General features: G+C 71.2%; 47 protein-coding genes. 23 read left to right on the forward strand and 24 right to left on the reverse strand.

All coding sequences use genetic code 11. The annotated features are described in order from the left end of the window. Positions 1-24 precede the first annotated feature (24 nt). Positions 25-483: a C40 family peptidase gene (locus ACTWPW_RS26495; RefSeq protein WP_443170212.1), complete on the reverse strand. Its 459-nt coding sequence runs from the start codon at positions 481-483 to the stop codon at positions 25-27. Positions 484-985: 502 nt separating this feature from the next. On the opposite strand from ACTWPW_RS26495, the gene ACTWPW_RS26500 reads away from it, so the two are divergent. Together ACTWPW_RS26500 and ACTWPW_RS26505 are read left to right on the forward strand one after the other, a co-directional pair. After that, positions 986-1,252, forward strand: a complete 267-nt coding sequence (locus ACTWPW_RS26500; RefSeq protein WP_375110725.1) for a hypothetical protein — start codon at positions 986-988, stop codon at positions 1,250-1,252. Between the two features lie 403 nt (positions 1,253-1,655). Next, on the forward strand, positions 1,656-1,997 hold the full coding sequence (locus tag ACTWPW_RS26505) for an STAS domain-containing protein (RefSeq protein WP_375110726.1): 342 nt from the start codon (positions 1,656-1,658) through the stop codon (positions 1,995-1,997). Here the strand turns inward: ACTWPW_RS26505 and ACTWPW_RS26510 are convergent. From ACTWPW_RS26510 to ACTWPW_RS26530, 5 genes are read right to left on the reverse strand one after another with little or no spacing between them, the layout of a single operon-like run. Further along, positions 1,921-4,161, reverse strand: a complete 2,241-nt coding sequence (locus ACTWPW_RS26510) for a terpene synthase family protein (protein ID WP_443170213.1) — start codon at positions 4,159-4,161, stop codon at positions 1,921-1,923. The two genes, ACTWPW_RS26505 and ACTWPW_RS26510, sit on opposite strands and share 77 nt — an antisense overlap. 22 nt (positions 4,162-4,183) lie before the next feature. Next, positions 4,184-5,572 carry a family 2B encapsulin nanocompartment shell protein gene (locus ACTWPW_RS26515; RefSeq protein ID WP_443170214.1) on the reverse strand — a complete coding sequence of 463 codons (1,389 nt, stop codon included), beginning with the start codon at positions 5,570-5,572 and terminating at the stop codon, positions 4,184-4,186. 47 nt (positions 5,573-5,619) lie between these two features. Continuing rightward, positions 5,620-7,029: a family 2B encapsulin nanocompartment shell protein gene (locus ACTWPW_RS26520; RefSeq protein ID WP_375110729.1), complete on the reverse strand. Its 1,410-nt coding sequence runs from the start codon at positions 7,027-7,029 to the stop codon at positions 5,620-5,622. A 25-nt stretch (positions 7,030-7,054) separates the two neighbouring features. Next, the gene (locus ACTWPW_RS26525) at positions 7,055-7,996 is read right to left on the reverse strand and encodes a 4-hydroxy-3-methylbut-2-enyl diphosphate reductase (protein ID WP_443170215.1); all 942 of its coding nucleotides are present in this window, start codon (positions 7,994-7,996) and stop codon (positions 7,055-7,057) included. 11 nt (positions 7,997-8,007) lie between these two features. Further along, the gene (locus ACTWPW_RS26530) at positions 8,008-9,051 is read right to left on the reverse strand and encodes a polyprenyl synthetase family protein (protein WP_375110731.1); all 1,044 of its coding nucleotides are present in this window, start codon (positions 9,049-9,051) and stop codon (positions 8,008-8,010) included. 129 nt (positions 9,052-9,180) lie between these two features. Between ACTWPW_RS26530 and ACTWPW_RS26535 the strand changes: the two genes are divergently transcribed. Both ACTWPW_RS26535 and ispG read left to right on the forward strand, forming a co-directional pair. Next, positions 9,181-10,929, forward strand: a complete 1,749-nt coding sequence (locus ACTWPW_RS26535; protein ID WP_443170216.1) for a 1-deoxy-D-xylulose-5-phosphate synthase — start codon at positions 9,181-9,183, stop codon at positions 10,927-10,929. Then, entirely contained in the window at positions 10,917-12,026 is a 1,110-nt protein-coding gene (gene ispG / locus ACTWPW_RS26540; protein ID WP_443170217.1) for a flavodoxin-dependent (E)-4-hydroxy-3-methylbut-2-enyl-diphosphate synthase, read from the forward strand. Before ACTWPW_RS26535 ends, ispG begins: the two co-directional genes overlap by 13 nt. Before the next feature lie 40 nt (positions 12,027-12,066). Here ispG and ACTWPW_RS26545 read toward each other — a convergent pair whose 3' ends face one another. Both ACTWPW_RS26545 and ACTWPW_RS26550 read right to left on the reverse strand, forming a co-directional pair. Next, positions 12,067-13,440 (reverse strand): carbohydrate-binding protein, encoded by a 1,374-nt coding sequence (locus ACTWPW_RS26545; RefSeq protein WP_375110734.1) that lies wholly within the window; start codon positions 13,438-13,440, stop codon positions 12,067-12,069. Between the two features lie 79 nt (positions 13,441-13,519). Beyond that, positions 13,520-13,789 carry a hypothetical protein gene (locus ACTWPW_RS26550; RefSeq protein WP_443170218.1) on the reverse strand — a complete coding sequence of 90 codons (270 nt, stop codon included), beginning with the start codon at positions 13,787-13,789 and terminating at the stop codon, positions 13,520-13,522. Between the two features lie 94 nt (positions 13,790-13,883). Between ACTWPW_RS26550 and ACTWPW_RS26555 the strand changes: the two genes are divergently transcribed. From ACTWPW_RS26555 to ACTWPW_RS26575, 5 genes are all read left to right on the forward strand, one after another. Further along, positions 13,884-15,065, forward strand: a complete 1,182-nt coding sequence (locus tag ACTWPW_RS26555; protein WP_375110736.1) for a zinc-dependent alcohol dehydrogenase — start codon at positions 13,884-13,886, stop codon at positions 15,063-15,065. A 52-nt stretch (positions 15,066-15,117) separates the two neighbouring features. After that, positions 15,118-16,167 (forward strand): NAD-dependent epimerase/dehydratase family protein, encoded by a 1,050-nt coding sequence (locus tag ACTWPW_RS26560; protein ID WP_375110737.1) that lies wholly within the window; start codon positions 15,118-15,120, stop codon positions 16,165-16,167. Positions 16,168-16,266: 99 nt separating this feature from the next. Then, a complete protein-coding gene (locus tag ACTWPW_RS26565) occupies positions 16,267-16,740 on the forward strand; it encodes an ATP-binding protein (protein ID WP_375110738.1) in 474 nt (157 codons plus the stop codon). A gap of 74 nt (positions 16,741-16,814) precedes the next feature. Continuing rightward, positions 16,815-17,714, forward strand: coding sequence for a dihydropteroate synthase (gene folP, locus ACTWPW_RS26570; protein WP_375110739.1), 900 nt, complete (start codon positions 16,815-16,817; stop codon positions 17,712-17,714). Positions 17,715-17,726: 12 nt separating this feature from the next. Beyond that, positions 17,727-18,125 (forward strand): J-domain-containing protein, encoded by a 399-nt coding sequence (locus tag ACTWPW_RS26575; protein ID WP_443170219.1) that lies wholly within the window; start codon positions 17,727-17,729, stop codon positions 18,123-18,125. Between the two features lie 126 nt (positions 18,126-18,251). On the opposite strand, the gene ACTWPW_RS26580 is transcribed toward ACTWPW_RS26575, so the two are convergent. Beyond that, the gene (locus ACTWPW_RS26580) at positions 18,252-20,558 is read right to left on the reverse strand and encodes a glycoside hydrolase family 6 protein (protein ID WP_375110740.1); all 2,307 of its coding nucleotides are present in this window, start codon (positions 20,556-20,558) and stop codon (positions 18,252-18,254) included. Between the two features lie 358 nt (positions 20,559-20,916). Here ACTWPW_RS26580 and ACTWPW_RS26585 point away from each other — a divergent pair, with 358 nt between their 5' ends. Next, complete coding sequence (locus ACTWPW_RS26585) at positions 20,917-23,811, forward strand: glycoside hydrolase family 48 protein (protein WP_443170220.1); 2,895 nt, start codon at positions 20,917-20,919, stop codon at positions 23,809-23,811. Further along, a complete protein-coding gene (locus ACTWPW_RS26590; RefSeq protein ID WP_443170258.1) occupies positions 23,754-26,588 on the forward strand; it encodes a glycoside hydrolase family 9 protein in 2,835 nt (944 codons plus the stop codon). Before ACTWPW_RS26585 ends, ACTWPW_RS26590 begins: the two co-directional genes overlap by 58 nt. Positions 26,589-27,208: 620 nt before the next feature. Here ACTWPW_RS26590 and ACTWPW_RS26595 read toward each other — a convergent pair. Both ACTWPW_RS26595 and ACTWPW_RS26600 read right to left on the reverse strand, forming a co-directional pair. After that, positions 27,209-27,733, reverse strand: coding sequence for a hypothetical protein (locus ACTWPW_RS26595; RefSeq protein ID WP_375110743.1), 525 nt, complete (start codon positions 27,731-27,733; stop codon positions 27,209-27,211). Then, positions 27,730-28,791: a lytic polysaccharide monooxygenase gene (locus ACTWPW_RS26600; protein WP_375110744.1), complete on the reverse strand. Its 1,062-nt coding sequence runs from the start codon at positions 28,789-28,791 to the stop codon at positions 27,730-27,732. Before ACTWPW_RS26600 ends, ACTWPW_RS26595 begins: the two co-directional genes overlap by 4 nt. Before the next feature lie 261 nt (positions 28,792-29,052). On the opposite strand from ACTWPW_RS26600, the gene ACTWPW_RS26605 reads away from it, so the two are divergent. Next, positions 29,053-30,417, forward strand: coding sequence for a GH12 family glycosyl hydrolase domain-containing protein (locus ACTWPW_RS26605; protein ID WP_443170221.1), 1,365 nt, complete (start codon positions 29,053-29,055; stop codon positions 30,415-30,417). Between the two features lie 82 nt (positions 30,418-30,499). On the opposite strand, the gene ACTWPW_RS26610 is transcribed toward ACTWPW_RS26605, so the two are convergent. The 3 genes from ACTWPW_RS26610 to ACTWPW_RS26620 all read right to left on the reverse strand — a co-directional run bounded on the left by ACTWPW_RS26610 (position 30,500) and on the right by ACTWPW_RS26620 (position 35,077). Continuing rightward, positions 30,500-31,759, reverse strand: coding sequence for a serine/threonine-protein kinase (locus ACTWPW_RS26610; protein ID WP_443170222.1), 1,260 nt, complete (start codon positions 31,757-31,759; stop codon positions 30,500-30,502). Then, complete coding sequence (locus ACTWPW_RS26615; protein WP_364114159.1) at positions 31,746-32,717, reverse strand: LacI family DNA-binding transcriptional regulator; 972 nt, start codon at positions 32,715-32,717, stop codon at positions 31,746-31,748. The genes ACTWPW_RS26610 and ACTWPW_RS26615 overlap by 14 nt, the downstream gene beginning before the upstream one ends. Before the next feature lie 227 nt (positions 32,718-32,944). Continuing rightward, entirely contained in the window at positions 32,945-35,077 is a 2,133-nt protein-coding gene (locus ACTWPW_RS26620; protein WP_375110747.1) for a transglycosylase domain-containing protein, read from the reverse strand. A 310-nt stretch (positions 35,078-35,387) separates the two neighbouring features. Here ACTWPW_RS26620 and ACTWPW_RS26625 point away from each other — a divergent pair, with 310 nt between their 5' ends. The 4 genes from ACTWPW_RS26625 (at position 35,388) to ACTWPW_RS26640 (ending at position 38,791) form a co-directional block, all read left to right on the forward strand. Further along, positions 35,388-36,599 (forward strand): hypothetical protein, encoded by a 1,212-nt coding sequence (locus ACTWPW_RS26625; RefSeq protein ID WP_443170223.1) that lies wholly within the window; start codon positions 35,388-35,390, stop codon positions 36,597-36,599. Beyond that, positions 36,596-37,594, forward strand: a complete 999-nt coding sequence (locus ACTWPW_RS26630; protein WP_375110750.1) for a hypothetical protein — start codon at positions 36,596-36,598, stop codon at positions 37,592-37,594. Before ACTWPW_RS26625 ends, ACTWPW_RS26630 begins: the two co-directional genes overlap by 4 nt. A gap of 202 nt (positions 37,595-37,796) precedes the next feature. After that, positions 37,797-38,309 carry a MarR family winged helix-turn-helix transcriptional regulator gene (locus ACTWPW_RS26635; RefSeq protein WP_443170224.1) on the forward strand — a complete coding sequence of 171 codons (513 nt, stop codon included), beginning with the start codon at positions 37,797-37,799 and terminating at the stop codon, positions 38,307-38,309. A gap of 56 nt (positions 38,310-38,365) precedes the next feature. Next, positions 38,366-38,791, forward strand: coding sequence for an STAS domain-containing protein (locus tag ACTWPW_RS26640; protein WP_375110752.1), 426 nt, complete (start codon positions 38,366-38,368; stop codon positions 38,789-38,791). Positions 38,792-38,927: 136 nt separating this feature from the next. On the opposite strand, the gene ACTWPW_RS26645 is transcribed toward ACTWPW_RS26640, so the two are convergent. Beyond that, on the reverse strand, positions 38,928-40,334 hold the full coding sequence (locus ACTWPW_RS26645; RefSeq protein ID WP_375110753.1) for a dihydrolipoyl dehydrogenase family protein: 1,407 nt from the start codon (positions 40,332-40,334) through the stop codon (positions 38,928-38,930). A 225-nt stretch (positions 40,335-40,559) separates the two neighbouring features. Here ACTWPW_RS26645 and ACTWPW_RS26650 point away from each other — a divergent pair, with 225 nt between their 5' ends. Then, positions 40,560-41,234: a hypothetical protein gene (locus ACTWPW_RS26650; protein WP_443170225.1), complete on the forward strand. Its 675-nt coding sequence runs from the start codon at positions 40,560-40,562 to the stop codon at positions 41,232-41,234. A gap of 227 nt (positions 41,235-41,461) precedes the next feature. Continuing rightward, a complete protein-coding gene (locus ACTWPW_RS26655; RefSeq protein ID WP_443170226.1) occupies positions 41,462-41,899 on the forward strand; it encodes a class F sortase in 438 nt (145 codons plus the stop codon). A gap of 316 nt (positions 41,900-42,215) precedes the next feature. Here the strand turns inward: ACTWPW_RS26655 and ACTWPW_RS26660 are convergent, their stop codons facing one another. The 3 genes from ACTWPW_RS26660 to ACTWPW_RS26670 are packed head-to-tail and all read right to left on the reverse strand — an operon-like array spanning position 42,216 to position 45,018. After that, positions 42,216-43,352, reverse strand: coding sequence for a hypothetical protein (locus ACTWPW_RS26660; protein ID WP_443170227.1), 1,137 nt, complete (start codon positions 43,350-43,352; stop codon positions 42,216-42,218). A 15-nt stretch (positions 43,353-43,367) separates the two neighbouring features. After that, the gene (locus tag ACTWPW_RS26665) at positions 43,368-44,420 is read right to left on the reverse strand and encodes a CU044_5270 family protein (protein ID WP_375110757.1); all 1,053 of its coding nucleotides are present in this window, start codon (positions 44,418-44,420) and stop codon (positions 43,368-43,370) included. Further along, on the reverse strand, positions 44,413-45,018 hold the full coding sequence (locus tag ACTWPW_RS26670) for an RNA polymerase sigma factor (RefSeq protein ID WP_443170228.1): 606 nt from the start codon (positions 45,016-45,018) through the stop codon (positions 44,413-44,415). Before ACTWPW_RS26670 ends, ACTWPW_RS26665 begins: the two co-directional genes overlap by 8 nt. A 108-nt stretch (positions 45,019-45,126) precedes the next feature. Here ACTWPW_RS26670 and ACTWPW_RS26675 point away from each other — a divergent pair, with 108 nt between their 5' ends. Continuing rightward, a complete protein-coding gene (locus ACTWPW_RS26675; RefSeq protein WP_443170229.1) occupies positions 45,127-46,230 on the forward strand; it encodes a sialidase family protein in 1,104 nt (367 codons plus the stop codon). Between the two features lie 9 nt (positions 46,231-46,239). On the opposite strand, the gene ACTWPW_RS26680 is transcribed toward ACTWPW_RS26675, so the two are convergent. The 4 genes from ACTWPW_RS26680 to ACTWPW_RS26695 form a co-directional block, all read right to left on the reverse strand. After that, positions 46,240-48,090: a CheR family methyltransferase gene (locus ACTWPW_RS26680; RefSeq protein ID WP_443170230.1), complete on the reverse strand. Its 1,851-nt coding sequence runs from the start codon at positions 48,088-48,090 to the stop codon at positions 46,240-46,242. A gap of 28 nt (positions 48,091-48,118) precedes the next feature. Next, a complete protein-coding gene (locus ACTWPW_RS26685) occupies positions 48,119-49,132 on the reverse strand; it encodes a chemotaxis protein CheB (protein ID WP_443170231.1) in 1,014 nt (337 codons plus the stop codon). 48 nt (positions 49,133-49,180) lie between these two features. Next, a complete protein-coding gene (locus ACTWPW_RS26690; RefSeq protein WP_443170232.1) occupies positions 49,181-49,993 on the reverse strand; it encodes an STAS domain-containing protein in 813 nt (270 codons plus the stop codon). Positions 49,994-50,106: 113 nt separating this feature from the next. Further along, the gene (locus tag ACTWPW_RS26695) at positions 50,107-51,651 is read right to left on the reverse strand and encodes an IucA/IucC family protein (RefSeq protein ID WP_443170233.1); all 1,545 of its coding nucleotides are present in this window, start codon (positions 51,649-51,651) and stop codon (positions 50,107-50,109) included. Positions 51,652-51,731: 80 nt separating this feature from the next. Here ACTWPW_RS26695 and ACTWPW_RS26700 point away from each other — a divergent pair, with 80 nt between their 5' ends. Both ACTWPW_RS26700 and ACTWPW_RS26705 read left to right on the forward strand, forming a co-directional pair. Next, positions 51,732-53,300 (forward strand): IucA/IucC family protein, encoded by a 1,569-nt coding sequence (locus tag ACTWPW_RS26700; protein ID WP_443170234.1) that lies wholly within the window; start codon positions 51,732-51,734, stop codon positions 53,298-53,300. Between the two features lie 52 nt (positions 53,301-53,352). Next, the gene (locus tag ACTWPW_RS26705; RefSeq protein WP_443170235.1) at positions 53,353-54,192 is read left to right on the forward strand and encodes an alpha/beta fold hydrolase; all 840 of its coding nucleotides are present in this window, start codon (positions 53,353-53,355) and stop codon (positions 54,190-54,192) included. A gap of 6 nt (positions 54,193-54,198) precedes the next feature. On the opposite strand, the gene ACTWPW_RS26710 is transcribed toward ACTWPW_RS26705, so the two are convergent. Both ACTWPW_RS26710 and rfaE2 read right to left on the reverse strand, forming a co-directional pair. Next, positions 54,199-54,693: a hypothetical protein gene (locus ACTWPW_RS26710; RefSeq protein ID WP_375110766.1), complete on the reverse strand. Its 495-nt coding sequence runs from the start codon at positions 54,691-54,693 to the stop codon at positions 54,199-54,201. Positions 54,694-54,730: 37 nt separating this feature from the next. Next, a complete protein-coding gene (gene rfaE2, locus ACTWPW_RS26715) occupies positions 54,731-56,152 on the reverse strand; it encodes a D-glycero-beta-D-manno-heptose 1-phosphate adenylyltransferase (RefSeq protein ID WP_443170236.1) in 1,422 nt (473 codons plus the stop codon). Positions 56,153-56,236: 84 nt separating this feature from the next. On the opposite strand from rfaE2, the gene ACTWPW_RS26720 reads away from it, so the two are divergent. After that, positions 56,237-57,349 carry a glycosyltransferase family 9 protein gene (locus tag ACTWPW_RS26720; RefSeq protein WP_375110768.1) on the forward strand — a complete coding sequence of 371 codons (1,113 nt, stop codon included), beginning with the start codon at positions 56,237-56,239 and terminating at the stop codon, positions 57,347-57,349. A 2-nt stretch (positions 57,350-57,351) separates the two neighbouring features. Beyond that, positions 57,352-57,645 (forward strand): hypothetical protein, encoded by a 294-nt coding sequence (locus ACTWPW_RS26725; protein ID WP_375110769.1) that lies wholly within the window; start codon positions 57,352-57,354, stop codon positions 57,643-57,645. Positions 57,646-57,671 lie beyond the last annotated feature (26 nt).

The raw sequence follows: 57,671 nt of genomic DNA on the forward strand, positions 1-57,671 counted from the left end.
ACGACTGGTACCGCGCGGTCGCGTTCAGACGTCGTCCGCCGAATCGACCGGCGGATCGAGGTTGGCCGCGCTCTCCGTCGGCCGTACCACTCCCATGAAGGTCCGCCGGTCGAGCGGATCCACCCGGACGAACTGCCCCGTGTACGGGGCGTGCACCATGCGGGTCGCGTCCACCGCCAGCCCGACGTGCTCGGGCCCCGCGCTTCCCGGGTCGTTGTCGTAGAAGACCAGGTCCCCCGGCTCCACCTGCTCCTTCGTGAGCCTGATCCCCGAGCGCCACTGCTCCTGCGTGGTCGAGCCGATCGGCACCCCCGCCCGCGCCCACGCGTACTCGGTCAGCCCCGAGCAGTCGAACCCCCAGACCTTGGCCCCTTTCCCGATCCCGAACCCGGGCCCCCGGATCCCGCCGCCACCCCACGAGTACGGGACGCCGATCATCTCCATCGCCGCCCGCACCGCGATCGCCCCGGCCCCGGACCGCACGGCCGGAGCCGAGTGGGGCCGGCAAATGTGCGTGGGACAGCCATTGACCGCCGCCGCGGCCGGTAGAACCAGCCCGCCCGGAATCGTGTGCGCCACCGCAATTAGCAGCAGCGCCCGTAGTCCTTTCATGGCATATTCAGCGCTCCCTGACTCGTTGGCGCCGAACCCTGCCGTGGCGCGCACCAGGTCGTTCCTCCGCTAGCATTCCTCCTTCCCTATGCGGATAAAACGCCCTTTGGCCATGCGGTACGCGCGTATGGCCATAAGATGAAAAATTGCCCTGCAAGCCACCCCGGACAAATGAGGGCCACTCGGACATATCCGAACTAGTTGTGATTTACGGCCAAGGAATTGGGGTGCGCATTTGACTTTGACTTAGCACGGCCAGGTTGCGACCCGTCGACGGCCCGCGAGATTGTTACCCGTGGAATCTCGCAGCCCTTGCGAGTGATTCACGATGACGCGCATCCCGCGCCGATTCCGACGAAGGAGAAGTACAGAAATGATGCGTCGCGTTCTTGCCGGTGCAGCGATCGCGGGCTGCCTGTTCGGGTTCTCGGCCACGAGCGCTTCGGCCGACGTCGGCCCCAACGCGTTCAACAAAGACAAGCAGATCCTGAGCCAGCTCAGCATCCTGGACGACGCGACCGTGCTCAACGACGTCCTCAACGACTCGGTGAAGTACATCGACGTTCTCACGGCCCTGCACCTGCAAGACATCGACCTCGATGTGCTCAACAACGAGAAGGGCACGGGCGACAACAACTGATCCGTCCCGGGTGGCGGCGGCTCAGGCCCACGTCCGCACGCCCGGCATGAAGGCGCTCCGGCAGCCACGGCCCCTCGTGGCGGCACCTTGCCGGAGAGCCTTCGCGGCCGGTCGCGTGCCCGGGGCGCGGGTGCGGCGAGCCCCACCGACGGTAGATCGCGATTCCGAACAGGCCGGTGCTCGTCAAGCCCGCAGCCGGCGCGGGTACGGCCGGCCTGTTCGGAAAGCGCTGCCCGCCATGATTTCCCCGTAATTCGGTCATTTCACGGCGAAAATTACATAGCGTTACATACCTCGTGTAGCCTGGATTCGGGTTAATCGCCAGCGGTCAAGGCGGTCATCCCCTGCCAGTGGCAGTCCGGCAAGACGACCCCCAGAGCGCGTGTTGGGGGGTGCGGGGAGCGTGAGCGTCCAGGAACGGCTGCTCTATCAGGACCAGCAGCTGAGGATCACGGTGGCGACGGCGCCAGGGGTTCCGGCCGTCACGCTGATCGGTGAGATCGACGCCACCAACAGCTCCGCGCTGGCCGGCGCCCTGGCGAGTTGCCGTCAGGGCACCTACATCGTCGTCGACACCGGCGAGCTGACCTTCATCGACGTCTCCGGGCTGCGCGTGCTCGTCATGCCCACGGTGCCGCCTTCGGAGCGCTGGATCCGCCTGCACAACGTCACGCCGTACCAGCGGCGGTTGCTGCGCATGATGGGGTGGTTCTACCAGCCCAGGGTCCACCACGTGCCCCTGTAGGGCTGACGGTCGCGGCCGAGGTGCCGAACCCGGTCGGCCCGCCCAGCCGCCACGTCGGCGGCCGGTTGTGGCGCAGGAGCGACGGCTCGTCATAGCGGAAGCAGCCGCGGTGCCAGTTGAGGATGCCCACCAGCCAGTTGTGCAGCTCCACCACGAACGCGTCGAGATCCCGCCGCGCCTCGGCGTCGAGGCCGAAGTCGTCGCAGACGATCGGCAGCTCGTGGTTCACGATGTGCTCGAACTGCCGCACCCGCGAGGCCAGCAGGTCGTTCACGATGGCCAGCGCCGTCGGGTAGTCGCAGTCGAAGAAGCTCTGCACCACCAGGATGCAGTTGTGCACCTCGCCCTCGAACTCGATCTCCTTCTGGTACGAGAAGATGTCGTTGACCAGCAGCCCGGCGTCCATCATCGCGTTCTCCAGCGCCACCATCGTGCCGCCGGCGTAGAACTCCTCCGGGATCCCCTTCGAGTGCCGCAGCCGGCACAGGCTCATCGTCAGCTCGGAGCCGAAGGTCAGCCGGCGCATCTCCAGGTAGTCCACCGGGTCGGGGACGTGGTGGGCGATCTCGTTGGCCAGCTCCCACAACCAGCCCTCGCACATGTGCTCGACCGCCGTGCGCAGCTTGTGCCGGTCCGCGGGCGGCATCGGCGCGGTCGTGCGCGCCCACAGGTCGGCCAGCCCGCGTTCGAGCGCGCTGGCCGGTGGTGGCGGGGCCGAGCCGTCGAGCGGCATGAACGCCCCGAACCTGGCCACCGTCACCCTGGCCGCCGCCAGGTTGCGCGACCGGCCGAAGACGACGGGGAAGTAGTCGTCCCCGTACGTGCCCCACGCCAGCCAGAACGACGCCAGGTTCAGCTCCTCGGGCGTGGCGTCGGGATGCAGGCCCGCCGCGCACAGCGGCAGGTCGTTGTCGATCAGCTTCTGCTCGTCCCACACGGCCGAGCCGGACACTCCCGGCTGGGCCTCGAGCATGCCCATCGCGCGGCACCAGGCCACGGTGTCCCGCCGGGAGGCGTCGAGGTGCGGCGACAGCCTGAGCTCGAACGGCACGTACAGGTCGGGGATCTGCGAGGGCCCCACCCGCCGGTACGGCACGTGCGCGAAGTTGCGCAGCCGCTTGGCCCCCAGCAGGTCGACCATCGACGACATGCCCAGCGGCCGGCTCGCCCTGGCCCGCGCGTTCATGTACCGGCTGGAGCGCATGTGCCACTCGTGCCCGCCCGACTGCCAGTCCTGCAACCCCTTGACGTACGCCAGCACCCCGGCGGCGCTGAGCGGGTCGATGGCGTGCTCCACGAACAGCGGCCCCAGCTCGAAGACCGCCGTGTGCTCGAACTGCTGCATCCGCGAGGTCAGCAGGTCGTTGACCGCGTCGGCGGCCGCCTGCGTGTCACAGCCCAGGAACTGCTCCAGCACCAGCACGCCGTTGCTCAGCTCGCCCTCGTCCCCGACCTCCCGCTGGTAGGAGAACAGGTCGTTGCGCAGATGAACGGCGTCGGAGAAGGAGTCCCGCAGCACCCGCATCGGCCGTGACGCCGCGATCCGCTCCGGCACCTCGGCCCCCACGGCGTGCTCGACCAGGCCGGCCGACCAGGGCGCGCCGCCGACCTTGCGCCGCATCTCGATGTACTCGACCGGGTTGGACACCCGGCCCCGGTTGATGTTGGCCAGCTCCCAGAGCGACTCGTCGAGCAGGTTGCGCGTGCTCTCCGCGAAGCGCGCCCGCCAGGCCGGCGACATGCTCGGCACCGTACGCGGCCACAGGTCGGCCAGCCCCGCCTCGACCGGGTTGGCCGGCTCCGGCACGGCCAGGTCCCCGCCCATCGGCATGAACCGGGCCAGCCGGTTGAGGTATTTCTTGCCGCCCGCCAGGTCGCCGGTGCGCTTGAAGACCTCCAGGAAGTGGTCGTCGAAGAAGAAGACCCAGACGTACCAGTCGGTGATCAGGCTGAGCTCGGCGCCGTCGCAGTCGGGATGGGTGTAGGCGCACATCAGCGGATAGTCGTGCGCGTCGAGATCGGCCTCCTCCCATACGCCCGAGCCTTCGAGCATGCCCATGTCGCGCGCCCACTGTTTGGAGTGCACGCGAGCCTCTTCAAGATGGGGATTGAGCCGGGCCGGGTACGGCATGTAGAAGTCCGGCAGTTCGAACGGCTGGGTCATCGTCACTCCTTCATGTGGACGGTCAGCGCGCCACCTCGACGTCCTCCAGCACCCCGAGCGCGTCCGGCACCAGGACCGCGACCGAGTAGTAGGCGCTGACCTGGTACGACGCGACGGCCCGCGCGTCGATCCCGGTGAACTTCACGCTGAGGCCCGGCTCCCGCTCGCCGGGGACGCCCTTCTGGAAGAGCCCGACGACGCCCTGGTCCTCCTCGCCCGTACGCAGGACGAGGATCGAGCTGGTGCCCGCCCGGGTGATCGGGATCTTGTCGCAGGGCAGGATGGGCACCCCGCGCCAGGCGGTCACCCAGGAGCCCTCGACCTCGGCGCTGTCGGGATAGACGCCCCTGGCGCTGCACTCCCGGTGGAAGGCGGCGATGGCGCGCGGGTGGGCCAGGAAGAAGCGCGACTTCTTCCTGCGGCAGAGCAGCTCGTCCAGGTCGTCGGGACCCGGCGGGCCGGTACGGGTGTAGACGCGCTGCCCGGGGTGGGCCTGGTGCAGCAGCCCGAAGTCGGGGTTGTTGACCAGCTCGCGCTCCTGGGACTCGCGCACCGCCTGGATGGTCAGCCGGAGTTGCTGCTCCTGCTGGTCCATCGGCTGGTTGTACAGGTCCGACACCCGGGTGTGGACGCGCAGCACGGTCTGCGACACGCTCAGCTCGTACTCGCGCGGTCCGGGGTCGTAGTCGGCGAACGTGCCGGGCAGCGTGGTCTCGCCCCGGTGCCCGGCGGCCGTGACGATCTCGGCCTCGCCCCACCTGTTCTGCGGGGCGGCCCGCCGGGCGCGGTGGCGGGCGAGGTGTTCGCGCAGCGCCGGCGACTGGCTTGCCACCGCGTGGAACTCCTCCCACGGCAGGGCCAGCACCGTGCACGCGGTGCCGGCCTCCAGCGTGTACTCCCAGACCGCGCCCCCGGCTTGCAGATCGGAGCCGGCCTGGTCGCCGCCGGCCAGCGAGCCGAGGACGACGCGGTCGCCGTACCGGCCCGCCTGGAGCTTGGTCGCCTTGCCGCGCGCGATGAGGACCAGCTCGTCCGCCGGCCGTCCGGCCCGCACGATCGTGTCGCCGCGCTCGAACTCCCGCTGCTCGAACAGCCCCGCGAGGGTGTCGAGCACGCGGTCGTCGTCGAGCCCGTGCAGCGGCGGCAGCTCGGTCAGGCTCGGCGGGACGACCCGGACGCGGGACCCGGTGTTCGAGAAGCTCACCCGGCCGCCGCCGACCGCGTACGTGAGCCGCCGGTTCACCCGGTAGACCCCGCCCGTGACGTCCACCCACGGGAGCACCCGCAGCAGCCAGCGGGGAGAGATCTCCCGCATCTGCGGGGGCGTCTTGGTCGTCGTGGCGAGATTGCGCGCCGCCGCGGTGTCGAGGCTCAGCCGCTGGTCGGGGCCCTGGTCGGGCTGCGTTGACATGAACACCACCAATCCCTGTGGACCGGACGGACGAGGTAGGGGCCCGGCTAGCCGTTCCTGCCGAGCTCGACGTCCTCCAGCACGCCGAGTGCGTCCGGCACCAGGACCGCGGCCGAGTAGTAGGCGCTGACCAGGTAGGAGATGACGGCCTTCTCGTTGATGCTCATGAAGCGGACCGACAGGCTCGGCTGGTACTCGTCGGGGATGCCGGTCTGGTGCAGGCCGACGACGCCCTGGTTCTCCTGGCCGGTCCGCATGAGCAGGAACGACGTCGTCCGCGTCGAGGAGACCGGGATCTTGTTGCACGGGAAGATCGGCACGCCCCGCCAGGCCGGCACGCGATGCCCGCTGACCTCGCTGGACTGCGGGTAGATGCCGCGCTTGCTGCACTCCCGGCCGAAGGCGGCGATGGCCTGCGGGTGCGCCAGGAAGAACGACGGCTCCTTCCAGACCGTGGACAGCAGGTCGTCGAGGTCGTCGGGGGTGGGCGGGCCCGAGCGGGTGCGGATGCGCTGGCTGAAGTCGGCGTTGTGGAGCAGGCCGAACTCCCTGTTGTTGATCAGCTCGTTCTCCTGGCGCTCGCGCAGGGCCTCGACCGTGAGGCGGAGCTGCTGGTCGAGCTGGCTCATCGGCTGGTTGTACAGGTCGGAGACCCGGCTGTGCACGCGCAGGACCGTCTGGGCCACGCTCAGCTCGTACTCGCGCGGGCTCAGCTCGTAGTCCACGAACGTGCCGGGCAGCACGGCCTCGCCGACGTGGCCGGCCGACATGTTGATCGCGGCCTCGCCGTAGTCGTTCGTGTCGTGGTCGCCGCTCGTCCGCCAGCGCTCCACGTGCTCGCGCAGCGCGGGAGCCTGCTCGGCGAGCTGCTCGAAGTCCTGCCGGGAGAGCGTGAGCAGGGTGGTGGCCGTCTTGGCCCGGGCGCTGAACTCGAACTGGCCGCCCTCGATCAGGGTCTGCTCGCCGAGATAGTCACCGTCGGCCAGCACGCCGAGGTTCTGCTCGTCACCGTACGAGCCGCGCCCGACCTTGGCCACGCGGCCGTGGACGATCAGCACGAGCCGGTCCACCGGGCCGCCCTCGGAGACGATCTCCTCGTTGGCCGCGACCTCACGCTGGGTGAAGCGCCCCGCCAGCGCTTCGAGCACCTCCATGTCGTCGAATCCGCGCAACATGGGCAGCTCGGTGAGCTCGGCCGGGATGACCCGCGCCTCGGAACCGGTGTTGCTGAAGGTGATCCGGCCGTCTCCCAGCGTGTACGTCAGTCGCCGGTTCACCCTGAACACGCCGCCGGAGCACTGCACCCAGGGCAGCAGCCGCAGCAGCCAGCGGGAGGTGATCTCCTGCATCTGCGGCGGCGTCTTGGTCGTCGTCGCGAGTTGTTTGGCGGCATCGGTGCTGAGGCTGAGCTGTCCGTTGCCGTTCTCGGGAGCGGAGGAATGAGTCGTTTCGGTCATCGTGCTGCACCACCAATCTCGGGGCCTAGCCGGGGTTGCGGGTCGATCGGAGTTCGAGCGGCAGGGAGAACGTGAGGGTCTCCTCGGTCAGGGTCACCGGCTCCACGTCGGCGTATCCGCGGTTCGCGAGCCAGTCGAGTAATTCCGCGACCAGCCCTTCGGGGACGGAGGCGCCGGAGCTGACGCCGACGGTCCGCACCCCGTCGAGCCACTCCTCCTCGGCGTGCGCGGCCCGGTCGACCAGGTAGGCCGCGTCCGCGCCCGCGTTCAGCGCCACCTCCACCAGCCGCTGGGAGTTGGAGGAGTTGGCCGAGCCGACCACGATGACCAGCTCGCACTCGGGCGCGATCCTGGTGATCGCCTCCTGGCGGTTCTGGCTGGCGTAGCAGATGTCGTCGCTGGGCGGGTCGGCCAGGTCGGGGAAGCGCCGGCGCAACTCCGTGACCGCCCGCATGGTCTCGTCCACGGCGAGCGTGGTCTGCGACAGCCAGCTCATCGGCCGGGAGCCGTCGGCCGTCAGGTCGTCGGGCCTGGCCGGGTCCATGACGTGGATGCGTTCGGGGGCCTCGCCGAGCGTGCCCTCGACCTCCTCGTGCTCGGCGTGGCCGATCAGCACGATCTCGTAGCCGGCCTCGGCCATCCGTACGGCCTCTTTGTGCACCTTCGTGACCAGCGGGCAGGTGGCGTCGATCGTCCGCAGCCCGCGCTGTGCCGCCGCCCCCTTCACCGCCGGCGAGACGCCGTGGGCCGAGAAGACGACCAGCGAGCCGTCGGGGACCTCGTCGAGCTCCTCGACGAAGACGGCGCCGCGCCGGGTGAGGTCGTCGACGACGAAGGTGTTGTGCACGATCTGCTTACGCACGTACACGGGTGGCCCGAAGCGTCTCAGCGCCTCTTCCACGGTGATGATCGCGCGTTCGACGCCCGCGCAGTAGCCGCGCGGAGCCGCGAGAAGTACCCGTCCCATGGGGGATCTCCTTACTTGATGCGGTGCGCGAGCTGATCGGCCATCAGGGCCAGCACGGTGGCGGCCTCGGGCTTGATCTGCGCCTCGGCCAGGACCGACACGGCCTCGCGCACGCGTTCTTCGATCATTTGCTCGACCCTGGCCAGCGCCCCGGTGTCGACCAGGATCTGCCGCACCTCGGCGGCGCGCTCCTCGGTCAGCGCGGGGTTGCCGTGCCAGGTCCTGAGGTGGCCGAGCTGGGCGGGTGAGGCGTGCTGGACGGCGTGCGCGTACATCACCGTCTGCTTGCCCTCCCGCAGGTCGTCCAGCGCCGACTTGCCGGTCTGTGACGACGAGCCGAACGTGCCGAGCACGTCGTCGCGCAGCTGGAACGCCTCGCCGAGCGGCACGCCGAACCGCGAGTAGGCGTCCAGCAGCTCCGGCGAGGCGCCGGCCAGCGCGCCGCCGATCTGCAGCGGCCGCTCGACGGTGTACTTGGCGCTCTTGTAGCGGATCACCGTCAGCGCCTCGGCCTCGGTCGCGCCCGAGCGGAGCTGGGCGAGCACGTCGAGGTACTGGCCGCTGATGACCTCGGTCCGCATGGCGTCGAACACGTGGTGCGCGGCCCGCAACCGGGACGGTTCCACCCCGCACGACGACAGCAGCGCGTCGGACCAGGCCAGGCTGAGCGTGCCGAGCAGGATGCCGCCCGCCCGCCCGAACGCCTCCGCGCCCGGGCCGTCGTGCAGCCCCGCCAGGTTCCGGTGCACGGTGGCCTGGCCGCGGCGCAGCTCGCTGCCGTCCATGATGTCGTCGTGGATCAGCAGGCCCGCGTGACACAGCTCAAGGGACGCGGCCGCGCTGATGATCTCTTCGCAATCGTCACCACCGGCGCCGCGCCAGCCCCAGTAACACAGCTGCGGCCGCACGCGCTTGCCGCCGCCGAGGATGAAGTCGGCCAGCAGGCCGTAGGCGGCTTCGACACCTGGGTCGGAAACCGGGGTGCGCCAGGTTTCCAGGAAACCGCTCAGGCGCCGGTCAATTCTTGAACCAAGGGAGTGCTGAGTGAAGCTCACCGGCATGCGCGCGGCTCCTTCTGTCAGTCCGTCACTACCAATAGTTACTCATTGAATACGGAGCGTGTAAAGTGTCTTTAGTAGCTCAACCCTTCTTTTGCCACAGCAGTTACAAGGTCTGGGGATCTCATGAAGACCCTGCTGCCCTACGTTTCGACCCCTGACGACCTTCGAGCCCTGCCCGCCGAGCTGCTTCCGGGGCTGGCCGGCGAGATTCGCGACTTCCTGATCGACAAGGTGAGCGCGAGGGGCGGCCACCTCGGCTCGAACCTCGGCGTCGTGGAGCTCACGATCGCGCTGCACCGGGTGTTCGACTCGCCCGACGACGTGATCGTGTTCGACACGGGCCACCAGGCCTACGTGCACAAGATCCTCACCGGCCGCCGCGAGGGCTTCGACGCGCTGCGCTGCCGGGGCGGCCTGAGCGGCTACCCGTGCCGGCAGGAGTCGGCGCACGACCACATGGACAGCTCCCACGCCTCCACCGCGCTGGCCTACGCCGACGGCATGGCCAAGGCCCGCCGGATCGCCGGCGGCGACACCAGGGCCGTGGTGGCGGTGGTGGGCGACGGCGCGCTCACCGGCGGGGTGGCCTGGGAGGCGCTCAACAACCTGGGCGCCGCCCGGCACCGGCCCGTGATCGTGGTGCTCAACGACAACGGCCGCTCCTACGCGCCGACGTTCGGGGGCTGCGCCGAGCACCTCGGCCGGTTGCGCGCCGCCCCCGGCGTGACCGTCTTCGAGAACCTCGGCCTGCGTTACCTCGGCCCCGTCGACGGGCACGACATCGAGGCGCTGGAGCAGGTCATGCGTACGGCCCGCGAGCTGCGGGAGCCGGTCGTCATCCACTGCGTCACCCGCAAGGGCCGCGGCTACGAGCCCGCCGAGCAGGACCTCGACGAGCACCTGCACGCGATCCCGGTCACCGACCCCGCCACCGGGCGGCCCCGCTCGACGGGCGGGAGCACCTGGACGCACGCCTTCTCCCACCACCTGTGCGCGCTGGGCGAGCGGCGCCACGACCTGGTCGCCATCACCGCGGCCATGCCGGGCCCGACCGGGCTGGCGGCGTTCGGCCGGCGCTTCCCCGACCGCATGTTCGACGTCGGCATCGCCGAGCAGCAGGCCATGGCCTCGGCCGCGGGCCTGGCGATGAGCGGCCTGCACCCGGTGGTCGCGATCTACGCCACGTTCCTCAACCGCGCCCTCGACCAGGTGCTGATGGACATCGCGCTGCACCGGCTGCCCGTCACGCTGGTGCTCGACCGGGCCGGGATCACCGGTCCCGACGGGCCCAGCCATCACGGCATGTGGGACCTGGCAGCGCTGTCCATCGTGCCGGGCATGCGGGTGGCCGCGCCGCGTGACGTGGTGCGCCTGTGCGAGCTGCTGGAGGAGGCCGTGGAGCACGACGGCCCCACGGCGCTGCGCTTTCCCAAGGCCGCGGTCGAGGCGGAGATCCCGCCCGCCGGCAGCATCGGCGAGGTGGACGTGCTGTCGTCCAGCGGCCAGGACGTGCTGCTCGTGGCCGTCGGGCCGATGGCCGAGCCGTGCCTGAGCGCCGCCGCGATGTTGTCGGCGGCGGGCGTCGGCGTGACCGTGGTCGATCCGCGCTGGGTCATCCCGGTCTCCGACGACCTGCGCAAGGCGGCCTGTGCCAGCCGGCTGGTCGTCACGGTCGAGGACGGCATCGCCGCCTCCGGGGCCGGCGCTCTGCTGCGGCAGGCGTGCGAGCCCGGCCGGCACGTGCTCAACCTCGGGCTGCCGTGCGAGTTCGTCGGCCAGGGCAGCCGGTCCGAGCTGCTGGCCGAGGCCGGGCTGACCGGCCAGGGCATCGCGTACGCCATCAGGAAGGAGCTGAACAGGTGGCCGCTGTAGATCTCGGGATACCTTCGGCCCGCCGGCCCCGGCGGGCCTCGCGGACGGTCATGGTGGGTGACGTGCCGGTCGGCGGCGACGCGCCCGTCTCGGTGCAGTCGATGACCACCACGGTCACGGCCGACGTCAACGCCACCCTGCAGCAGATCGCCGAGCTGACCGCGGCCGGCTGCCAGATCATCCGGGTGGCGGTGCCGTCGCAGGACGACGCCGACGCGCTGCCGGAGATCGCGCGCAAGTCGCAGATCCCGGTCATCGCCGACATCCACTTCCAGCCGAAGTACGTGTTCGCCGCCATCGACGCCGGTTGCGCGGCCGTGCGGGTCAACCCCGGCAACATCAAGAAATTTGATGACAAGGTGGGCGAGATCGCCCGGGCGGCGGCCGACCGGGGCGTGCCGATCCGCATCGGCGTCAACGCCGGCTCGCTCGACCCCAGGCTGCTCACGAAGCACGGCAAGGCGACGCCGGAGGCGCTGGTGGAGTCGGCGCTGTGGGAGTGCTCGCTGTTCGAGGAGCACGGGTTCCGCGACATCAAGATCTCGGTCAAGCACCACGATCCGCAGGTGATGGTGGCCGCGTACCGGCTGCTGGCCAGGAGCTGCGACTACCCGCTGCACCTGGGGGTGACCGAGGCCGGGCCGCTCATGCAGGGCACGGTCAAGTCGGCGGTGGCCTTCGGGGTGCTGCTCGACGAGGGGATCGGCGACACGATCAGGGTGTCGCTGTCCGCGCCGCCCGTGGAGGAGGTCAAGGTCGGCATCGGCATCCTGGAGTCGCTGGGGTTGCGGCAGCGGAGGCTGGAGATCGTCTCCTGCCCGTCCTGCGGGCGGGCCCAGGTGGACGTCTACACGCTGACCGACCGGGTGACGGCCGCGCTCGAGGGGTTCCCGCACCCGCTGCGGGTGGCGGTCATGGGATGCGTGGTCAACGGACCGGGCGAGGCGCGCGAGGCCGACCTGGGCGTGGCCTCCGGCAACGGCAAGGGGCAGATCTTCGTCAAGGGCGAGGTGGTCAAGACCGTCCCCGAGTCGCTGATCGTGGAGACGCTGGTCGAGGAGGCCATGCGCATCGCCGAGGAGCGGGAGCGGGGGTAGGCCCAGGCCGGGGAGGGGGCTCCCCGGCCTGGAGCTTCCGCTAGACGCGCTGCCAGAGCGCGGGGACGTTGGGCGGTTCCCAGCCCGCCTGCGAGGTGTGGCCCTGCAGGCAGCGGTAGGTGGCCCCGCCGTAGGTGACGGTGGCGCCCGTCGCGTACGCCGTGTTCGGCGCCCAGGTGCCGCCCGGGTCGGTCGGCGTGACGGTCGGCGAGCCGGTCGGGCCGCCGCCCTGGGTGGCCAGGGTCAGCCCGTACGTGGCCAGGATCTCGTTGACCGGCTGGAAGTACGTCGTCCCGCCCGAGCCGCAGTTGCCCGAGCCGCCTGAGGTGACGCCCTGGGCCTGGTCGCCCGAGATGAACGAGCCGCCCGAGTCGCCGGGCTCGGCGCAGACGCTGGTCCTGGTCACGCCGCTGACCGTGCCCTGCGGGTAGGTGACGCTGGTGTTGAGCTGCTGGACCGAGCCGCAGCGCCACTGGGTGGTCGAGCCGGAGCGGCAGATCGACGAGCCGGGCTGGGCCACGGCCGAGCCGCGCACCGGCAGGATGCCCGCGCTGTAGCCGTTCACGACCCCGACCGGGGTCCACTGCGTGTTGACCTCGACCCAGGCGTAGTCGTTGCCGGGGAAGGAGGAGCCGCGGAACGTGCCCTGCGCCACCCGGTTGACGCCCGTGGTGGTCGCGCCCGTGGAGCCGCAGTGGCCGGCGGTCACGAAGCCGCCCTGCGAGCCGGCCCTCGTCACCGAGAACCCGACCGAGCAGCGCGAGCCCGAGCCGATGTAGTACGCGTCACCGCCACGCACGTCGTAGTACGGCTCCGGCCGCTCGTCGGAGCGTACGACGCGGACGGCGGAGACGTCGGCGCCGCTGGCGCGCACCCAGGCGGCGGCCCTGGCGGGCGTGGAGGTCAGGACGACCACGGTGTTCTCGACGACGTCCACGTACCAGACCGGCGCGGTCCCCGGGGCGGTGGCCGACGCCTGGTCGAGGGTGGCCTTGACCTGGTCGAGCCGGTCGAGCGAGCGGCTGACCACGCGGGCCGCGACGCCGGCCGCCGCGATCGCCGCGGTCTTCGACGGGTCGGTGGTGGCGGCGACGGGGGTGGCGGTGGGGCCGGTGACCCAGGTGCCGGCGTACGACGGGCCGAGCAGGGCCCTGAGCCTGGGCTCCACGCCGGCCGCTGCGGCCTCGTTCACCAGGCGCGCCTCGGCCTGCTCGCCGGTGACGCCGAGGTCGCGGGCGAGCGCGTCCACGAGGCCGGGAGGGGGGTCGGCCGCGATGGACGCGCTCGTCCTGGCCATCTCGTAGAGGTTGTCGTCCTGGGCCGAGGCGCCCTTCGCGGCGAGGGCGACGGCCGGGACGGCGATGAGGGTGACGGCTAACGCGATGCCCGCCGTCCGGGTCTTTCTGGGGAGCATTGGTGACTCTCCTCGTACTGGGGGGTGCCGTCACCGTACGGGACCGGATACGAGGAGTGGTCGTGTCAAATGGCCCCTATCACGGTGTTATAGGGGAACGCCCCTGGCCAGGCAGTTGTTCGTCGCCGAGCTCGAACGTCATGCCGCGGCTGCCGGCAATGCTGATCACCGGTCGCCGGAGCAGCTCGCTCGTCCGGTGCACCACCTCCTGGAAGTTGCGCTGGAGGTCGGGGTCGTCCACGGCGGACAGGCGTACCGAGCCGTTGTCCAGGAGCTCCTTGGCGAGCCACTCGGACATGGTGACGCGGAATCTGGCGGCCTCGTCGGGTGTGAGCGGTGTGGGTGCCATGCGCGCAGTCTAGGCGCGCTGCGGGGCCTGGAGGCTGTTTGATGAGCTATGTGGGGGTATGCGGCATTTGTGCCCCGGCAATGAGGAGACGAGCATGAAAGCAGTCACCTGGCACGGCAAGCGCGACGTACGGGTCGAAGAGGTCCCCGACCCGGCGATCAAGGAGCCCAACGACGCTGTCATCAGGGTCACCAGCAGCGGCATCTGCGGCTCCGACCTGCACCTGTACGAGGTGCTCGGGCCGTTCATGGCCGAGGGCGACATCCTCGGGCACGAACCCATGGGCGTGGTCGAGGAGGTCGGCTCCGCCATCGACAACATCAAGCCCGGAGACCGGGTGGTCATCCCGTTCAACATCGCCTGCGGCCACTGCCACATGTGCGGGATGGAGCTCTACGCGCAGTGCGAGACGACCCAGGTCCGCGAGCAGGGCATGGGCGCCGCCCTGTTCGGCTACACGAGGCTCTACGGGCAGGTGCCCGGCGGTCAGGCCCAGTACCTGCGGGTGCCCGAGGCGCAGTTCGGGCCCATCAAGGTCCCGGAGGGGCCGCCGGACGAGCGGTTCCTGTACCTGTCCGACGTGCTGCCGACCTCCTGGCAGGCCGTCGCGTACGCGGAGATCCCCGACGGCGGCAGCGTCACCGTCTTCGGGCTCGGGCCCATCGGCCAGATGTGCGCCCGCATCGCCCGCCACCTCGGCCACCGCGTGATCGGCGTGGACGGCATCACCACCCGCCTGGAGATGGCCCGCCGTCACGGTGTCGAGGTCATCGACGCCAGCGAGGTGCACAACGTCCCCGAGGAGATCCGCCAGCGCACCTCCGGACGCGGCACGGACTCGGTCATCGACGCCGTCGGCATGGAGGCCCACGGCTCCACCGCCGCCAAGATCGCCCAGACGCTCACCGGGCTGCTGCCCGACGCGGTGGCCGCGCCGCTCATGTCGAACGCCGGCGTGGACCGGCTGGCCGCGCTCAACCAGGCCATCGACTCCGTCCGCCGCGGCGGCGTCATCTCGGTCATCGGCGTCTACGGCGGCATGACCGACCCGCTGCCCATGCTGCGCATGTTCGACAAGGGCATCACGTTGCGCATGGGCCAGGCCCACGTCAGGAAGTGGGTCAGCGCGCTGATGCCGCTGCTGACCGACGACTCCGACCCGCTCGGCGTGATGGACCTGACCACCCACCGGCTGCCGCTGGAGGATGCGCCCCATGCGTACGAGATGTTCCAGAAGAAGGCCGACGGCGCGGTGAAGATCCTGCTCCAGCCGTGACCTGCCAGCTCAGAGGGGTTTCGCGGCCCGGGAGGCGGGCAGCGGAGCATCCATGAGAGTCGTGGTGGTGGGAGCAACCGGGAACGTCGGCACCAGCGTGGTGCGCGCGCTGGCCGCGGACGGCGGCGTGACCTCGATCGTGGGGGTCGCCCGCCGGCTCCCCGGGTGGCGGATAGACCGCACCGACTGGCGGCAGGCCGACGTGGCGACCGGCGACCTGACCCGGATCTTCGACGGGGCGGACGCGGTGGTGCACCTCGCGTGGCTGTTCCAGCCGACCAGGGACCCCGCCACCACCTGGCGGGCAAACGTGCTGGGCAGCATGCGGGTCTTCCGCGCCGCCGCGGAGGCGGGGGTGCCCGCGCTGGTCCACGCCTCCTCGGTGGGGGCGTACTCGCCGGGGCCCAAGGACCGGCCGGTGGACGAGAGCTGGCCCACGCACGGCTGGCCGGGGGCCGCGTACGGGCGGGAGAAGGCGTACGTCGAGCGGGTGCTCGACGTCTTCGAGCACGATCACCCGAACATCCGGGTGGTGCGGATGCGACCCGGCTTCATCTTCCAGCGGGCGGCCGCGACCGAGCAGCGCAGGCTGTTCGCCGGGCCGTTCGTGCCGCGGCGGCTGATCAAGGCCGGGCGGATCCCGTTCGTGCCGGACATCCCCGGGCTGCGGATGCAGGTGCTGCACGCCGAGGACGCGGCCGAGGCGTACCGGCTGGCCGTCACCAAGCCCGTGCGGGGCGCGTTCAACATCGCCGCCGAGCCCGTGCTCGACCCGCACGACCTGGCCAGGATGCTCGGCGCCCGGACGGTGCCGGTCCCGCAGGGGCTGGCCAGGGCGGCCGTGTCCGCGGGCTGGCACCTGCGGCTCGTGCCCGCCGCGCCCGGCCTGCTGGACCTGGCGCTGCGGATTCCGGTCATGAAGACGGAGCGCGCCAGAGAGGTGCTCGGCTGGAAGCCGCGGCACACGTCGTTCGACGCCATGCGGGAGCTGTTCGACGGGTTGCGCGAGGGTGCCGGCATGGACACCGCGCCGCTGGCCCCGGACGGCGGCCCGATCGGCCGGGTACGCGAGCTCGCCGGCGGCATTGGCGGACGTCCGTAAAGAGCTGACTGTGTGTAAATTCCGGCTGTCGGGGAAAGGGAATCACCACGCGAGGTCCTGAAGCGTGGCCCTGCGTGTCGGAAAGACACGGAGGAGCACATGCGCACCTTGATGACCGAGAGGTTCACCCTCCAAGACATCACCAAGCTGCGCCATGCGGTGGCCGAGCAGTCCGCGAGCTGTGGCCTGCACGGTCCCCGGCTGGACGACTTCGTCCTGGCCGTGCACGAGAGCGTGGTCAACGCCGTGGAGCACGCGGGCGGGGCAGGGCGCTTCAAGCTGTGGACGGTCGACGGCGTCATCCGCGCCGAGACCAGCGACCGGGGCTCGGGCATTCCCCAGGAGTACGTCAACGGCGGCAAGCGGCCGTCCGACCATTCCTACACGGGCCGGGGCATCTACCTGATCCGCCGGTTGTGCGACGTGGCCGACTTCCGTACCGGGCCCGCCGGCACCACGGTCGTGCTCACCATGCGGTTACCGCGGGGCCCCGATCACCGGACCCACAGGAGCATGCGGCGCATCAGGGTCACGGCGTGCGGAGGACGCCTGTTCGGCCGCTTCACCGCCTGATCCCCGTGCCGTCCCGGGCCATCTGACCTGGCCGGGCGCCAGGTAGGCTCGAGGGGACGGAAAGGGATCACTACGTGAGCGGCGAAATGCTTTTCCCCGGGATCATCTCTCCGGTCCGGCGCATCGGGCGGCGTGAGTTCGATTTCGAGCGCCAGGTCGCCATCATGGCCATCGTCAACAGGACGCCCAACTCCTTCCACGACCAGGGCCGCACCTTCGAGCTCGACGGCGCGGTCGCGGCGGCGACGCGGGCCGTGGCGGCCGGGGCCGACTGGGTGGACATCGGCGGCTTCGCCTTCAGCGCCGCCCAGGCGCAGATCGGGGTGGCTGAGGAGATCGACCGCGTCGCCCCCGTCATCGCCCGGGTCAGGGCCGCCACCGACGCCGTGATCTCCGTCGACACCCACCGCCCCGAGGTGGCGAAGGCGGCCGTCGAGGCCGGCGCCGACGTCATCAACGACACCAACGGCCTGCGTGAGCCCGGCCTCGCCGAGGTCGCGGCGGAGACCGGGGTCGGCGTGGTGGTCACCCACAGCCTCGGCGGGCCCGGCCGCCGGGTCTTCCGGCCGAGCTATTCAGACGTCGTCTCCGAGGTGGCGGACTTCCTGCGGGAGCGGGTCTCGTTCGCGCTGAAGGCGGGGATCGCCCCCGACAAGATCATCATCGATCCGGGGCACGACCTGAACAAGAACACCTTCCACTCGCTCGAGCTGACGCGCCGGCTCGAGGAGATCACCTCGATCGGCTACCCGACGCTGGTGGCGCTGTCCAACAAGGACTTCATCGGGGAGACGATCGACCGCCCCCAGGGGGAGCGGAAGGAGGGGACGATCGCCGTCAACGTCGTCTCCGTCCTCAAGGGCGCACGCATCCTGCGCGTGCACGACGTGGCCGCGACGGTCGCGTCCGTGCGCATGACCGAGGCCGTGCTGGGCTGGCGCGGTCCGGTGGCACCCAGTCACAACCTCGCGTGAGGAGATCCGTACGTGACCGACCGCAAACCCGTCGGGCTTCCCTTCGAGACCTGGATCGACCGGCAGATCCGTGAGGCGGAGGAGCGGGGCGAGTTCGACGACCTGCCCGGCAAGGGCAAGCCGCTGCCGGGGCTCGATCGGCATCCCGACGAGATATGGTGGATCAAGCAGAAGGTCGAGAGCGAGGGGCTGTCGATGCCCCTGCCGCCCACGCTGGCGTTGCGCAAGGAGGCCGAGGAGGCGCTGGCCGCGGCGCGTGGGGCTCGCTCCGAGGCCGAGGCCCGGCGGATCGTCGAGGAGATCAACCACAGGATCCGGGAGGCGATCAGGACCGGGTTGTCGGGGCCGCCGCTGAACCTGATGCCCTTCGACGCCGACGAGATCGTGTCGGAGTGGCGGCGGGGGCGTTGACCCTGGGAAGGGGCCCGGGGGTGTGGCCCCCCGAGCCCCTTCCGGCAGCTGAGGGGCCCGGGTCAGGCGGGCCCCTCAGGCTGGTCGGGGGCCCGGGTCAGGCGGGTCCCCCGGCCGGCCGGGTCTTCAGTTGACGGGCGGGTAGGCGTTCTGCAGCAGCTCACGGAACTGGGCCGAGAACCACTGGCCGGACAGCGGGGCGTCGGCCTTGGCTCCTGACATGTTGTTGCCGTTGAGGCTGTTGCCGGTGTAGGTCGGGTCGCACATCCGGTCGAACTTCTTGCCCTCGTCGTTCGGGATGTCCCGGCTGGCGCCGTCGGACTCGCCCGGAGGCTTGATCCAGACGTAGGCGTCCAGGCCGGTGGCCGGGCTGGCCGTGGGCCGAGCGCCCAGGCCGGCGCCGCTCTGGTTGCACCAGTTGCCGGCGTGGATGCGCCGGTCGATGCGGGACTGGTTGACGAACTCGTCCACGTTGGTCGAGGTGCTCGGCCCGCTCGGGCGGGCGCTGCCGCCCCAGCCGTTGCGGGAGGTGTCGATCAGCATGCCGAGCCCCTGCCGGAAGCCCTTGCTGATGAGCGCGTTGCGCAGGGCTGTGGCGAAGCTCTGCTCGTCGACGTAGTAGTTCCAGTCCACCCACTTGGACTGCCTGACCGTGGTGCTGCCCACCATGGTGTTGATGGTGAAGTGCGGCTCGGTCGTGGCTGAGTAGTTGGCGGTGTTGACGATGAAGCCGTCCACGCTGTCCACCCCGGCGGTGGTGGCGGCGACGGTCTCGTAGAAGAGGTTCACGGACGGGTTGAAGTTCGAGTCCCAGCCGAGCCACGCGTGGTGGGCGGCGTCGATGTAGGTGTAGACGTTCGTGATGGCGTGCAGCTGGTTGAGCGCGTAGCGGACGCCGTCGCGGTAGCCGCCGGCGCCGTTGGCCTCGCGGCACTTCTCGAAGGAGTTGAGGTTGGTGACCAGGTTCGGCAGCGAGTCGGGCTCGATGATCGTGACGATGCGCAGGTTGGCGTAGGCCGAGTCGCGCATGATGGCCGCGATCGGGTCGATGTACTCGGTCTTGTAGCGGTTGAACCCGTCCTGCGCGATGAGCAGCTCGCCGTTGGAGGCCAGCGCCGAGCAGTCGCGGTTGGGCAGGTTGTAGATGACGACCTGGATCGTCAGCGGCGCGGAGCCGTTGGCGGCGTCCTGCCGGACGGCCTCGTCCAGGTGGGCGCGCAGGCCCATGGCCGAGGAGGAGCCGGCGATGGCCGCGATGCGGTCCATCCACACGGCCGTGGAGGTGTTGGCGACCGCCGAGCCGCCGGGCTCGGCCGCGGCCCTGGCGCTCCAGTTCGGGTTCACGTAGCCGGTGGCGCCCGCGTACGGGTTCTCGACGTGGGTCGGGTTGGTGCCGCCGTCGTCGTCGGCCTCGGTGGCGGTGACCGTACGCGAGGTCAGGCCGGTGGAGGCGACGGTGAAGGGGCGGCTGCCGTTGGCCGTGTCGGAGTCCTGGGCGGCGGCCAGGGTCACCGTCTGCGGGGTGCTCCAGTTGGCCGGGGTGAAGGTCAGGCTGGCCCCGGAGGAGACGGTGAGGTTGGTGTCACCGCTGCCGGCCGTCGTGGTGACGGTCACGTTCGAGGACGGCTGCGCGGCCAGGCGGACCGTGTAGGTGCCGGTCGAGCCCTCGGGCACGGTCACCGCGGGCGGCGACACGATGATCGACTGCTCCACTGTGGCGTCGTCGTCCACCTCGGTCGCGGTGACCGAGGCGCCGGTGACGCCGGTGCCGCCGACGCTGAAGGCGGCGGTGCCCGCGGCGGTGTCGGAGTCCTGGGCGGCGGCCAGGGTCACCGTCTGCGCGGTGCTCCAGTTGGACGGGGTGAAGGTGAGCGAGCTGCCCGAGCTGACGGTCAGGTCGGTGTCACCACTGGTCCGCGCGGTGGTGACGGTCACGTTCGAGGTGGGCGCGGAGGAGAGCCGGGCGGTGAAGGTGGCCGTGCCGCCCTCGTTGACCGCGACCGCGCTGGCCGAGGCCACCACGGACGGGGTGGTCGGGCCGGTGCCGCCGCAGGTGACCCCGTTCACGCTGAACGAGGTGGGGTTCGGGTTCGTGCCGGTCCAGGTCCCGTTGAACCCGATGTTGGTGGAGGCGCCGGTGGCCAGGGTGCCGTTCCACGGCATGTTCGTGGCCGTGACCCGGGTGCCCGACTGGGACCAGTTCGCACCCCAGCCGGTCGGCGTGTACCTCTGGCCGGTGGTCGGGAAGTCGAAGGCCAGCGACCACGACGTCAGGGGATCACCGGTGTTCTTCAGCGTGACGCTCGCGGTGAAACCGCCTGAGCCGGTGCCCCACTGGTTGGCGGTATAGGCCACGTCGCAGGTGACGGCGGCGTTCGCGGCCGTGCCCTGGCCGACGACGAGTCCTAAGGCCGCGACACTCGCGGCGGTCATGGTCACGGCCCATTTGCGGAGGCCGCGGTGGAGTCTCACGAGCGATCATCTCCAGTACTTAGGTGGCTGGGAGCGCTCCCATGGTGAGCCGCGCTCGGAGCCCTGTACAGAGGGCGGCCGTCGAGAAGGTGTCCGCCGCCCCGCATGCTCGTTGAATACCCCGGAACGGGGATGAAACTTTCATCCCTGGCAGCCTGGTGAGAGGAAACACGGGGGTTACCGAACCGCCATTCCGTTGACATACGCCGCCGGGCACCCACAATCCACTTTGGGAGCGCTCCCACACCCCTACTCCCATGGAGACCCCGTGAAGTACAGACCTTCATCCCTTTTGACGCGCTTATCGAGACGGCTGGCCGTGGCCACGACCCTCGTCCTCGTCGCGGGCACGACCACGGCCTTGGCAGCCGGTCCCGCCCAGGCGGCCGTGGCGTGTGACGTGACGTACGCGGCCAACCAGTGGGGCACCGGCTCGGGCGGTTTCACGGCGAACATCACGCTGAAGAACACCGGTGACCCCCTGACGTCCTGGTCGCTCGGCTTCGACTTCCCGACCACCGGACAGCGGTACACCCCGAGCGGCTGGGGTGCGAACTGGTCCCAGTCGGGCACCCGGGTCACGGCCACGAACATGCCGTGGAACGGCACCCTGGCCACCGGCGCCTCCACCAACATCGGCTTCAACGGCACGTGGACGGGCAGCAACCCGAGCCCGACCTCGTTCAGCGTGAACGGGGTCACCTGCGGCGGCCCCGGCACCGGCACCGCGCCCACCGTGTCGCTGACCTCGCCGACCGCCGGCCAGACGTTCACCGCCCCGGCCACCGTGCCGATCGCGGCGAACGCGGCCGACTCCGACGGCACCGTCGCCAAGGTCGACTTCTTCCAGGGCTCCACGCTGCTGGGCACCGACACCTCCTCGCCGTACAGCTACAGCTGGACGAACGTGGCGGCCGGCAGCTACTCGATCACGGCCAGGGCCACCGACAACGCCGGCCTGACCACGACCTCGTCGCCGGTCGGGATCACGGTCTCGCCGAACACCGGGCCGGCCCTCGTGGTCAGCCCGACCACGCTGTCCGTGCCCGAGGCGGGGACGGCGACCTTCGGCGTGAAGCTGTCGCAGGCTCCCTCGTCGAACGTGACGGTCACGACGGCCCGCGCCAGCGGTGACGCCGACGTCACGGTGTCGGCCGGCGCCAGCCTCACGTTCACCCCGTCGAACTGGAACACCGCGCAGAACGTCACGCTGGCCGCGGCCAACGACGGCGACACGACGAGCGGCTCTGCCGTGATCAGGGTGAGCGCCACCGGGTACACGCCGGTGGACGTCGCGGCCTCCGAGGCGGACGACGACGTCGGCGGCGACAACGAGTACGTCCAGCGCTTCGTCGAGCTCTACAACGAGCTGCACGACCCGGCCAACGGCTACTTCTCGCCCGAGGGCGTGCCGTACCACTCGGTCGAGACGTTCCTGGTCGAGGCGCCGGACCACGGGCACGAGACCACGTCCGAGGCCTACAGCTACTACCTGTGGCTGGAGGCGACCTACGGGCAGGTGACCGGCGACTGGACGAAGTTCAACAACGCGTGGGCCTCGATGGAGAAGTACATCATCCCGGCCACCGCCGACCAGCCGACGAACTCGTTCTACAACGCCTCGAAGCCCGCCACGTACGCGGCCGAGTACAACTCGATCAGCAGCTACCCGTCGCAGATCGACTCCGGCGTCAGCGTGGGCACCGACCCGATCGCCGGTGAGCTGCAGAGCGCGTACGGCACGCGCGACATCTACGGCATGCACTGGCTGCTCGACGTCGACAACACCTACGGCTTCGGCCGCTGCGGCGACGGCACCACCAGGCCCGCCTACATCAACACCTACCAGCGCGGCCCGGAGGAGTCGGTCTTCGAGACGATCCCGCAGCCGTCCTGCGACACCTTCACCCACGGCGGCACCAACGGCTACCTGGACCTGTTCATCAAGGACTCCTCGTACGCCAAGCAGTGGAAGTACACCAACGCCCCCGACGCCGACGCCCGCGCGGTGCAGGTGGCGTACTGGGCGCAGACCTGGGCCAAGGAGCAGGGCAAGGAGTCGCAGATCTCCGCGACGGTGGCCAAGGCCGCCAAGATGGGCGACTACCTGCGCTACGCGATGTACGACAAGTACTTCAAGCAGCCCGGCTGCACGAGCCCCTCGTGCCCGGCCGGCACCGGCAAGAACGCCTCCAACTACCTGCTGAGCTGGTATTACGCATGGGGCGGCGCGACCGACTCCAGCGCCGGTTGGGCCTGGCGCATCGGCTCCAGCCACAACCACTCCGGCTACCAGAACCCGTTCGCGGCCTGGGCGCTGGCCAACGTGGCCGAGCTCAAGCCGAAGAGCTCGACCGGTGCCGCCGACTGGAGCACCAGCATGACGCGCCAGCTGCAGTTCTACACGTGGCTGCAGTCGGCCGAGGGCGCCATCGCCGGTGGCGCGACCAACAGCTGGGAGGGCCACTACGCCACGCCGCCGGCGGGGCTGCCGAAGTTCCACGGCATGACCTACGACTGGCAGCCGGTCTACCACGACCCGCCGTCGAACCAGTGGTTCGGCTTCCAGGCGTGGACGATGGAGCGGGTCGCGGAGCTCTACTACGCCACCGGCAACGCCGACGCCAAGGCGCTGCTCGACAAGTGGGTGACGTGGGCGCTGGACAACACCACGATCGGCTCCGACGGCAGCTACCAGATCCCGTCCACGCTGCGCTGGACCGGTCAGCCGGCCGGCAACTTCAACGCGACGACGGGCATGCCGCCGGCCAACCCCGGCCTGCACGTGACCGTCGTGGACCACACGCAGGACGTGGGCGTCGCCGGCTCCTACGCCAAGGTGCTCATGTACTACGCGGCCAGGGCGAACCACGCCGAGGCGCGCGACACGGCCAAGGCGCTGCTCGACGGCGTCTGGGAGAACCGTGACGCCAAGGGCGTGTCGGTGCCGGAGACCAAGGCCGACTACAACCGCATCGACGACCCGGTGTACGTGCCCGCCGGCTGGACCGGCGAGATGCCGAACGGCGACACGATCAACTCCAGCTCGACCTTCATCTCGATCCGGTCCTTCTACCGGAACGACCCGGACTGGCCGAAGGTCGACGCCTTCCTGAAGGGGACGGGCCCGGCGCCCGTCTTCAACTACCACCGGTTCTGGGCGCAGGTGGACGTAGCCGTCGCCCTCGCCGAGTACGGGCGGCTCTTCCCGTGAAAAAGGCAACACTGATCGCCGTGGCGTCGCTGGTCCTGCCCCTGTTCGGGGCGGGGCCGGCGGCCCACGCCGCCGCTGCCGCACCCGCCTTCGCCTACGGCGAGGCGCTGCAGAAGTCGCTGTGGTTCTACGAGGCCCAGCAGTCGGGCGCGCTGCCCGACTGGAACCGCGTCTCCTGGCGCGGCGACTCGGGCCTGAACGACGGCAAGGACGTGGGCGTGGACCTCACGGGCGGCTGGTACGACGCGGGCGACCACGTCAAGTTCGGCTTCCCGATGGCGTTCTCGGCCACCATGCTGGCCTGGGGCGCGGTCGAGTACCGCGACGCCTACGCGGGCTCCGGCCAGCTCACCCACCTGCTCAACAATCTCAAGTTCGTCAACGACTACTTCATCAAGGCCCACCCGTCGCCGAACGTGCTCTACGGGCAGGTCGGCAACGGCGGAACGGACCACGCCTGGTGGGGCCCGGCCGAGGCGATGTCGATGGCGCGGCCCGCGTACAAGATCGACGCGTCATGCGGCGGGTCGGACCTGGCGGGGGAGACGGCGGCGGCGATGGCGGCATCGTCGATCGTCTTCCGCCCGACAAATCCGTCTTACGCCGACACGCTGGTGACGCACGCCAAGCAGCTCTACTCCTTCGCCGACACCGTCAGGAAGAAGTACAGCGAGTGCATCACCGACGCGTCGAGCTTCTACAACTCGTGGAGCGGCTTCAACGACGAGCTGGTGTGGGGCGCGATCTGGCTCTACCGGGCCACGAACGACGCCTCCTACCTGGCCAAGGCCGAGAGCGGCTACGCCAACCTGGGTACCGAACCCCAGACCAGCACCAAGTCGTACAAGTGGACGATCGCCTGGGACGACAAGTCGTACGGCGCGTACGTGCTGCTGCACAAGCTGACCGGCAAGCAGCAGTACCTGGACGACGCCAACCGCTGGCTCGACTGGTGGACGGTCGGCGTGAACGGGTCGCAGGTCAAGTACTCGCCGGGCGGGCAGGCCGTGCTCGACCGGTGGGGCTCGCTGCGATACGCGGCCAACACCTCGTTCGCGGCGCTGGTGCACAGTGACTCGATCACCGACGCCACGCGCAAGGCCCGCTACCACGACTTCGCGGTCCGGCAGATCAACTACGCGCTGGGCGACAACCCGCGCAACTCCTCGTACCTGATCGGGTTCGGCGCCAACCCGCCGAAGAACCCGCACCACCGCACGGCGCACGGCTCGTGGACCGACCAGATCACCAACCCCGAGCAGACCCGCCACACCCTGTACGGCGCGCTCGTCGGCGGCCCGCCCGACCCGAACGACGCCTACACCGACAAGCGCGACGACTACGTCATGAACGAGGTCGCCACCGACTACAACGCCGGCTTCACCAGCGCGGTGGCCAGGCTGTACAAGGAGTACGGCGGCGCCCCGGCGGCCGGCTTCCCCGCCGAGGAGACCCCGGACGGTCCGGAGATCTTCGTCGAGGCGGGCGTGAACGCCTCGGGGACCGGGTTCACCGAGATCAAGGCCATCGTCCGCAATCAGTCGGCCTGGCCCGCCAGGGTCCTGTCCGACGGCTCGTTCCGCTACTACTTCACCCTCGACGGCTCGACGACGGCCTCGCAGATCAGCGTGTCGTCGGCCTATACGCAGTGCAAGGCGCCGACGCTGCACCAGGCGAGCGGCAGCACGTACTACGTGAACATCGACTGCTCGGGCCAGGCCATCGCGCCCGCCGGGCAGTCGCAGCACCGCAGGGAGGTGCAGTTCAGGATCGCCAGCGCGGGCACGTGGGACCCGGCCAACGACTGGTCGTACCGGAACATCCCCACCACGCCCGGCACGACGCCGGTGCGCACCGGGAACATCACCCTCTACAGCGGCGCCACCAAGATCTGGGGTGACCCGCCGGGTCCGGAGGAAGTGGACACGACGGCGCCCAGCAAGCCGGGCAAGCCCGCGGTCTCCGCGATCGCGGGCTCCTCGGCGAGGCTGAGCTGGACCGCCTCCACCGACAACGTGGGCGTGACCGGTTACGACGTCTACCTGGGGTCCACCAAGGTAGGAACCGCCACGACCACGTCCTTCGACCTGAGCGGGCTCACCCCTGCCACGGCCTACACCGCCCACGTGGTGGCCAGGGACGCGGCAGGCAACACGTCGGCGCAGTCCGACGGCACGGCGTTCACCACGTCAGACACGGTGGACGGGACGCCGCCCAGCAAGCCCGGCAAGCCGACGGTGTCCGGGATCACCTCCTCGGCGGCGCGGGTGAGCTGGGCGGCGTCCACGGACAACGTGGGCGTGGCCGGATATGACGTCTACCTGGGGTCCACCAAGGCAGGCACGGCCACGACCACGTCGTTCGACCTGAGCGGCCTCACCCCCGCCACCGGCTACACGGTCACCGTGGTGGCGCGGGACGAGGCGGGCAACAGCTCGGCGGCCTCGGACGGCACCGCGTTCACCACCTCCGACGCCCCGGCCGGCGGGTGCACGGCCACCTACAAGGTGGTCAACACGTGGGGCGGCGCGTACCAGGCCGAGGTGACGGTGAAGAACGCCGGCACGTCGGCCACCAGCGCCTGGACGGTCACCTGGAACTCCCAGAACTCGATCACCCAGCTCTGGGGCGGCAAGCACACCGTGTCCGGCTCCACGGTCACGGTGAAGAACGAGGCGTGGAACGGCGCGCTCGCGCCGGGCGCCACCACCACGTTCGGCTTCATCGCCAACGGCGCCTCCACCGCTCCCGACCCGATCACCTGCACCCCCGCCTGATCCGAGACTCCGCCCCCGCCGCAGTAGCGGCGGGGGCGGCTCCATCGGCTCAGGGAAAGGCGGCACATGAGAGCGCTCCGCACCGCGCCGGACTTCGCCGGCACCACCTTCGGCCTCCTGGCCGGCCGGCGGGCCGGGAACACGTCGATCCCGTCCGGTTACACGTGCGCCAACCGAACTGCCCGGCAGCCGGGTGCGTATGAGGAGGTGAGGCCCTAACCAGCTATTCCTGCCCAACAAACCATCCCGCCCGGATGGGACGGACGCGGCCGAAACCTCCACTCGGCCGCGTCCGTTTTCTCCCCACCCGCTTCGGCCCCGCTCCCGCCGCCCGCCCGGCCTGCGGTCCCGCGCCACCGCGCCGCCGCCGCGCTCGCCGTGCCGCGCTGCTGCTTCGCCGGCCTGCTGCGCTGCTGGAAGCGTGGTTGCGAAAGGTCGCGCGCCACGACGCTGCCCGACTCCCGCCTTCGGCCGCGGCGCCGTGGCCGTCGGGCTCGCCGCGTGTCTGGCGTGCCGCTCTGGGCGTCCCCCGGTGTCGGGCGTCGCGTCAGCGCGTCGGCGGGCCCCTGAAGGCCGTGAGGAGGTCCGGCCAGGGGGCCGGGCCTCCTCACGGGTGGGGGCTATTTGGCGGTCGAGGTCGCCAGGGCGAAGCGTTCGCGGGCCGCCTCGATCGCCGTGTCGTCGGCGAACTCGGCGAACGCCTCCTCGTGATAGTGCCGGGGGATGAGCCGGCGGACCCGGTCCGGGTAGCCGGCTCCCGATTCGGGCACCCTGACCTGGGGCGGGATGCTGATCTTGACGGCGATCGGCCCCGAGGCGCGTACGGAGGCGGCCCAGTCCGGGCTCTCCCCCGTGATCGCGCACATGTGGCGGGCATACACCCACGTCACCTCCACGAGCGAGGTGGCGTTCCGGGGTTCGGTGCCGAAGGGTTCCACGGCGCACACGACGCGGGAGTCGAAGCTGTGCCCGTGGGCGTGGTGCTCGCCGGGCGAGGCCTGCTCGAGTATCAGGGTCACCTGGGCGGCGAGCTCCGCGTTGAGCTGGGAGGACGGCTGCCTGGCAGCGAAGAACGTCACCCCGGCCAGGGTCAGGCCGGCCAGGGTGACGATTGCCGCGACGAGCCCGCGACGCGTTTTGATCACGGGCTGGTGCAGGTCAGGGTCGGTGCGGGGCTCGGGATCGAGCCGGTGGCGTTGAATCCGAACGCGGTGGAGGCGTTCGGCGCGAGTTGCCCGTTGTACGTGGCGTTCTTGACCGTCACGTTGGGCGCTTGTGTGGACAGCACGCCGTTCCACGGTGAGCCGTCGAAGCTCTGGCCGCCGGCGTACGTCCACTTGACCGTCCAGCCGTTGATGGCGCTGGTGCTCGTGTTCTTCACGGTCACCTCACCCTGGAAGTGGCCGGCCCAGCCGGTGTCGGTGGCCTTCCACGTGGCGGTGCAGGCGCCCGTCGGAGCGGGGTCGGTCGGCGTGACGGTGGGGCTGGGGCCGGGGCTGCTGCCACCGGGGCCGACACCGGTCACCTGGCCGTTGCCGCCGTCGAAGACGACGTCGGAGCAGCTGTAGAAGTTCTCGTTGCTGTCCGAGCGGATCCAGTGCGTGAAGATGATGTGCCGGCCGCTCTTGCCGGACGGCAGCTGGGCGTTCCAGTAGTAGTAGTTGAGCCCGCCGGCGCCGCCGCTGGCGGGCGGGTTGGTGACGCTGCCGAACGGCTCGAGGTCGGACCACTTGAGCGGCCCGTTGGGGTTCCAGCCGTTCTTGGTGACGTAGTAGTTGAACGCGCCGGGGTGCTGCGCCCAGTTGCTGTGCCGCATCTGGATGGAGGCCCCGGAGGTCAAGTGGGTCAGCGGCCAGTCGGAGCGGACCGCGTTGTAGGCCGAGAAGTCGTAGGGCCCGCCGGTGCCGCCGCTGCAGATCTGCCCGTCGGGGATGAATCCGGTGGTCCGGCCCGCGCCGTCGGAGCGCAGCACCGCGAACCAGTTGTACAGGGGGGTCGCGCCGCTCTGGTTGACCGCGGCCGCGCATGCGGGGTTGTAGGGGAGGATCTGCCCGTTGTCCCGCAGGCCGTCCTGCCAGCACAGGAACGTACGGCTGCCCGGGAACATGGACACGCCGTGGGCCTGTGCCTGCGTGGGCACCATCAGAACACTTGTGATCAGGACCAGGACGGCGGTGAGTGCCGCCGACTTGAATAACTTCATGGGGATTCCCTTGCGCTGACGACAGAGGAAACCTGCCCACGACCTGCCCGCCCGGCGAGCGAATTGAATCACGCTTTTTCCGGATTCGACAACGATCGGTGAAACTTTCAGCCGATCTTGGTCACGGTTTCCCCTGGTGGGTGCCCCGCCCCTGCTCGCACGCGGGCACCGCTGCTTGCCGTACCGGACGGCCCCGGAGAGGGTGAACGCTGGGAGCGCTCCCACTACACTCCACTGTCAGAGAGGCGGGAGCAACACGCCATGAGGCACGCGCACATCCACCTGATCATCGGGGCGTTACTCGCCATGGGCCTGTTCGCCGCGCCGGCGCAGGCCGCTCCGGTGCTCTGCGAGAAGTACGGCTCGGCGAGCATCCAGAACGGCCGCTACATCGTGCAGAACAACGTCTGGGGCGCGAGCACCGCGCAGTGCGTCGACGTCAACCAGAACGGCGGCTTCACCGTCACGCAGGCGGCTCACAACAACTCCACGAGCGGCGCGCCGGCCGGCTACCCGTCGATCTACGCCGGCTGCCACTACGCCAACTGCACCACCGGCAGCAACCTGCCCATGCAGGCCAGCGCCGGCGGTTTCGCCGGGCTCCGGAGCAGCGTCAGCATGACGTACCCGAGCTCCGGCACCTACAACGCCTCCTACGACCTCTGGTTCGACCCCACGCCCCGCACCGACGGCCAGAACACCGGCGCCGAGCTGATGATCTGGCTCAACCGGCAGGGCTCGATCCAGCCGATCGGCTCCCAGGTCGGCACCGTGAACCTGGCCGGCGCGACCTGGCAGGTCTGGTACGGCAACATCGGCTGGAACGTGATCTCCTACGTGCGCACCTCGCCCGCAACCTCGCTGGACTTCACCATCGACACCTTCTACTCCGACGTGGTCAACCGCGGCTACGGCCAGCGGTCGTGGTACCTGACCAGCGTCCAGGCCGGGTTCGAGCCCTGGATCGGCGGCACCGGCCTGGCGGTCAACTCCTTCTCGTTCGGCTCGGGCGGCGGCACCACCGACCCGACCCCGCCGAGCACCCCCGGCACGCCGTCGGCCTCGAACGTCACCTCGTCCGGGGCCACCCTCACCTGGGCCGCCGCCACCGACAACGTGGGCGTGACCGGCTATGAGGTGCTGCGCGCGACCGGCGACACGTTCACCAGGGTCGGCACCAGCAGCACCACCTCCTACACCGACACCGGTCTGAGCCCCGCCACCACCTACCGCTACCGGATCAGGGCGAGAGACGCCGCGGGCAACCTCTCGCCCGAGTCCGCGACGGTCACGGTGACCACCCAGACCGGCGGGACCGGCGGCGGTTGCACGGCCACCGCCACCACCCAGACCGCCTGGAACAACGGCTACGTCATCCAGCCGGTCACCGTCACCAACCGGGGCACCTCGGCGCTCGACGGCTGGACGGTCACGTTCGCGCTGCCGTCCGGGCACACGATCACCGGCATGTGGAACGCGAGCTACACCGTCAGCGGCGGCACCGTCACGGTCCGGAACCTGTCGCACAACGGCCCGCTGGCGTCCGGCGCCACCACGTCGTTCGGCTACCAGGCGACGCGGCCGGCCGGGAACACGCAGGTACCCAGCGGCTACACCTGCGCATGAGGCTCGCGCGGGCATCGCTTTGCGAGGGGCCCAGCCCGCGCGCGGAGGGGTACGGCTGGTGCTGCCGTACCCCTCATCAATCTCAGTCGTGCCGCAGCGCCGCGTCGATGTCGTCCAGCCTGGCCTGCAGCTCGCTCAGGCAGGCAGGGGTGAGCCGGCCCTCCCGCATGCGGTCGGAGAGCTTCTGGCGCAGGCTCTCGGTCCTGGACTCCGCCGGGCCGTGCCGCGGCGCCACGGCGGTGTCCAGCACCTGCCGGAGGTCCAGCACGACGTCGGCGTCGGTCGCGCCGCACGGCGTCCTGGCCTCCAGCACGGTCCTGAAGCCGGCCGCGGCCTGCTCCACCGTGATCGTCGCGGACGGCGAGCTCTCGATCAGCCGCGCCGTCGGCCCCGGCGCCGGCTCGGCCACTCGCTGCTGCTGTTGCTGCTGCGGGGGCGGCCCCGTCTGCTGCTGGAACCAGAGCATGGCGGACAGGGCGATGGCCGCCGAGCCCGTCACGGTGAGGCCGCGCCGCACGTGCCGGCCCAGCGTCACCGTGCCGAGCGCGGAGGTCAGCGCGGAGACGATCTGCGCCGCCGTCGGCCGCTCCTCCGGCTCGTGCGCCAGGCAGCGCTGGCAGAGCGAGGCGACGGCGTTCGGCACGCCGGGGACGCGGGGAGGGGGCTCGGTGCGGTGAGCCGCCTCGATCTCCTCCCACGTGGTCTCCGGGTACGGCGTCCGCCCCGTGAGCATGGCGTGCATCAGCACGCCCAGGGCGTACACGTCGACCGCCGGATGGGTCGGCGCGCCGAGCAGCCGCTCGGGGGCGACGTAGGGAGGGGTGCCGCGATCGTCGTCGGGGTCGCCCGCCCAGGCCGCGATGCCGAAGTCGAGCAGCTTGGGCCCGTTGGCGGTGAGCAGCACGTTCTCCGCCGTGACGTCCCGGTGCACCAGGCCGCGGGCGTGCCCGGCCATCAGCACCCGCGCCAGCCGCAGCGCGATGGACGCCGCGTCCGGCCACGGCAGCGGGCCCTTCTCGATGCGCTCGGCCAGCGGCGTGCCGTCGAGCAGCGGCATCACGACGTAGGCCGCGACGCCGCCGCTCGTGGTGACGGTCTCGCCGTAGTCGTAGATCTCGATGGAGTCGGGATGGATGAAGCGCGCGGCGGCGCGGGCCTCGCTGCGTACGCTGACCCGATCTCCCGGGTCGGTGTGCAGCGAGGCCGTGAGCACCTTGACCGCGATCATCCGGTGCAGGGACTGGTCGAAGGCACGCCAGATGACCGACATGCCCCCGCGGGCCAGCGGGTCCAGCAACAGATACCGCCGGGCCAGCACGTCCCCAGGCTCAAGCCGACTCACGGATGACCAGTTCCGTGGGGAGTACGGGATCGATTCCCGCGGCCCCCGTCAGGAGCAGCCGGGTGGCGACGGTGGCGAGCTCCTCGACGGGCTGGCGGATGGTGGTCAGGGCCGGGACGGTGTGCCTGGCGACCGGGGCGTCGTCGAACCCGATCACCGCGACGTCCGCCGGCACCTTGCGTCCTGCCCTGCGCAGGGCCTGGATCGCGCCCGCCGCCATCAGGTCGGAGGCCACGAAGACCGCGTCCAGGCCGGGCGCGTGGCGTAACAGCCACTGCATCGCGTGCGTGCCCGACGCGGCGGTGAAGTCCCCGTAGGCCACGGGTACGTCGGGTGCGCCGGCCGCCTGCAAGGTGCGTATGAGGCCCTCCAACCTGTCACGGGCTCCGGGTAAGGACGGCGGGCCGCCGATGGCGGCGACGTTACGGCGGCCCGACAGCAGGAAGTGTTCGGCCGCCTGACGGCCGCCGTCGAGGTTGTCGACGTCGGCGAACGGGAGTTTGAGGTCGTGGGGCGGGCGGCCGATGTTGCGCACCGGTATGCCCGAGGTGGATAACTTGATCGCCAGGGGATGACGCTCTCTTGCGCCCACGATGAGCACCGCGCCGGACAGGGCGGGCAGCGTGGATGAGGTGGGGGTGACGGTGGTCACCATGAGGTGGGTGCCGTGCTCGTTTATCACGGCGCCCGCGGCGGACAGGAGCCTGGCGTAGTAGGGCTCGGAGAAGAGCCGGGGAAGGTGGTCACAGATCACCGCTGTGACTCCGTCGGCCATGGTTTTCGCGGCCGTTCCCCGGGGTGCGCGTTGTCGGACGTATCCCATGCGGGACACGGCGTCGTAGACTTGGCGGCGGGTCGAGGTACTGACCCGCACCGAGCCTGTGAGGACTCGAGATGCGGTCGCGGGGGAAACCCCTGCAGCGGCCGCCACCTGTGCCAGTGTGGGCTGCTCGGTCATGGAGCACCTCGCGGAAAGATCCTGGGAGCGCTCCCACGTTACCAATGTTTCGCCGCTGTTAATAGGGCCTTTGCAGGGAGTGCGTCCCACTGTGCGGACGCACTCCGAATTTGCTCAGCTAGAGGCGCTGGTAACCGGCAGAGGTTTCTGTGTCGGGTGTGGATCACGGCATATTTACGTGTCCGATTTGTCTTATCCGACAATCAGGAAACCCCTCCTACCCGTGATCATTCTCCGAACTCGGCCAGATCCCCTTCGTCGATCAAGCCTTCCTGGTCCTCGTCCGGCTCCGGCTGGACCACCGGCCGGCAACCCGAGCCGCAGCCGCCGAAGCGGGAGGTGTTCACCGGGGTGAAGTCGGTCGCCGGGGTGCCCTTCAGGGCGGCGATCATGGTGTCCTTCCAGATCGGCCCGGGGATCGAGGCGCCGAAGACCGAGGCGTAGTAGCGGCCGCCGATGGTGATGTTGTTGAGCTTGTAGTCCTGGGAGCCGCGCGGGTCGCCGATGCTGACCGCCCCCGCCAGGTCCGGGGTGAACCCGGCGAACCAGGCGGTGGCCTGCGCGTCCGTGGTGCCGGTCTTGCCCGCCGCCGGACGGCCGATGCCGCCGACGCCGCGCATGGTTCCCTTGGTGAACACGCCGGACAGGATGTCCGCCGCGGCGTCCGCGACCTCGGGGTCGAGGGCCTGCTTGCACTTCGGGTTGTAGGTCTTCACCTTGCCGAAGCGGTCGGTGATCTTGGTGATCGCCATGGGCGCGCAGTACTTGCCGCGCGCGCCGATGGCCGCGTACGCGTTGGCGACGGTCACCGGGTCCATCTCGTTGGTGCCGAGCGTGAACGTCTCGTACTCCGTAAGCGCCAGGCCGTCGGAGCGCTTGATCCCCAGCGACTTGGCCGTCTGGATGGTGTCACACAGGCCGACCTTCTGCTCCAGCATCATGAAGAAGGTGTTCACCGAGCCCCAGGTGCCGGTGGCCAGCGACTTGAAGCCGCCGCCGCCCTCGTCGTTGGTGACGGTGTGGCTGGGGTCGCCGATGTTCTCGCCCTTGCAGTTCTTGAACGTGGAGTAGTAGGGGGCGCGGTAGCCGCTGCCGACGCTGAACCCGTCGTTGATCTTCATACCCTCCTTGAGGGCGGTGATCAGGGTGAACGTCTTGAACGTCGAGCCCGCCTGGAAGCCGACGCCGCCGCCGTGCACGGCGTCCGCCACCACGTTGTACGACATCTCCTTCTTGCGCTTGTTGTTGCCGTACTTGCGGCTGGCGGCCATCGCCTTGATCGCGCCCGTGCCCGGCTCCACCAGGGCCTCGGAGGCGACCGGGTTGTCCGAGGCGAACACGTGCTTCCTGATCGCCGCGTCGGCGGCCTTCTGCATCCTCGGGTCCAGCGTGGTCTGGATCGTCAGGCCGCCCCGGTTGAGGAACTGGCTCCTGGCCTTGGCCGTCTTGCCGAAGACCGGGTTGCTGAGCACCTCGTTGCGTACGTACATGCAGAAGTACGGGTAGTCGCTGGCCCCGCAGCCGCCCGGGATGTCGATGCCCTTGTAACCGAGCTTCTTGGCCTTGGCCTCGGCGGCCTGCTCGGGCGTGATCTTCTTCAGCTCGGCCATCCGGTCGAGCACCACGTTGCGCCGCGCCAGCAGGGCCTTCTGCTGCGCCTTGCCCAGGTTCGGGTCCGTCGAGTTGGGGTCCTGCACGGCGCCGGCCAGCGTCGCGGCCTGCACCAGCGTCAGCTCCGACGCGCTCACCCCGAAGAAGCGCTTGGCCGCCGCCTCCACCCCGTTGGCGCCGGCGCCGAAGTAGGCGATGTTGAGGTACTTCTCCAGGATCTCGTCCTTGGTGTACTTGTTCTCCACCGCCATCGCGTAGCGCAGCTCCTTGAGCTTGCGCGCGTAGCTGGCCTCCAGGGCCGCGTTCCGCTCCTTGTCGGTGGTGGCCGAGTTGAGCAGCACCTGCTTGACGTACTGCTGGGTGATGGACGAGCCGCCCTGGGCGATGCCGCCCGAGGTGAAGTTCTTGGCCAGGGCCCGGATCGTGCCCTCGATGTCGATCGCGCCGTGCTCGTAGAAGCGGAAGTCCTCGATGGAGATGATGGCCGTCTTCATGATGTCGGCCACCTGGTCGAGCGCGATGCTCTCGCGGTACTCCTCCCAGAAGTAGGCGATCTCGTTGCCCTTGGCGTCCAGCACGGTCGTCCGCTCGGCCAGCGGGGGCTCCTTGAGCTCCTCGGGTTTGATGCCGAGATCCTCCGATGCCGAGACGAACATCGCTCCGGTACCCCCGACCGCGGGCAGCGCGATGGCGGCGGCCACGACGCCGGCCGCCGCCGCGGCCGCCGTCAGGCGTGCGACACTCGACAAACGGGAACCCATAACGGTAAACCCTCCCCCTCGTGGCATTTAGGGTGCATCCTAAACCCGGGCATGACGTGCTCCATGTAAAACCTTGGACGCCTTCCGCGGCTCGATTGTTCGGCCGTACGCGGGGTTTTTCGCCGGATTCAGGCGCAAACCAGGGGTTCGGGCATCTTGGGGCTCCTGCGCTGGCTGTGACGGGAGACTTTAGTTTCTGCCAGCCGGCGGCAAAGAAGCGTGTTGGCGGCGGGGCGGCCCGGCCGCGATCTGGCAACGTCTACCAGGGCATTTCTTCCTGGCCTTGGTGGAGGGGCTTATGCGTCGCGTCGGGGATGGCGAGCACGTGGATCGTCTGCTCGCCGCTGCCAGGAGTTGTTGGGGCGAGCCCGCCGGCGGCGACGGATGCGTCGTGGCGGAGGCGTACGACGAGGACCTGCGGGTCGTGGTGCGTACGCTGCTGGTGGCCAGGGCGGTCTGCGGCCTGCTCTCCGCGCGGCTGGTCGCGCTGACCGCGCCGGAGTGGCGGCGGCTGGCCGAGGCGTTCGGCGCCGCGGGGGACATCCGGCCCGACGTGCCGCCCCGCGCGCTGGTCACGAGCCGGCCGGACCGCGCCGTGCGCAGGGACGTCCCCGTCGTGCACGTGCACGGCACGGGGTCGCTGAAGGCGTACGCGCTGTTCCCCGACCAGGGCTCGTGCTCGATCGAGGACGAGCTGCCCGCCCGGGTCGGCGCGTTCTTCGAGCGGCAGGTCTGGCCGCACAGGGAGCTGATCAGGCCCGGCGCGGAGCGGGTGGCCTGGCGGGCGAAGAGCGGCTACCAGGTCCGTACGGACACCGAGCGCCGCCAGCTCCGCTACTACGGCTGCGCCCGGCTGGGCCTCGACCCCGACCGGCCCACCATCGTCGTGTTCGGCCACGCGCCGGATCGCGACGCGGAGCTGTTCGGGACGACGGCGGAGTTCGCCGCCGCCGACGAGTCCGCGAACTGGCTGTTCCTCGACCCCGCCCCCGTCGCCGGCCATCCCCGCATCAGGGGCGTGACCGGCGGGCTGTCCGCCAACCTCCTGTGGAGCATGGCGGACGTGGGCGTCACGTTCGAGGACAGCGATCTGCCCGCCTTCGGCATCCCCGTCATCCAGGCCGGCTGGTCGGAGGGCGCCGCCTGCGGGGCCACCCACGTCCCGGGCTCGCCGTCCGAGCACCGGCTGCTGCTCGGGGAGGCCGTCGCCAGGCACGCCAAGGGCGAGTCCCTCCTCGGGCCCGAGCAGCGCGAGCGCGCCCGGCTGTGGCTCTGGTTGCGCCGTTGCGGCGCCGACGTGCCCAGCCAGCTCGTGCCCCACTGGGAGCACGGCGACGACTACGCCCAGGCGCTCGCCGTCAACCTGCGGCACGTCGAGCACGACGGCGACCCCCTCTACGGTGCGGTCGCCCGCATGTGGGAACGGCGCGAACCCGTCCTCACCCGATTCGACTTCCACGACCCGATTGGGCTGGCCACCACACTCACCCCCTCGAGGAGCACCAGATGAGCAGCTCAGGATCCGCCACCGACCTGGACCAGGTGATCCTTCCCGCCATCCCGCCCGTACACCTGACCAGCGGCAAGGCCGCTCCTTTGCAGGTGACCGACCGGTTGCACCGCGGCCGCCAGATCCTCGGCAGGTTCGAGACCTCAGGGCTGGCCGGCTTCAAGGTGTCGGCGCAGGGGCGGCCGCTGCGGGTGCAGGTGGCGCTGTCCACCGACGAACGGTCGGTGAGCGGCTGGCACGAGGGACGTACCGAGCCGGCGAGCACGCTGCCGCGGTTCGTCCAGATCCGCTCCCAGGGGCGGCTGCGCCAGTGCGTGCTGCTGCGCGGCCGGAAGTCGCACGCCCGGGTGGCCTTCGACCTGTCGCCGGAGGAGATCCCCGACGACGGCCTGATCTGCATCGAGGCGCTGGACATCACCGAGGGCGACGGCGTCAGCGAGGAGGTGCGCCGGGCCGTGTCGGGCCGCGTCGCCGAGGACGGCGTGGCGGGGGTGCGGCTGGACAAGGTCGTGTTCGAGGAGCCGCCGCCGGTGGACTACGATCCCGACACGCTCGACGGGTCGCGGTGCGAGCTCTACTCGCTGATCAGCGCGGGCGGGCTGGCCAACCTCAACAGGCAGGGCGTACGCGCGCTGCGCTCGGGCATGTTCGTGGTCAACCCCGTGCTCAAGGACCGGTTCGGGTCCAGCGGCCTGATCACGCTCCGGCTCGGCACCAAGGCGGAGGCGGTGAGCGTGATCCCCGCGACGTGGCGGCGGGTCAACAGCGAGCTGCGCTGGCTGCGCCACGCCACCAGGAAGCTGCTGAACTCTGCGGCGCCGTCCGTGGAGCGGGTGCTCAGCGTCAGGGACGGGGACGCGGGGGCGCCGGAGCAGAACGTGCGCGGCAACATCACCGAGCTGGTGCTGCCCAGCCCGTCGAACTCGCCGCTGCTGGTGGTCCTGGCTCCGTGCCCGGACGCCGTACCGACCCTGGAGTCCGGCACCCAGCACTAGCCTCACCGTCCGCCACTCGCCTCCGGCCGGCCACCACCGGCCGCACTCACTCCCTTCGGCCAGGGCGCGTGGGCCTCCCTCCAGGGGACCCGCGCCTCCCTCCAGGACCCGCGCCTTCCTCCCGGCGATCCGCGCCGAGGACGGACGTCGGCACCGGGTGCTACGGGCGCGAATAGTTTTCGCTCGAATAAGATGCGGGTTCATGGGCGACGCTATCGACGGGATCCTCGAGCAGTGGCGGCGCGAGCGGCCCGATCTCGACCTGTCGGCCATGGACGTCTTCGGCCGGCTCGCCCAGGCCATGCGGCTCATGGTGCCGCAGGTGGACCGGGTCTTCACCAAGCGCGGGCTCCGGCAGGGCGAGTTCGACGTGCTGGCGGCGCTGCGCCGGGCCGGGGCGCCGTACACGATGATCCCCTCCGAGCTCTCGGAGGTGCTGATGATGTCGCGGGCCGGCATGACCAACCGGCTCGACCGGCTGGAGGCCGCCGGGCTGGTCGAGCGCAATTTGGACCCCGCCGACCGGCGCAGTTTCCGCGTCCGGCTGACCGAGGAGGGCCTGCGGATCGTCGACGACGCGCTCACCGAACACGCCGCGAACCTGGCCCGCCTGGCCTCGCCCCTCACCCGCGAGGACATGGAGACGCTCACCGTGCTCATGCGCAAGCTGGTCAGCGGTCCTCTCGGTAATCGGGGGGACGGCGGGGCCCAATAGGTCCGGAAAAATAGCGATCACCTGTGATAACGCCGCTCACTGGGCAGTTTGTCTGTGTGGGCAGAAGCGGTTTGCGCATCGAGACGACCCGGCATCTCCATTGCACGGTCATGCGCGCCAGCGGCGTGCTCGATCACGACGGCAGGGTCCGCTTCAGCGCTCGCATCAACGCCGTGTGGAACTGGTCGGCGGGACCTGTTCTGGTGCTGGACCTGGCCGACCTCGACTTCTACGACTCGTCGGTCATCGGGGTGCTGGCGATGGCGATGCAGCGGATGGAGGAGGAGGGCGACGGCCGGATCATCCTGGTGCGGCCCTCCGACCACCTGCTCTCGGTGTTGCGGCTGACGGATCTGCTGTCGCACGTGGAGTTGCGTGACAGCGTCGAGGAGACGGTGGCGGAGCTGATGCTGCGGTCGGGAGGACGCTCCCCTGAGCCCACCACCGCGATCCTGCGCGGCCCGCCGAGAGACGCGGCCTGAGCCCTGAGCTTGAGCTCTGAGCCGGTCTCGACCCCCGCCCGCACCCTCGCTGCCCGCCGTTCACAGCCGCCTTCTTGCAGCCCGCCTTTCTCAAGGCCCGCCTTCTCGCAGCCCGCCTTCCTTCGGGCCCGCCTGCTTACAGCCCGTACGCCTCCAGCAGCCGCAGCCACACCTCGCTCACCGTCGGGAACGACGGCACCGCGTGCCAGAGCCGGTCGAGCGGCACCTCGGCGGTCACCGCGATCGTGGCGGCGTGCAGCAACTCGGCCGCGCCCGGCCCGACGAAGGTGACGCCGAGCAGCACCTTCCTGTCCTCGTCCACGACGGCCTTGGCCCGGCCGCGGTAGCCGTCGCCCAGCAGGTAGGCCCCGGTGACCGCGCCCATGTCGTAGTCCACCGCGCGGACCCGGAAGCCGTCCGCGCGAGCCGCCTCCTCGGTCCGGCCCACGGCGCAGATCTGCGGGTCGGTGAAGACGACCTGGGGCGCCCCGTAGCCGTCGGCCAGGTCCCGCATCGCGGGGAGCTCGTCGCCCCGCGCGCGGGCGGCGATCACGTCGCCGCAGATCCTGGCCTGGTACTTGCCCATGTGGGTCAGGAGCACCCGCCCGTTGATGTCGCCCACGGCGTACAGCCAGCCGTCGGGGACCCCGGTGGCCCGCATGCTGTCGTCCACCTTGACGGGCGCGTCGTCGGGCAGGCCCACCGTGTCGAGGCCCAGGTCGCGGGTGGCGACGTGGCGGCCGGTGGCCACCAGCAGCTCGTCGGCCTCCAGCGGCGGGCCCTCGGCCAGGTGCACGGTCGCCTTCCCGCCGGGCTCGGGGCGTTCGACCCTGACCATGTCGGCGTGGAAGCGTACGTCGATGCCGTCCTCGGCGAACGACTCGGCGAGCATCTCCCCGGCGAACGGCTCCATGCGGTTCAGCAACTGGCCACCGCGTACCAGCACGGTGGTCTGCCGGGCGCCCAGACCGTGCATGGCCTGCGCCATCTCGCAGGCGACCACGCCGCCGCCGAGCACGACCAGCCGCTCGGGGATCGAGCTCGTCGCCGTCACCTCGTGGCTGGTCCAGGGCTTCGCCTCGGCCAGGCCGGGCACGGGCGGCACGACCGCGGTGCTGCCGGTGGCCAGCACGACGGCCTGGCGGGCGGTCAGCACGCGCTCGCCGCCGTCCTCCGTGGTGACGCGTACGCGCTTGGGGCCGTCCAGGCGGCCGCGGCCGCGTACGAACTCGGCGGGCACACTCTCGACCCAGCGCACCTGGCCGGCGTCGCTGTAGTTGGACACGGCCTCGTCGCGCCGGGCCAGCACGGCGGCCACGTCGATCTCCCCGAGCTTGAGCCCGGGAACCCGGCGTACCTCGCCGGCCAGGTCGATCGGCCGCAGCAACGCCTTGCTCGGCACGCACGCCCAGTAGGAGCACTCGCCGCCGGCCAGCCGCTCCTCGACGATCGCCGCCGTCAACCCACCCCGCACGGCCCTGTCCACGACGTTCTCACCGGCGGGACCCGCACCGATCACGATGACGTCGAATTCGTCAGCCACCCCAGCCTCCACATGTGCTCGCTCGGCTACGTTGAAATGGTTTCACGACAGGTCGGCGGCCTATCACGCCGGGCCGGAAAACCTGCCGAACCCCGGTGCAGCGGACGACTGCCGGCGTCGGCCGTGAGAGTCCTTTCATCTCGACCTCATCGTGGTCCAACGGCCGCCCGACACCCTGAAACCACCCGCGGAAGTCACCGCGGGACACCATCCAGGAGGGTTTCCATGGGTCAGGCATTACGGCGACTGCTGCTCGCCATCACGATCACACTCCTGCCGGCTGCCGTCGGCGTCATCCTCACCACAACAGCCGCCCAGGCGGCGACCGCCCCGACGAGCATCCACGTCACCACCTCGGCCGACGACGACGACGATGAGGACGACGGGGACGATGGAGACGGTGACGACGACGGTGGTGCGCCGCGTGGTGGCGTGGACACCGGTGTCGGCGGGGTGGCGTCGCGCGATGACGACGATGACGACGACGGCGCCCCTCGCGGTGGCGTCGACACGGGCGTCGGTGGGGCGGTGTCGCGGGACGACGACGATGACGATGATGGTGCGCCGCGTGGTGGCGTGGACACCGGTGTCGGCGGGGCGGCGTCGCGCGATGACGACGATGATGACGACGGCGCCCCTCGCGGTGGCGTGGACACCGGCATGGGCGGGACCGCCAGCGGTGGGACCGCCAGCGATGGGACCGTCGGCGGTGGGACTGCCACTGGTGGGTCTGACGGAAGCGGGTCCTCAAGCGGTGAGCTCACTGTGCGTGAGGCCGCGGGGAGCAGTGCGACCGACGAGGGCGGGGCGGTGCCGCTGGTGCCGCTGAGCTTGGCGGGCGCCGGGCTGTTCGCGGTGGGCGCTTACTGGCTGCGGCGCACCTTCTTCGCGAGGGGCTGACCATGCGCGCGCTCCTGGCTGCCACCGCGTGCGCCCTGCTCGCGACCAGCGCCTGCACCACCGGAAACGCTTTCGGCGGCGGCCCTCACCACGGGACCGTCGAGACCAGCGACGGGGTGCGGCCTGCGGTTGGTGGCAGCGGGGGTGGGGCCAACGCACGGACGACCAACGGGGCTGGCGAGGGGTCGGCGCTGAGCGTAGGGAGTCGTAGAGGTGGGTCCGGGGACGTGGCCCAGCCCGTACGGTTGCGCATCCCGGCCATCAACGTCTCCACCCGGGTGATCCCGCTGCGGCTCGATGCCGAGGGCCGTCTGATCGCCCCCACCAGGTTCGACCGGGTGGGCTGGAACAAGGCGGGGCCCGAGCCGGGCGAGAAGGGGGTCGCCGTGATCGCCGGTCACGTCGACTCCAAGACCGGACCGGCCGTGTTCTACCGCCTGTCCCAGCTGCGCAAGGGTGACCGCGTCCACGTCGATCGGGCCGACGGCAGCACGGCCACCTTCGTGGTCGGCCGCCTGGCCCGCTACGCCAAGGACCGCATCCCGAACAATGAGGTCTACGGTTCGGGCAGGGGCCGTGCCCAGCTCAGGCTGATCACCTGCGGTGGGACGTTCGACCGTGCACGCGGCAGCTACCGCGACAACGTGATCGTGTTCGCCGGCTGAAGCGGCTGAAGCGGCTGAAGCGGGTGAAGCGGGTGAAGCGGGTGAACCGGGTGATCCGGCTGTTGGCCGGGGCCCTGCCGCCGTAGGGCGGTGGTGCTGTGGGCCCGGGGCCTGCCGATGCGGGGTCGGCACCCTGGGTCCTGTCACCGTTGAGGCGGGGCCCGGGGTGCCGTCGTGGGGTCGGTGCCCCGGTCCCTCAGGGGCTTACCGGTGCGGGCCGGCACCCCGCGATCCGGTCATCCGTTGAGCTGGGACCCCAGGACGCTGCCGCCGTGGAGGCGACTCCACGGCGGCAGGGGCGTGTCTGCGGGTGGGCTCAGGAGGCGGCTGGTTCGTTGTCGGTCCAGCCGGACTTCACATCCGTGGTCCACGTCTTGGCGTTCAGCTGCTTGCCGTTGTGGATGGTGTCGAGCTCCGTCCCCACCAGCAGCAGGTCCCTTGTGTCGATGATCCGGGCGTGCCGGGCCTTGGTGTTGGAGCGCTCCGAGTGCTCGGTGACCTTCTTGCGGCCCTTGCCCGCGTCGGTGACGGTCGCGCCGGGCATCTGGGACAGCAGCTGGTACGCGGCCATTCGTACGGCCTTGGGGGCGGGCAGGCGGTGCATCAAGTCTGCGTACGCGGACGGGAGGTCAGTGTTCGGGTCGATCGGAGGTTCGCCCGGGGTGCTGTAGAGCTTCTGCAGCCAGGTCTTCAACTCCTTCGGGTCCGTGGGGGCTGCCTGCAGCTCCTCGAACGTCAATCGGGTGTATCCCAGGAACCAGCCGTGCGGCGGCCTGGGCGGGATCACGCGGCCCTTCTGCGGCTCCATCGACAGCTCCAGCAGCATGCCTTCGGTGCGGTAGCTCCACTTCTTGGGTGATCCGTCCCGCTTCCATGCGGCTCGGTCGGCGGCGGACTTGGGTGTCGCGCCCAGCCGCCGGAAGGTCGTCCACGCCCGGCCGTCGCGCAAGGTCCAGGTCTCGCTGAGCCGCCGCTCCACCAGCCAGTACTTGTTGTCGCCCCGGCCGACCTGGCGGGGGTGGGTCATGACCTGCAGGGTTCTGGTGCGCCAGTACTTGCCCTCGGCGACCGCCTCCCGTGTCCCGACGCCGGTCCGGCCGGTGGCGTCGGCGGACGTCGTGTGGCTCGCGCCAGTGAGGGCGGTAGCGGCAGTCATGTGGCCGGCAGCAGTGAGGGTGGCGTCGGCTGTCGTGTGTCCGGCGGCAGTGACGGCGGTAGCGGCTGTCGTGTGTCCGGCGGCAGTGAGGGTGGTGGCGGCAGTTGTGTGGGTTGCGGCGGTGAGGGTGGTGCTGGGCGGTGTGCGGGTCTCGGCCGTCCGGGCCGTGGTGGCTGGTGCGTGGTGGCCGGACGTCAGGACGGTGGTCGGGTGGGCCTGCGGTTGGAGCGTGTGGGCGGCGGGTGACGGGGCCGCGAGTGCCGCTGTGGTCAGGGCCGTGGTCAGTAGGGTTCGCATGAAGGTCTCTCTTGGTCAGTCGCGCGGCTGCGGGTTGGGGAAGTCGGGCTTCTGGTCGGTCCACACGCTCTGCTCGATCGCCACGAACGACATCAGCTCCCCCGTGTCCGGTGTGAGCGTCTCGACGGCCAGTGGCTCGCCGGTCGCCGAGTCGACGATCAGCCGGGTCTGCACCTGCCGGCCCGACCGCGTGTGGCTGGGCTGGCGGTAGAGGACGGCCTGTCCGGTCCGGCCGAGCTGGTCGGTCGCCGGTCCCTGGGCGATCACCCCGGGCAGCGAGGCCATGAGCCGGTAGGCCGCGGCCCGGACCTCGGACGGGACGGGGACGTACGCGATCAGGCTCTGCAGGTTGTGCAGCAGGCCCTCCATGTCGCCGGAGGAGGGCTCCATCAGGGCGCGCAGCCCTTCCGGGGTGGCGGGGAGCTGGTCCATGTCGGCCAGCGTCTTGCCGGTGAAGAGCAGGCGCCACTCCACGTCCCGCGACTCGTACGACTCGGGCTCCCCGGGCGCGGCCTCGACGTCGAACGGGTTGCCGGCCAGGTCGGAGGGGTTGACGGTCCTGTAGGCCCAGGACGACGGCGAGCCGGCGGCGCGCCAGGCGGCCTCGTCCCGCGGCGTGGCGGGCTTGGCCCCGAGGTAGCGCTGCACGATCCAGTGGGGGTTGGTCACCTCGCCGGCCTGGATCCAGGTCTCCTCGGCGGTGGCCGTCTGGATGACGTACCGGCCGGTGGGGTCGTGGAAGCGGGCGCCTCTGACCAGCTTGTTGCCCCACCAGGAGCCCTCCGCGGGCCGCTTGGCGACGGAGGTGGCGGCGGCCAGCAGGATCTGCCGCGCCGAGGGTGGCGCGACCGGTTCGGGGGCCGCGACCGTGGAGGCGATCATGACGGCCGCCGTGGCCGCTCCGGCCAGTCCCAGGCCGAACGTGGTCCAGCGAGCCGCGCGGATCCTCGCCTTCGGCGGCCGCTCCGCGGCGATCTCCCGGAGGAGCCTGGCCCGCCCCAGGGCGACCGTCTCCGTGGTGGGCCCCGGCACGGCGAGCTGCTCCCGCACCGCGGACAGGTCATCCATCTGCGTCTCCGATCATGGGATTGACGTCGCCGAGCGCGGCTCTGACCCGCTTGCGCGCCCGGTTGAGGCGGGAGCCGACGGTGCCCGGCGGGATGCCCAGCGACTCGGCCACCTCCTCGTAGCTCAGTCCGGCCACGGCCACGAGCAGCAGCACGTCCCTGTCGCCCGGGGAGAGCGCGGCCAGCGCCCCGGCGAGCGGCCCCCGCACGCTCGCCGCGTCCACCCGGCTCGGCACCCGGTCCTCGGGGCCCGCCTCGACCGGGTCGGCCGGCCGCGCGCGGCGGAACGCCGCCAGCATCCTGGTCACGCCCCTGCGGTGGCCGGCGACGAGCTTGGTCGCGATGCCGTACAGCCACGGCCGTACGGCCCCGAGCCCGGCGTCGTACGTGTGCCGCTTGCGGAAGGCGATCAGGAACGTCTCCGCGGCGAGGTCGTCGGCGGCCTCGGTGCGCAGCCTGGCGGCGAGGTAGCGGTAGATCTCCTCGAAGTAGCGGTCGTAGAGGATCGCGAACCGCTCCGGCCGGCGTAACGACTCGCTCATCACGCTCGCGTCGTCGGCCTGTCTGGGTGGATCGTCCACCTCTGGAGGGGCGGTCATGCGGGCGTCCCTTCTGTCGTTTACACCGCTACTCCACCGCTCGCCTCATTTGTCTTCACGTACGGCTGGCGTCGAAGTCCGTTAACCCGGGAGCCGTAGCGTGCTCGCATGGCGGATCGTTACCCGACGTCGGTCCCGTACCGGCAGCAGACGGACGGCTACCACACCTACCGGATCCCGGCGGCCGTGGTGACCACGACCGGTACGGTGCTGGCCTTCGCCGAGGGGCGGCGCGGCTCGGCCTCCGACTCCGGCCACATCGACCTGGTGCTCAGGCGGTCCACGGACGGCGGGCAGACGTGGGGCGGCCTTCAGGTGGTGGCCACGGAGCCGCGCCGGGGCACGGCCGGCAACCCGGCACCCGTCGTGCTGGACGACGGCCGGATCGTGCTGGTCTTCGTCCGGCAGGGCCCTTCGGCGACCGAGGAGAAGATCAGGCGCGGCCAGGTGGCGGCGGCCGACGGGCGGCGGGTGTTCGTACAGGTCAGCGAGGACGACGGCGTCACGTGGTCGGAGCCGCGCGAGATCACCGGCAGCGTGAAGCGGGCCGAGTGGCGCTGGTACGCGACCACGCCCGGCCACGCGCTCGTGCTGCGGCAGGGCCCGCACGCCGGGCGCCTCGTGGTCCCCGCCAACCACTCGCTGCCGCCGAGCGGGCAGGACAACGGGACCGAGGGCAAGTACAACGGCGGCCACGCGCTCCTGAGCGACGACGGCGGCCAGACCTGGCGGATCGGGTACGTCGACGACAACCCGGACGGGTACGTCAACGTCAACGAGACCACCGCCACCGAGCTGCCCGGCGGGCGCGTCTACCTCAACACCCGCACCGACTCCACCGCCCCCGGCACCAGGGCCGACGCCTACTCGGCCGACGGCGGCCAGACGCTGGAGCTGCCCTTCCGCCCGCAGGCCGGGCTGGTGGGCCCGGTGGTGGAGGGCAGCGTGTCGTGGTGCGACTCGCCGGACGTGCTGCTGTTCTCCGGCCCGGCCGCCCCCGACGCGCGGGCGCTGATGACGGTACGCGCCAGCGACGACCACGGCGTCACCTGGCGGGTGGCGCACACGGTGTCCGGGCTGCCCGCGGCCTACTCCGACCTGGTGCGGGTGGACGGCGACACGGTCGGCCTGCTGTACGAGACCGGGAACTTCGGCCCGTACGAGACCATCGCCTTCCGCCGGATCCCGCTCGCGGAGCTGGTCACCGGCTGAGACCCCGGCCTAGGTGGTGAGCACGTTCATCACCATGATGAGACCGTGAACGGCGCCGTCCTCCGTACGCAGGTGGGACAGGTGCACGGTCAGCGGCGCCGGCCGCCCCCGGCGGTTGACCGCGTCGAGCACCAGCCCGTCCACCGCTTGGAGCGGATCGGACCCGTCGGTCAGCGCGGCCCGCAGGCGCGGCACCAGCGGGTCGAGGGGCAGGCCGATGTCGAGGCCGCCGAGCGCCTGGCCCATGGCCTCGTCCGCCCGCACGCCCCACAGCTCCTCCGCCCCGGAGCTCCAGACGGCCACCCGCAGCTCCTCGTCCAGCACCACCACGGCGTCGCCGAGGCTGCGCACCACCGAGGACACGAACGTGTTGACCTCGTCGAGCTGGATCGTGCGGGCCGTCAGGGCGTCGTTGATGTGCTGCAGCTCGTCGTTGGCGGACTGGAGCTCCTCGTTCATCGTCTCCAGCTCCTCGTTGGTGGACTGGAGTTCCTCGTTCGTCGTCTCGAGTTCTTCGTTGGTGGACTGGAGTTCCTCGTTCGTGGTCTCCAGCTCCTCGTTGAGCGACTGCAGCTGCTCGTAGGCCTGTTCGAGCTGCCCGTTGGCCAGCTCCAGCTCGGTCCTGAGCGTGCGGTAGCGGGTGACGTCGCAGAAGTGGATGCCCACGCCGACGAGGGTGCCCGAGGCGAGCATCGGAACGACGGAGACGTCGAAGACGCCCCTTTCCGGCAGGCCGGCGCGGTGCCAGATCACCTCGCGCAGCTCGACCGGCCCCAGGTCGTGGCGGGCCTGCTCGATGACCGAGCGCAGCTCGACGGGCCGGTAGGAGACCTCCAGGTCCTGGAAGGGGCGGCCGACGTCGCGCGGGTTGAGGTTGAACAGGGACTCGGCCTTGGCGTTGGCCAGCGCGAGGTTGCCCGCGGCGTCCACGACGATCTGGGCCACGGGCCCGGCCGCCAGCGCCACGGACACCAGCGTGGGCGGGCGTGCGGCGAGATCGTCGGCGGTGCCGGTGACCGGCCACGGCGCCCGGTCGTCGTGGTGAGCCGGCCTGACCTTCCGGAACAGGCGCATGCGCAGGTCCACCGGCACGAACTTGTCGCTGTGGTTGAGCAGCATCTCCGCCTTGCCCAGGAACAGGAAGCCGGGGTCCGACAGCGCGAAGTGGAAGCGCCGGACGATGTTGAGCTGCATCTCCGTGTTGAAGAACATGAGCGTGTTGCGCGCCAGGAGCAGGTCCACGCGGGAGATGGGGGCGTCGCGGGTGAGGTCGTTGCGCCCGAAGATCAGCTGGCGGCGCAGGTCGCGGCGGAAGGAGTGGCCGTTGTCCAGCGGCTCGAAGTACGTCTCGCGCAGGTCGATCGGCACGTCGGTGAGCGTGCGGTCGGCGTAGACGCCCGTCCTGGCGACCTGCAGCGCCTTGTCGTCCAGGTCCGTGCCGTAGATCTTCACCCGGTCGCGGAACTGGTCGATGCCCATCTCCTCGGCCAGCACCATGGCGACCGTGTAGACCTCCTCGCCGGTCGCGCAGCCGGCGCTCCACACGCGGATGGGCCGGCCGGTGGGCTTCTGGTCGAGCAGGGCGGGGACCACGAGCTCGCGCAGGCGCTGCCATGCCGAGGTGTCCCTGAAGAAGCCGGTGACGTTGATCAGCAAGCTGTCGAAGAGCCTCGTGAACTCCTCCGGCTCCAGCTCGAGCAGATCGCGGTATTCGCCGTAGTCGCGCAGCTTCAGCGTCTCCATCCGGCGGGCGATCCGCCGGATGAGGGTGTTGCGTTTGTATCCCGTGAAATCGAACCCGCGGGTCTCCTTGAGGAGGACGAGGAGGTCGTCGAACTCACGCTCTTCCTCTGATGCCACAACGGCAGACTACGCCGATCCCGTGAGGTCAACTTGGCAGTGGAGTGCCGCCGTTGCGGCCGATGCGGGATTGCAGCATGCGAATGGTATTCAGGGCTTCGAGGTTGCGTTCCGCCTCCTCGTGGAAGTACCGCAGCGAGTGCTCCCGCCCCCGTTCCCCGGCGGAGTGCCGCAGCCGCTCCAGCACCCGTATCCGCTCCTCCAGCCGCTGGATCGCCACCCACAGGGCACGCTCGACCGCATCCGACTGGGCGTTCATCATGCTGTCGCCGGTATAGGCGTGGCCGACCCGGCAGACGTATCGGGACGTCATCGTGCCCACCTTCTGCTCATATATAGGGCCATTGCACTCGGGGCAGCTGAAGGCGATCAACTCGCCCCCCGGCTCGGCCAGCGCCGGTGTCTCCCGCAGGAACTGGTCGACCTCTTGCTCGATCTCGTTGTCGTACACCTGGCCCTCCGTGCCGACAGTGGTACGGCTCTGCCGCAGGATCCACCTCGCGAGGTCGCGTACGGGGAGCGCCTGGGCGCTCGGCACCGCCGTCCTGGCGGCGCTGGGCATGCCGGGAAAGGCGCATTCCGTGAGATCCTGGACGGCCACCGCGCCCCCCTGCCTGTCGATCGCCTCGCAACCCTTGGCCCCGTCGTCCAGCGTGCCGCTCAGCACCATGCCCGCCGCCCGCGGTCCCGCGTCCAGCGCCGCGCTCATGAACAGCGGGTCGGCCGCCGGGCGGTGCCCGTTGTGCCGCGGGCCCCGGGAAAGGCGCGCCTTGCCGTCGTTCAGGAGCAGGTGGAAGTCGGGACGGGCGACGTACACGCGGCCTGGGCGCACCGGTTCGCCGTCCACGGCGGGAGCCGCCCTGAGCGGTCCGGCCCGGTCCAGGATGCCGGCCAGTACGCTGCCTCCCCGCGGCGCGACGTGCAGGACCACGAGCACCGCGGCGGGCAGGTCAGGGGGCAGCTCGCTCAGCAGGATCCGCAGCGGGTCGACACCGCCCGCGGACGCGGCGACCACGACCACGTCGCGCACCGCTGTCGCCATCTCCTCCCCCTGTCCAGGAATGGGGAGGACATGCGCCTCGGCCGGAGATCAGGGACCGGGACGCGGAAATCGGGGCCCGGCCGAGCTCGCGCAGCGGGGCTCCAAGGCCCAGCGCGCGTGCGTGAGGTTGGCGCGCAGGGTTCCCAGGCTGTCGTTGCAGCGCTCGCGGGCGGTGATCAGCCGCATGCGGGCCCTGGCCGCCGCGGCCAGCTGGTCGGCCAGGGTCTGCTGCTGGTGGACGGCCTGCTCGCAGAGCGTGCGCGACTGATGGATGATCGCCGGTAGCGAGCCGTTTCCCTGTGGGCCGTGCCCGTGTGAGCCGTTTTCGGGTGGGCCGTTTTCGGGGCCGGCGGGCGGCCTGGGTGGATCGGTCTCCGACCGGCCGGGTGGCAGCTCGCGCGCGGGCCGGGGACGGTCGCGGACGGACGGCTGGACGCGCGGCACGCTGCGCAGGCGCGGCAGGTGGCGGTGGCCGGCAGGGAGCAACGCCGGCGTCTGGTATTCCACCACTCCGGCGGCCGCGAGGGCCTCCGCCATGCTGGCGAACACCGGCATCGCCGCGCAGGCATGCGCGGCCATCAGCCCGATGAGGCGGCGCAGCGCCGGCTGGGCCTCGGCGATGGCCAGGTGGCCGCCCTTGCCCTGCAGGACGCCGTGAGTGTACGCGAACTGCTCCAGGCCGTTCAGGTCGCAGAACCAGAGGTCTCCCGCCGCCACGAGCACGTATTTCACCGGCGACCTCGGCAGCGGATCCAGGAAGGCGGCCAGCACCGGCCTGGTCGTCGAGTCCAGCTCTCCGGTCAGGGCGACCACCAGGGTGGCGTCGTCGACCGGGACAAGGCGCACCGACAGCTGCATCATCGCAAGCCCCCCTCCCCACCCGCCACCGCGCGATCGGGACCGCCGCGCCGGCGGATTTCCGGCTCGCCGCCCATCCTCCTACCCGGCGGCGGAAAGAGCCAGGTGATTCGGTATCAAAGGGCCACGCGGGCGGCGAGGGGGTTGGGCAGGCTCGTCCAGCTGTCGCCCGGCGGGGCGCCCTCCAGCCGCGAGAGCAGGTGGGCCTTGACCGCGACCCGCGCCCCGAACAGGGCGTCGCGGTCGGCGCGTACGTCCGGGGTACCGGGCAGCGCCTCGAACGCCCGCCGGGCGGCGGCGGCCACGACGTCCCAGAGCCGGGCCTCCACCGCCCGGTCGCCCTGCCCGAACAGGGAGATCAGGCTGCCGAACGTGGTGCCGACCAGCGACCCGAACAGCTTGGCGTGCAGGATCGCGGGGTCGTCGGTGAGGAGCCGGGCGCTGACCGGCGGGACCTCGATCCCGTTGCGGGCCAGCCTGGCGGGGCTGATCCTGACGTCGGCCAGATCGCGGTAGATCAGCCGGTACGGCAGGCCGTCCCCGCCGACCGCCACCACGAGGTTCTGGCCGTGCGCCTCCAGCGCCACCCCGAGCGACAGCAGGCCCAGCGCGTTCGTCAGGGCCAGGCGGGCGAACGCGGCCAGCCACGCGCCCGGGGTGCGCGCCGTCGCCCGGGTGACCGCGGCGACGGGCAGCACGGTCCCGGCCTCGTGCGTGGGCTCGCGGAGCATGGCCGACAGGTCGGCGCTGTGCTCGCCGTGCACCGAGCCCGCCGCCCCGGCCAGGTAGCGGGCGATGCGCAGCCCGCCGCCGCACCGCGCGGACAGCGTGGTGAGCAGGTGCGACAGGGGGACGCAGTCGCGTACCGAGCCGGGGGAGATGTCCCTGACGCCCGAGGTCATCCGCGTGGTGAAGGCCGTCTTGAGATGCGGGCCGCCGTCCAGCGGGGCGAGGGTCCGTACGGACATGAGCGGCCGGGTCCTGATGACCCCCGTGGCGTACGGCCGCAGGCCCAGGGCGGGCAGGACGTGACTGGTCTGCCAGGGGTGCACGGGCAGCAGGAGCCGGTCGCCGTCCATGAGGGAGGCCGGCCACGGACCCGTGACCAGGCAGTCCCGTACGGGCAGCGCCAGCAGGTCGAGGGCGACCGTGGGGCGGTGCTCCGGCATGTACGCGAGCTGCTCGGCCACGGAGACGCCCGGGCGGTTGCGGCAGCCCGGGTGATAGGGGTGGCCGTCCACCACGCTCTGCTCGTAGTCCTCAAGCGTGGCGGCGGGCCGGGCGGAGGCGCCCGCGCGGGAGAGGGCCAGCGAGGCGACGCTGTTGTCCAGGTCCTCGACCAGCCGGTCCGTGCCGGGCAGGCCGAGGGCGGCCAGCAACTCGGCCGGGTGCGTGTGGGGGCGCTCGTCCAGCCAGAGCGCGGGCTCGACCCCGAGGTCGTACGGCCGCCGCGCCCGCCCCGTGAGGCTGCGCCCGTCGGCCAGCAGCACGCAGGCGGGACCGGAGGCCGTCAGCCCGGGCAGCGGCTCGTACAGCAGCCCCCGCCACAGGCGGCCCAGGACGGCGGCGCGCGCGCCGGGGAGCGCCCCGGCGTACGCGGCGGACAGGTCGGGACGCACGAGGGCCAGCTCCGCGGCGAAGTCCGCCTCCAACGGCCTCATATTTCCCACCTTTCCCAGAAACATGCCGCGTAGCTACTCTGTGGGCACTAATCGGGACAAAGGGTAGGAGTAGGGTCGACATGGCATCTACTGACTTCCTTCCTCCACCCCCCGGGCCGGGGTGGGAGGCAGCTGCGGAGGCCGAGGTCCTCGCGGTGACGGCGCTGCTCAACTGCCTGATCCGGGAAGTGGCCCGGCCCGACGGCCCCGGCACGTACCTGCTGCCCGCGACCGGCCACGTGCTGCGCGTCGGTGGCACGCGTTTTCCCACCGCCCCCGCCCTGCGCACCCCGGACGGCTGGTGCCCGCTGCCGCTGGCGGACCTGGTCGCCTTGACGGCCGCGGAGCTGCGGGCGAGCACCGGGGTCGGCAACGACGTGCTGCCCGCCGAGATCCTCCAGAGCCGGGACGTCACGGCCGCGCTGCTGGCGGCCAGGCGGACCGCCGTGCTGCCCGCGGACCCGTACCTGCGCTCCGAGCAGGCCCTCGTGGCGGGCCACCGCTACCATCCCGCGCCCAAGGCGCGCGGCGGGTCGGGCCCCGAGGCGTGGCTGCGCTACTCGCCCGAGGCGCGCACGAGCTTCCCCCTGACGCTCCTCGGCGTGCCCGCCGAGGACCTGGTGGAGGAGGGGGACGCGGGCGCGCTGGACCGGCTCGGCGGCCCGGCCGGCGACGGCCTGGTCCTGCTGCCCGCCCACCCCTGGCAGGTGGAGCTGCTCGGCGGCCTGCGGGACGGCCGGCTGCGGCACCTGGGGGTCACGGCGGCCACGGCGGTGCCCACCGCGTCCATCCGCACGGTGTACCTGCCGGAGGCGGACCTGTTCTGCAAGTTCAGCCTGGACGTGCGGATCACGAACGACGTGCGCCGCCTGTGGCTGCACGACCTGCGCCACCTCCAGACGGTGGTGGCCCTGGTGGACGCGGCCTTCGACGACTTTCCCGAGCACCTCCCGCGCCCGGCCGTGCTGCGCGACCGCGGCTACCGCAGCGCGGAGCTGGGCGGGGACGGGGGCGAGGCGCTGGCGGTGATCGTCCGCGACGGGCTGCGCGAGCACGTGCGGCCCGGGCTGACCGCGCTGCAGGCGGCCGGGATCAGCGAGGGCTTCCCCGGCGACCCGCTCGACGGGCTGGACGAGGACGGGGCGCTCGTGTGGTGGGAGCGGTACCTGGAGCACGTGGTGCCGCCGGTCCTGCACGCGTACCTGCGCCATGGGGTCGTGCTCGAATGCCACCTGCAGAACGTGCTGGTCGCGGTGGACGAGCGGGGACTGCCCGCGCAGGCGCTGTTCCGCGACCACGAGGGCGTCAAGCTCGTCGCCGAGCGGCACCCGCGGCTCGGCTCGCCCGTGCTGGGCGGCGTGCGGGCGTGGGAGCGGCTGGTCTACTGCCTGCTGACCAACAACCTGTGCGAGATCGCCGGTGCGGTGACGGCCCGCCGTCCCCGGCTGGGCGACGAGCTGTGGGCGCGGGCCAGAGCCGTGTTCGCCGCCGCCGCCAAGGAGTACGGCGATCCGCCCGAACTGCGGGACCTGCTCGCCGCCGCCCACATCCCCGCCAAGGCCAACCTCCTGCTGCGCTGGCTGGACGCCGACGGCGCGGCCATGCGGTGGGTGCCCGTCCCCAATCCGTTGAGACTCTTTACGCCATAAGCTATCCTTGCGGTGACGATTCTTTACGGCGTACTGAGTTAGGGGGCGCACGATGGGCCGAGCGAGGATGCACGACGGGAGCACCATCGAGGTGGAGGTGCACGGGTCCGGCCCGGCCGTGCTGCTGCCGGTCGATCCACAGCCTGTGGAAGGCGAGCAGGCCGACGAGCTGCGCAAGTGGGGTGCCGATCCGGCGCTCGGGCGCTCCCTGATCGACGGGCTCAGCGACGCCTTCCAGGTCGTGGCCTTCGACTACACGGGTCACTGCCTGAGCACCCCCAAGCCGGACACGCTCACGCCCGAGAACGTGGCCGCCGACCTGCTGGCCGTGGCCGACGCGGTGGGGGCCGAGCGGTTCGCGTACTACGGGTACTCGTGGCTGGGGCTGAGCGGGCTGCAGCTCGCGATCCGGACCGACCGGCTCGCCGCGCTGGTCATGGGCGGGTATCCGCCGTACGGCGGGCCGTACGCGGAGATGTTGCGGGTCACCGAGGCCGCGTACGCCGAGGCCGTCAACCCCACGCCCGCGCCCGTCCTGAAGAGCTCCGACGACGCCTACGACTGGTCCTCGGCCGCGGTCAGCACGACCGAGGAGCAGGCCAAGCAGTTCGTCACGCTGTACGAGGCCCTCCGGGGCTTCGACGACCGGGCGGTCCGGCTCTCCTGCCCCCGGCTGTGCTTCGCCGGGTCCGCCGACGCGATCAGCTACGACGAGCGGTGGGGCGGTGTGGTCGTCGACATCGGGGGACCGCTGGTGCGGCACCGGGCGGAGCTCGAAGCGCTCGGCTGGGACGTCGAGGTGCTGGACGGGCTCGACCACATGGGAGCCATGCAGGCGGCCACCGTGCTGCCGATCCTGCGCCCGTGGCTGACCAGGGCGCTGCGGGAGTAGGCGCCCTCAGCGGTCGTCCTCGTGCGGCCAGGGCGAGGCGGCCACCACCGTGCCGTACAGGACGTGGTCGGCCAGCAGCGCGAGCCGCTCGGCGGCGCCGTGCCGGCGGTGCAGGCCGAGCGCGGGCGCGATGGCCATCTCGAAGGCGGCCCAGACCAGCACCCCGTAGGCCGGGCCCGCCCACGGCTGCCTGCGCGCCACCCGTGGCAGCAGGGCGAAGAACGCGCCGCCGCCCGCGCCGTACAACCAGTGCACCATCTCCACCACGGCCGGCCGGCGGTCGACCGGGATGCGGTGGAAGGCCGTGGGCGCGGTCCGCTCGATGACGGACTCCGGCGGCGTCGTGGGGACCAGCCCCAACGCGGTGGTGAGCTGCCGCAGGCCCGACATCGCCATGGACGCGATCGCGCCACGGGCGGCGGCACGCGCGACCGGCTTGCGCTCCCGCCGCTCCCGTACGCCTTCGTCCAGGTCAGGAGGGGTCCGCAGGGTCTGTGTCATGGTGTGGCGCCTACCGAACGGCACCCCGGTTAAACCATCACGGGAGCGAGCGCATGCGGCCGATGATGGCGGTGGTCGAGCGGTCCGGCAGGTAGCCGAGCACCCGTACCTCGCCGCCCAGCGACCGGACCAGCGGGGCCTCGGCGAGCATCTCGGCGGTGTAGTCGCCGCCCTTCACGTAGAGCTCCGGCCGGATCATCCTGAGCAGCCGCTCCGGGGTGTCCTCGTCGAACTCGGTCACGTAGTCCACGTCGTTCAGCGCGGCCAGCACGGACATCCGGTCCTCGCACGGGTTGACCGGCCGGCCCGGTCCCTTCAGCCGGGCCACGCTGGCGTCGCTGTTGACCGCCACCACCAGCACGTCGCCGAGCTGGCCGGCCTGCTCCAGGTAGGTCACGTGGCCCCGGTGCAGCACGTCGAAGCAGCCGTTGGTGAACACCACCCGCTCCCCCCTGCGCCGGTGCTCGTCCAGGAGCTGGGCCAGGCGCTCGGCCGTCTGCACCGTGCCCTCCTGGCGGCGCAGGGCGCGCAGCAGGTCGTAGCGGGTGCAGATGGCGGTGCCCTGGCGGCGTACGACGACGCCGGCCGCCGCCTGGCCCGCCTCCGCCGCCTCCTCCGGCGACGCGCCGCCGGCCAGCCAGAGCGCGAACGCGGCGGCGTAGGTGTCGCCCGCGCCCGTCGCCATGTGCTGGGGCGCGGGCGAGGCGTAGGTCCGGTAAGGCGGGTGGCCGCTCCTGTGCAGCAGCGTGCCCTCCCCGTCCAGCGTGGTCACCACGATCCCGGCGCCCGTCAGCTCCAGCAGCCGGTCCGAGCGGGCCATCAGGTACGCCGGCCGGTCACCGGTCCAGCCGCCCGTCCCGTCGCCCAGCAGGCGCACCACCTCGTCGTAGTTCGGCAGGACCGCGGCCGGCCCGCACTCCCGCCAGGGCGCCACCGCGTGCGCGTCCACCACCAGCAGCGGCAGCCCGGCCAGCGCCCGCCGCACGGCGGTGGTGAACACCCCGCCGCCGTAGTCGCACGCCACCACCACGTCGGCGTCCGCCACGGCCGCGGCCAGCCGGCCGAGCAGCTCCCGCTCGGCCTCCTCCGGGATGGCGTCGAGGTCCTCCTCGTCGTAGCGCGCGGTGAGCTGGCCGCTGGTGACCAGCCGCCGCTTGTGCGCCGTCCGCCGCCCGGGCACGGTCACCAGGTCGGTGCCGACGCCGAGCAGGCGCAGCGACTGCACCAGCTTGTCCCCGCAGTCGTCGTCCCCCACGATGCCGACGAGGTGCACCCGCGCGCCGAGCGCCACCAGGTTGGCCGCGGTGTTGGCGGCGCCGCCCGGGGCGTCCTCGGTCGCCTCCAGGCTCATCACGGGCACCGGCGCCTCCTGGGCCAGACGCTTGGCCGAGCCGTGCAGCCACGAGTCGAGCATGACGTCGCCGACGACCACGGCGCGGATCACCCTGTCTGTGCCCATGGAAGGCGAGTACCTGCGAAAGACCTGCTCAAACCCGGTATGGCGGAAGTTACGGACAGGAGATCCCTGGGTAGCCAGGCCGCTATGCGCGGCCCTTCAGATCTCGATGTGCTCGTGCCGGCCAGGGACGGTCCCGCCCTGGAGGCGCTGGTCGGCGGCGTACGCCGGATCGCGGTGCTGCGGGCCAACGCGCTCGGCGACTACCTCATGGCCGTGCCGGCGCTGGAGGCGCTCAAGCGGGCCTACCCCGGCGCGCACCTGACGCTGCTGGGCACCGCCTGGCACGCCGAGTTCCTCACGGGACGGCCGGGGCCGGTGGACGACGTGGTGGCGCTGCCGCCGATCACCGGCGTCTCCACGCCGGAGGCCGGGCATGCGGCGCCCGACGGGCTGTGCGAGGAGCTGCGGGGGCGCGGGTTCGACCTGGCCGTGCAGATCCACGGGGGCGGGCGGTTCTCCAACCCGTTCATGCGCCGGCTGGGCGCCAGGGTGACCGCCGGGATGCGCGCCCCGGGGGCGGAGAGCCTGGACCGCTGGGTGCCGTACACCGACTATCACCACGAGACCCTCCGCTTCCTCCAGGTCGCCGCGCTGGTCGGCGCGGTGGGCGGCGGGCTGGAGGCGCGGGTGGCGGTCACCGCCGAGGACCGCGCCGAGCTGGCCCGCGCGCTCGGGGAGCCGCCGCGCGGGCTGGTGGCCGTGCACCCGGGCGCGACCGATCCCCGGCGGCGCTGGCCGGTGGAGCGCTTCGCCGAGGTGGCCGACCGCACGGGCCGTCCCGTGGCCGTGACCGGTACGCGCGAGGAGGAGCACCTGGTGACAGGCGTGATCGCGGCGATGCGCCGGCCGGCGATCCCCGTCGTCGGCACGCTCGGCATCGGCGCCCTCGCCGCCCTGTACGAGCGCTGCGACCTGCTGATCGCCAACGACACCGGCCCGCGCCACCTGGCCGCGGCCGTCGGAACCCCCACCGTCGCCGTCTACTGGTGCGGCAACCTGATCAACGCCGGCCCGCTCAGCAGGACCGCGCACCGGCCGCTGATCTCCTGGACCACGGCCTGCCCGCGCTGCGGCGCCGGCGGCGTGGCCCCGGGCGCCGAGCGCTGCCCGCACGACGTGTCATGGGTACGCGACGTCTCGGTGGACATGGTGATGGAGCAGGCCGAAGACCTGCTCACCGGACCTAGGGGAGGATGACGATGACGGATCATGCGGTGCTCGACGAGTTGCAGCAGGCCATCGACGAGGCGTTCCAGGGGCGCGAGCGGGTCGCGATGAGGGAGGTCTACTCGCAGGTCTCGCGGCACGTGGGCCTGCCGGCCGACCTGCTGACGCACCTCAACGAGCTGCCCGAGGGCGCCTACGACAGGCAGGAGCTGACCGAGGCGATCAACGAGGTGATCACCCGGAGGGGCGAGCAGGACACCCTCGGGCTGCTGGAGGTGCCCAGGCAGGCCGGGCCGGACGAAGGCGATCCTGATCTGATGCGGTAGGCGGCGCATAGCGGGAGCCGCGGGGG

This window comes from Nonomuraea sp. KM90 (genome assembly GCF_052246675.1).
In the GTDB taxonomy this organism is placed as follows: Bacteria; Actinomycetota; Actinomycetes; order Streptosporangiales; family Streptosporangiaceae; genus Nonomuraea.

Bases quoted from the DNA above. Each gene is read 5' to 3' on its own strand.
- ACTWPW_RS26500 (WP_375110725.1), top strand. From the start codon at position 986: ATGATGCGTCGCGTTCTTGCCGGTGCAGCGATCGCGGGCTGCCTGTTC.
- ACTWPW_RS26510 (WP_443170213.1), bottom strand. From the start codon at position 4,161: ATGACCCAGCCGTTCGAACTGCCGGACTTCTACATGCCGTACCCGGCC.
- ACTWPW_RS26515 (WP_443170214.1), bottom strand. From the start codon at position 5,572: ATGTCAACGCAGCCCGACCAGGGCCCCGACCAGCGGCTGAGCCTCGAC.
- ACTWPW_RS26520 (WP_375110729.1), bottom strand. From the start codon at position 7,029: ATGACCGAAACGACTCATTCCTCCGCTCCCGAGAACGGCAACGGACAG.
- ACTWPW_RS26525 (WP_443170215.1), bottom strand. From the start codon at position 7,996: ATGGGACGGGTACTTCTCGCGGCTCCGCGCGGCTACTGCGCGGGCGTC.
- ACTWPW_RS26535 (WP_443170216.1), top strand. From the start codon at position 9,181: ATGAAGACCCTGCTGCCCTACGTTTCGACCCCTGACGACCTTCGAGCC.
- ACTWPW_RS26545 (WP_375110734.1), bottom strand. From the start codon at position 13,440: ATGCTCCCCAGAAAGACCCGGACGGCGGGCATCGCGTTAGCCGTCACC.
- ACTWPW_RS26550 (WP_443170218.1), bottom strand. From the start codon at position 13,789: ATGGCACCCACACCGCTCACACCCGACGAGGCCGCCAGATTCCGCGTC.
- ACTWPW_RS26555 (WP_375110736.1), top strand. From the start codon at position 13,884: ATGAAAGCAGTCACCTGGCACGGCAAGCGCGACGTACGGGTCGAAGAG.
- ACTWPW_RS26560 (WP_375110737.1), top strand. From the start codon at position 15,118: ATGAGAGTCGTGGTGGTGGGAGCAACCGGGAACGTCGGCACCAGCGTG.
- ACTWPW_RS26565 (WP_375110738.1), top strand. From the start codon at position 16,267: ATGCGCACCTTGATGACCGAGAGGTTCACCCTCCAAGACATCACCAAG.
- ACTWPW_RS26580 (WP_375110740.1), bottom strand. From the start codon at position 20,558: ATGACCGCCGCGAGTGTCGCGGCCTTAGGACTCGTCGTCGGCCAGGGC.
- ACTWPW_RS26600 (WP_375110744.1), bottom strand. From the start codon at position 28,791: ATGAAGTTATTCAAGTCGGCGGCACTCACCGCCGTCCTGGTCCTGATC.
- ACTWPW_RS26605 (WP_443170221.1), top strand. From the start codon at position 29,053: ATGAGGCACGCGCACATCCACCTGATCATCGGGGCGTTACTCGCCATG.
- ACTWPW_RS26615 (WP_364114159.1), bottom strand. From the start codon at position 32,717: ATGACCGAGCAGCCCACACTGGCACAGGTGGCGGCCGCTGCAGGGGTT.
- ACTWPW_RS26625 (WP_443170223.1), top strand. From the start codon at position 35,388: ATGCGTCGCGTCGGGGATGGCGAGCACGTGGATCGTCTGCTCGCCGCT.
- ACTWPW_RS26630 (WP_375110750.1), top strand. From the start codon at position 36,596: ATGAGCAGCTCAGGATCCGCCACCGACCTGGACCAGGTGATCCTTCCC.
- ACTWPW_RS26635 (WP_443170224.1), top strand. From the start codon at position 37,797: ATGGGCGACGCTATCGACGGGATCCTCGAGCAGTGGCGGCGCGAGCGG.
- ACTWPW_RS26650 (WP_443170225.1), top strand. From the start codon at position 40,560: ATGGGTCAGGCATTACGGCGACTGCTGCTCGCCATCACGATCACACTC.
- ACTWPW_RS26660 (WP_443170227.1), bottom strand. From the start codon at position 43,352: ATGCGAACCCTACTGACCACGGCCCTGACCACAGCGGCACTCGCGGCC.
- ACTWPW_RS26665 (WP_375110757.1), bottom strand. From the start codon at position 44,420: ATGGATGACCTGTCCGCGGTGCGGGAGCAGCTCGCCGTGCCGGGGCCC.
- ACTWPW_RS26670 (WP_443170228.1), bottom strand. From the start codon at position 45,018: ATGACCGCCCCTCCAGAGGTGGACGATCCACCCAGACAGGCCGACGAC.
- ACTWPW_RS26675 (WP_443170229.1), top strand. From the start codon at position 45,127: ATGGCGGATCGTTACCCGACGTCGGTCCCGTACCGGCAGCAGACGGAC.
- ACTWPW_RS26685 (WP_443170231.1), bottom strand. From the start codon at position 49,132: ATGGCGACAGCGGTGCGCGACGTGGTCGTGGTCGCCGCGTCCGCGGGC.
- ACTWPW_RS26690 (WP_443170232.1), bottom strand. From the start codon at position 49,993: ATGATGCAGCTGTCGGTGCGCCTTGTCCCGGTCGACGACGCCACCCTG.
- ACTWPW_RS26695 (WP_443170233.1), bottom strand. From the start codon at position 51,651: ATGAGGCCGTTGGAGGCGGACTTCGCCGCGGAGCTGGCCCTCGTGCGT.
- ACTWPW_RS26700 (WP_443170234.1), top strand. From the start codon at position 51,732: ATGGCATCTACTGACTTCCTTCCTCCACCCCCCGGGCCGGGGTGGGAG.
- ACTWPW_RS26705 (WP_443170235.1), top strand. From the start codon at position 53,353: ATGGGCCGAGCGAGGATGCACGACGGGAGCACCATCGAGGTGGAGGTG.
- ACTWPW_RS26710 (WP_375110766.1), bottom strand. From the start codon at position 54,693: ATGACACAGACCCTGCGGACCCCTCCTGACCTGGACGAAGGCGTACGG.
- rfaE2 (WP_443170236.1), bottom strand. From the start codon at position 56,152: ATGGGCACAGACAGGGTGATCCGCGCCGTGGTCGTCGGCGACGTCATG.
- ACTWPW_RS26720 (WP_375110768.1), top strand. From the start codon at position 56,237: ATGCGCGGCCCTTCAGATCTCGATGTGCTCGTGCCGGCCAGGGACGGT.
- ACTWPW_RS26725 (WP_375110769.1), top strand. From the start codon at position 57,352: ATGACGGATCATGCGGTGCTCGACGAGTTGCAGCAGGCCATCGACGAG.